Here is a 57,671-nt window from a genome sequence, read left to right on the forward strand (position 1 = left end):
ACAAAATTTTGTTAAGCGGCGAGTTGGAGCAATACTATGAAATTGATCCTAAAAACTCATGGATGCTGGCTGCTGCCGAAAAGAACCTGCCGATCGTTGTACCGGGATGGGAAGATTCGACCATGGGAAACATCTTTGCTTCATACGTAATTAAAGGCGAGCTTAAAGCATCAACCATGAAAAGCGGTATCGAATACATGGCATGGCTGGCCGACTGGTATACTAAAAACTCATCGGGCAAAGGCATAGGCTTTTTCCAGATTGGTGGTGGTATAGCAGGCGACTTCCCGATATGCGTTGTGCCTATGCTTTACCAGGATATGGAGATGCATGATGTACCTTTCTGGAGCTACTTCTGCCAGATCTCTGATTCAACTACGTCATATGGTTCATATTCTGGAGCTGTTCCTAACGAAAAAATAACCTGGGGCAAGCTCGACATCCATACACCGAAGTTTATAGTAGAGAGTGACGCAACCATTGTTGCACCGCTTATTTTTGCCTGGTTACTAAAACAATAGATAAAATTTTATAATTAAAGTTGGATTGTAATTATTCCCAAAAAATGTCAAATGACATTAATATGCATTTAGCAGCGTTTAAACGCAGTTTTTTGTCTATTTAGAACGATTATAAATTATAGGTTGGTGTCATTTATGTGTCACCGATAGTGTATAAAATTATACTTTTGTGCCTGTAATTATCCGATGAAACATACATCTTACAACAGTTTCAATCATTAATATAAAAATTATTTAGCATAAATACACTGTATGAGAAGTTTCTCATTGATTCTTAAACAATTCTCAAGGTCGGTTTTACTGATTGCCGGGTTTGCTTTTTGGAGTTTATCTGCTGCGTACGCGCAAACTGACGCTGCTAAAGGCGAGGCCATTTTCAAATCAAAATGTACTACCTGTCACAAAATCGAAAGCCGCTTAATTGGTCCGGCATTAGGCCCGCAACTTACTCAGGAAACTGATGATAAATATCTTATCCAGTGGATCCAGAATAACCAGGCGCTGATTGCTGCTAAAAACCCTAAGGCACTCAAAATTTATAATGAGTATAACCAGTCGGGCATGACCGTATTCGCTGACCTTAGCGATGCCGATGTAGGTAATATCATAACCTATGTGCGCAATACCTGGAAAGAAGATCAGGCAAAACCAGCTGCCGGTGCTGCTGCTCCGGGTGCCAAAGTTGAAAGCGGCCCAAGCGAAGTGGTTGTTTTCGGTTTGATCGGTATTATCGTTATCGCCTTTATCGTTATCCTGGTATTAAACAGGGTAGTAGGTTCTTTAGAGCGGATCCTGCTTAAAAACAAAGACCTTATTATTGAGGACGAAGTTGTTACTGCTGAAGGTGCTGTAGCTGTTGATCGTAAAAAGGAATTTATCACCAAGATTCTTAAAAACAAAAAGCTGGTATTCTTTATACTGGTTAGCGGTACTATTGCTATGTGCAGCTGGGGTTGGGTTTCTTTGTGGAACACTAACGTGCACCAGGGTTATCAGCCGGTACAGCCAATTAAATATTCGCACGAGTTACACGCCGGTATCATGAAAATTGATTGCCAGTACTGTCACTCAGGTGCATACAAGTCAAAAAATGCTTCTATTCCTTCATTAAACGTGTGTATGAACTGCCACAAGGTTGTTAAAACCGAGTCGGAAGAGATACATAAGATCTATGACGCTTTGGGCTACGATCCGAAAACGCAGAAGTATGACAGTACTGCGGCTAAACCAATTCAATGGGTGCGTATCCACAACCTGCCTGACTTAGCTTACTTTAACCACTCACAACACGTAAAAGTTGGTGGTATTAAATGTCAGCAGTGCCATGGTCCGGTACAGGAAATGAAAGAGGTTTACCAATACTCTCCGCTTACCATGAAATGGTGTATCCAGTGCCACAAACGTACCGAAGTTAACGGTAAAGGCAATGCTTACTATGACAGCATCCTGGCTGCACACGATAAGATCAAGAAAGGTGAGAAAGTTACAGCCGCCGTGTTAGGTGGTATCGAGTGCGGTAAGTGTCACTATTAATAAAAAGAATTTAGCATTACAGTTTATATAGCTTAAATGGACAGCAATAAAAAATACTGGAAAGGTTTAGAAGAACTAAACAGAACACCAGAATTTGTTGAGAAAAATAAAAACGAATTTGCAGAGCCAATTCCTATCGAGGAAGTGCTTAGCGGATCTGGTTTATCAGCTAAAACCCCACGTCGCGACTTTTTAAAGGCGCTTGGCTTTGGTGTTGGTGCAGTTACATTGGCGGCTTGTCAGAAAGTGCCGGTGCATAAATCAATTCCATACCTGATTAAACCTGAAGAGGTTACGCCGGGTGTGGCTAACTACTACTCTTCAACCTATGAAGGCCAGGCTATCCTGGTTAAAACCCGCGAAGGCCGCCCTATCAAAGTTGAAGGTAACCCTAACGACGTGTTTTCAAAAGGCGGTTTAAGTGCTCAGGCCCAGGCTTCGGTACTTGACCTGTATGATGTTAACCGTTTAAAAGACCCTAAATTAAAAGGTAGCGAAGCTGGCTGGGCCGAGGTTGACGCTTATGTAATGAAAGAGCTTGCAGCTGTTGCTGCAGCAGGTAAAGGTATCCGTTTGGTTACTTCAACTGTATACAGCCCTTCAACCTTAGCAGTTATTGCCGAGTTCATCGCTAAATACCCTACTACAAAACATATCAATTATGATGCGGTTTCATACACCGGTATCATCCAGGCAAATCAAAACAGTTTTGGTAAAGCAGTATTGCCTCACTACAACTTTGATAAAGCCGATGTAATCGTAAGTTTCGGTGCTGATTTCTTAGGTACATGGATCTCTGGCGAAGAGTTTACCCGCCAGTACGTTTCAAACCGTAACAGCAAATCGCTGGCAAACAAAAAAATGTCGCGCCACATTCAGTTTGAAACTGGTATGAGCATGACCGGTACCAACGCCGATGCCCGTATCACAACCAAACCTTCGGAAATTGGTGTTGCACTAATAAACCTTTACAACGCAATATCAGGTACTACTTTACCTGGTTCAAAAGCAACCGGCAGCAAAAAAGTTGATACTGCTATTCAGTTAGCCGCTAAAGAATTAGTTGCTGCTAAGGGTAAAGCATTGGTTGTTTCGGGCTCAAACGATGTTGCTACACAAGTATTGGTAAATGCTATCAACTCCCTATTAGATAGCTACGGTACTACTATTGATTTGGATAACCCTTCAAAACAATACGCTGGTAACGACGCTGCATTTGTTGAGTTTGTAAACGAAGTAAAACGCGGTGATGTTGGTGCTGTATTCTTCCTGAATGCTAACCCTGCTTACGATTACTATAAAAATGATGAATTTAAAGCGGCGCTTAAAAACGTTCGTTTAACAGTATCATTTGCTGATCATGACGACGAAACAGCTTTATTGGCTACAGTTAATGCTCCAAACCACCACTATTTAGAGACTTGGGGTGATGCTAACGCTGTTGAAGGCTACTACACTGTGGTTCAGCCGACAATTAACCCGGTTTATAACACCCGCCAGGCCGAGCACAGCTTACTGGTTTGGATGGAAAACCCAATAAAAGATTACTACACTTATGTACGCAAAACCTGGGATTCAGGTTTGTTAGCAAAAGGTGGCTTATCTGGCCAAAAAGGATGGGAAACCTTGTTGCAAACAGGTATGGTGATAGCTGCTCCTGCAACAGCAGGCGCTTACAGCTTTAGCCTTGACCTTGCCGGTGTAACACAAAAAATATTAACCCAGAGCAAAGCTGTTGCCGCAGATGGCGACAAATTTGAATTACAACTTTATGTAAGCCAGGCTATAGGTGATGGTAAACGTGCCAACAACCCATGGTTACAGGAGCTTCCTGATCCGGTTTCAAAAGTTACCTGGGATAACTTTGCTGCCATGTCAATTTCTGATATGAAGAAATTGAAACTGGAAGAAGGTGACGTGATCAAAATTGAAGCTAATGGTTACTCAGTTGAGTTGCCGGTATTGGCTCAGCCAGGTCAAACACAAGGCACCTTATCAGTTGCTGTTGGTTACGGCCGTACAAATGCTGGTCCGGTTGGTAATAATGTTGGTAAAAATGCCTTCCCATTCTTTAGCTTAAGCAATGGTACTTTCCAAACTGCTGCTGTAGCATCATTCAAATCGGCCGGTTACAAATCGCCGCTTGCGCAAACACAAACCCACCACTCATACGAAGGTAGGAGCGTGATTCGCGAGGCCACTTTTGTTGAGTACAAAAAGAATCCTGCAGCAGGCAGCGGTAACGAGCATGGTCGTAAAGATTACAATGCTGAATCACTTTGGGATAATCATGATCGCCCTGTTTATGATTGGGTAATGGCTATTGACCTAAACGCATGTACCGGTTGCGGTGCCTGTGTGGTTGCATGTTCTGCAGAAAATAACATTCCGGTTGTAGGTAAAGATGAAGTTTCACGTCGTCGTGAAATGCACTGGATCCGTATCGACCGTTACTATAGCTACAATGACCACGGCAACAGCGAAGAAGCAGTTACCAAAGAAAAGGAAATTGATAAGCTTGAAAACTTTGACAATGTATCGGTTGTGCATCAGCCAATGCTTTGCCAGCACTGTGACCACGCACCTTGCGAAACTGTGTGCCCGGTATTAGCTACCGTTCACTCGTCTGAAGGTTTAAACCACATGGCTTACAACCGTTGCGTAGGTACCCGTTATTGCGCTAACAACTGTCCGTTCAAAGTACGTCGTTTTAACTGGTTCAACTACTGGAACGATGCACGTTTTGACAACTACCTGCAAGGTGAGCATACACAATTAGTACTTAACCCGGATGTGGTTACACGTTTCCGTGGTGTTATGGAAAAATGTTCAATGTGTATCCAACGTATCCAGGCTGGTAAACTGAAAGCTAAAATTGAAAAGCGCCCGCTTAAAGATGGCGAAATCAAAATGGCTTGTCAGCAAACATGTTCTGCCAACGCTATCGTGTTCGGTAACAGAAATGATCCTAACTCTGAAGTTTCAAAAGCACTTGCAAGTGAAAGAACTTACTACGTGCTTGAAGAACTTAACGTACAGCCAGGTATTGGTTACCAGACAAAAGTTAGAAATATAATAGAAACTGAAGCTCAGGCATAAATTTTTATATACAGAGATTAAGATATATGGCATCTCATAGTGAATCAATAATAAGGGAACCGTTAATTACGGGTAAGGACATCACGTATGCAAAAATTACGAATGATGTATTACGCCCTGTAGAAAATATGCCGGGTAAAGCCTGGTGGATCGGTTTTAGTGTGGCTTCGCTTGGCGCCTCACTTTGGGTTTTCGCGATCAGCTGGACTTTCTGGTTCGGTTTAGGTGAGTGGGGCCTGAACAAAACAGTAGGATGGGCCTGGGACATTACCGGTTTCGTATGGTGGGTAGGTATCGGTCACGCCGGTACGCTAATCTCTGCCGTATTGTTACTCTTCCGTCAAAACTGGCGTAACTCCATTAACCGCTCGGCCGAGGCGATGACCATCTTTGCGGTAATTTGTGCGGCTACTTATATCGCCGCTCACATGGGCCGTCCATGGATGGCTGTTTATTCCTTACCGCTACCAAACCAATACGGTTCGTTATGGGTAAACTGGAACTCACCGCTTATCTGGGACGTATTTGCGATCTCAACATACTTCTCGGTTTCATTGGTATTCTGGTACACAGGTTTATTGCCTGATATCGCTACCATCCGTGACCGTGCTCAAGGTATCCGCCGCCGTATCTATTCGGTACTTTCATTCGGCTGGACAGGTTCAGTAAAAACCTGGCAGCGTTTTGAAACAGTATCATTGATCCTGGCGGGCGTTTCAACCCCACTGGTACTTTCGGTACACACCATCGTATCAATGGACTTTGCAACCTCATTGGAACCGGGATGGCACACTACCATCTTCCCTCCATACTTCGTTGCTGGTGCGATCTTCTCAGGTTTCGCCATGGTACAAACCCTGTTGCTTATTGCACGTAAGGTTTTAGGCCTGGAAAACTATATCACCATGTTCCATATCGAATCGATGAACAAGATCATCATGTTAACAGGTTCGATAGTAGGTGTAGCTTATTTAACGGAATTGTTCATCGCTTTCTACTCGCAAAACGAGTACGAGCAATATGCTTTCGCAAACCGTATTGCCGGTCCGTACTGGTGGGCTTACTGGAGCATGATGACCTGTAACGTAATTACCCCACAGCTGTTCTGGTTCAAAAAGATCCGTACCAACATTCCGCTGTCATGGGTATTATCAATCGTGGTTAACATCGGTATGTGGTTTGAACGTTTTGTAATTATCGTTACCTCACTGCACCGCGACTTTATACCTTCAAGCTGGGCTATGTTCTATCCAACCTGGGTTGACGTGAGCGTGTTCATCGGTTCAATTGGTGTATTCTTTACTATGTTCCTGCTGTTCATCAGGGTGTTACCTTCAGTGGCTATGGCCGAGGTGAAATTACTGCTGAAAAGCTCAAGCGAGCAGGCTAAGAAAAAACTTATGGACGAAGGCCATGTTGTACCTGCCGAAGCAGAGTTTTATATCGCTTCGCTGGAGAAATTTGATAGTGTTGAACAGTCTGAATACTTAAAAGCATAATACTAATGAGTAGCACTAAATATATATTAGGCGTTTTTGATGATCCCGATGATATGATGCACGGGATTGATAAGCTGCAAAAGAACAGCGTACCTATTTATGACGTTTATACACCTATGCCTATCCACGGTATTGAGGCTAAATTAAACATCAAAGATTCGCGTCTTGGTTATGCAGCATTTATGTTCGGTTGTTTAGGTGGCACCATTATGTTCAGCATGGTTTATTATATGCTGGTTCATGACTGGCCTATCAACATCGGTGGTAAAAACTTTTTCGCTATTCCGGATTTTATCCCGGTTACATTTGAGTGGACGGTATTGTGGACCTCGTTTGGTATGACATTTACCTTCTTCTTTGCAAGTCACCTGTTCCCGGGCCGTGCGCCAAGGGTAATGGACCTGCGTGCAACTGACGATAAGTTTGTAATTGCAATTAACGCTAAAGGAAGCATTCCTCACGACGATATAACTAATTTACTAAAAGAAGCGGGCGCTACAGAAGTTAAGCATAACGACAGAAAATATGTTAGCTATGAATAAAATTAAAATATTAGGAACAATTGTTACTATTATCGCTGCTTCGATAGTTTTTACATCGTGCAAGGATAAAAGAAGTACCGGCTGGGAGTATGCACCTAATATGTACGAGCATTTGGCATACGATCCGGATCAAAAAAATAACAATTTTAAAGATGGTAAAACTGCACAGGTACCACCTGCGGGAACTATCCCGGTTGGCTTTACCAAATTTGATTATCCAAATACCAAAGAAGGTTATGAATTAGCCAGCGTTGAGGTTAAATCAGTACTGGCACAAACCCAGGCTAACTACGCCGACGGTAAGATTTTATTTGAGCATTTCTGCTCTCCTTGCCATGGTGTTAACGGTCAGGGTGACGGATTGGTGGTTCAGCACGGTTATCCGGCGCCTCCATCGTATTCAAAAGGCCAGTCATCACGCGGTGGTAACATGAAAGACCTTACAGACGGTAAAATTTATCATACCATTACTTACGGTGTAAATGCTATGGGTTCATACGCTTCTCAGCTTGCTCCCGAAGAACGCTGGAAAGTGATCATGTATGTTCACCATTTACAAACCTTATAAGAAAAAGATATTAATGAAGACTCATAATAATTTTGACGGGCAATACGAATTTGTCGGCAAAGCCAAAACATGGAGCTTGATATGCATCGTGATTGGTTTGGTTGCCATACTTGGTGGCTTTGCGCTTGGTTATACCGAGCGTACGTTTGCCAACCTGTTGCTAATGACCTATTACTTTGCTGCGGTTTGTATGTGCGGTATTTTCTTTTGCGCCGTACAGTATGCAGCGCAGGCTGGCTGGTCTGCATCGATGATCAGAATTCCGCAGGCTTTTGGTAAAGTTTTACCTATTGCTGCAATTTCTCTAATTATTGTTGTTATCGCCGGGTTTTCATTAACACATACAGTAACCAACGAAGAAGGTAAGCAGGTTGTTGCTCCTTACTTATATAAGATTTGGGCTGCTGTTGGCGTTACTGATCCTCATAGCGAAAATTACAACGCTATTATCGCTGGTAAATCAGGTTACATGAACAAAGTTGGATTTGTGATCCGTTTGATCTGCTTCCTTGGTTCATATTGCATATTCGGTCGATTATTGGCTAAATACTCTGAGGCTGAGGATGAGTTGGGTGGCATGTTCTACTATAAAAAGAGCTTTAACATGTCATGTTTGTTCCTGGTGATCTTTGGTTTCACTACGCCTATATACGCTTTCGATACCATCATGTCATTAGAGGCGGAATGGTTCTCAACCATGTTTGGCTGGTACAACTTCGCAGCAATGTGGGTAAGCGGATTATCTGTTATTACACTTACGCTGATCAGGTTAAAACGTATTGGTTACTTTGAATGGGTTTCAGAAGACCACATGCACAGCTTAACCAAATTTATCTTCGGTTTCTCTATCTTCTGGACTTACGTATGGTTTGCTCAATTCTTGCTGATCTACTACGCTAACATGCCTGAAGAAACTGTTTACTTCTTTAAACGCTGGGAGCCTGAATTTAAACCGTGGTTCTGGATCAATATCGTTATCAACTTCCTTACTCCTTTATTGGTGTTGATGTCACGTGATTCTAAACGTATCTATCGTACAGTTGAGATTATGTGTATCATCCTGATTGTTGGTCACTGGTTAGATTACTTTATGATGATTATGCCTGGTACAGTTGGTCCAACTTCATCATGGTTAACTGAGATTGGCCCGATTGAGATAGGCGTGTTCTTAGGCTTCGGAGGTTTATTCACCTTCACCGCGATGACAGCTTTAACCAAGTTCAAATCGCTGGTTCCTAAAAAACACCCGTTCTTACAGGAAAGCCTTCATCATCACATATAATAATTATTACATTTGCACCAAAATACAGAATACCAAACAGCTTACTAAAATGGGATTCAGAAAACTAATAAATTCTAAAAAACTACTATCGTTCTTCGCTGCGTTTATGCTCCTGGGCACAAACCTGCTGATGGCGCAAACTGCGGCTGCCGGTGCAGCCCAGGAGGAAGCCCCCAAAGTTGACTGGACCGGGGTTGCATATTATGTGCTGATATTTTTCCTGATCTGCTTAGGTGTTGCTATTGTTGGCAAAATCCTTAAGGTTTATGATCTTACCTTGAAAATGCAGGGTAAAAAAGGTATCAAGTGGAATACCGTGATGGCAGTAATTTGCATCGTTTTCCTTGTTGCCGGTCTTTATGGCGCTTACTGGTCATTTACCGAACAAGGCAGTATGACTTTACCTGAAGCAGCTTCGGCACATGGTGTTAAAATAGATGAGATGTTTACCGTCACTACTGTTTTAACAATGATAGTATTTTTTGTTACCCAGATCCTGCTGTTCACATTCCTGTTCCAATACCGTCATTCTGATAAACGTCGTGCACACTTTTTGCCGCACAATAATACCATTGAGAAAGTTTGGACAATTGCACCAGCTATCGTTCTGACTATCCTGGTTGTGTTTGGTTTCTTTACCTGGCAGAAGATCATGAACAGCGAAAATCTTACAGGCGATATCAATATCGATGTAACCGGTCACCAGTTTGCCTGGGAATTACGTTACCCTGGTAAGGACGGCGTTTTAGGCCCTAAAGATTTTCGTTTGGTTACAGGTGCAAATAACCTGGGTGTTAACTTCAAAAAGAAAAGCAGCTTTGACGATTTAAAGGTAGATACCATGTACTTACCGGTTAATAAATCAATCAGGTTGAATATCCTTGCACAGGACGTGATCCATAGCGTTTATATGCCTCACTTCAGGGTTCAGTTGAACGCAGTACCAGGTTTACCAACCTTCTTTAAATTTACCCCGACTATTACTACCGCAGAGATGCGTACAAAATTGGACGACCCTAAATTTGAATATACCCTTTACTGCAACAAAATATGCGGTGGAAGCCACTACAACATGCAAAAAGTTGTACGTGTTGTTACCGAAGCTGAATATCAGTCATGGCTGTCAAGGCAAAAGCCTTACCTGAATGATGCTTTAAGAAAAGAGCTTCATTTTGCTTCAGCAGACAATGCACAAAGCGGTGCTTCAACAAATAGGTTAGCGTTAAATAATTAATAAAGATAAGAAAGATAGATATGTCAACATTAGCAGTTCACGACCACGCAGGAACACACCACGACGAACACGGTCACGAACACCACCATGACCAATCATTCCTGTCTAAATATGTATTTAGCATGGACCACAAGATGATTGCCAAGCAATTCCTGATCACAGGTATTACTATGGCGGTTATCGCGATGATTTTGTCAATCCTGTTTAGGATCCAACTTGCTTACCCTGATAAAACATTCCCGCTGTTAACAACTTTGTTAGGTCGTTTTGCACCTAACGGTCGTATCAGTCCCGATTTTTACCTTGCTTTGGTTACCATACATGGTACTATCATGGTATTCTTTGTACTAACTGCCGGCTTGAGCGGTACTTTTGCCAACTTATTAATTCCATTGCAGGTAGGTGCGCGTGATATGGCTTCGCCTTTCATGAACATGCTTTCATACTGGTTCTTCTTTTTAGCCAGCGTTATCATGTTGTCATCTTTCTTTGTACAAAAAGGCCCTGCCAGTGGTGGCTGGACAATTTACCCGCCGTTATCTGCATTACCTAAAGCAATGCCGGGTTCAGGTGAAGGTATGACCCTTTGGCTGATCAGTATGGTACTGTTCGTAGCATCATCATTAATGGGTGGTATCAACTACGTAAGTACTGTGTTAAACATGCGTACAAAAGGTATGGACCTTTGGAAAATGCCTTTAACTATCTGGGCTTTATTCCTTACTGCTATTTTAGGTATCCTTGCTTTCCCGGTTTTAGTAGCCGGTGTGGTATTGTTGATATTTGACCGCAGCGTTGGTACAAGCTTCTATTTATCTGATATCGTATTAAACGGTGTACAGCAACCATTTGAAGGTGGTAGCCCGATCCTGTTCCAGCACTTATTCTGGTTCCTTGGTCACCCGGAAGTATATATCGTTATTATGCCTGCGATGGGTATCTCATCTGAGGTAATGTCGGTAAACTCAAGGAAACCAATCTTTGGTTACCACGCGATGGTTTACTCCCTGATTGGTATCACTGTATTATCGTTCATCGTATGGGGCCACCACATGTTTGTTACAGGTATGAATCCGTTCCTGGGTGGTGTGTTCATGATTACTACTTTGATCATTGCGGTACCATCGGCAGTAAAAACATTTAACTGGTTAGCTACACTTTGGCGCGGTAACATCAGGTTTACACCTGCTATGTTGTTCGCTATCGGGATGGTATCGTTCTTCATTTCAGGTGGTTTAACAGGTATCTTCCTGGGTAATGCTACTTTGGATATCAATTTACATGATACTTACTTTGTGGTTGCCCACTTCCACCTGGTAATGGGTTCTGCAGCTATATTTGGTATGCTTGCAGGTGTTTACCATTGGTTCCCTAAAATGTTCGGTCGTATGATGGACGAGAAATTGGGTTACCTGCACTTCTGGTTAACATTTATCTGTGCTTACCTGGTGTTCTTCCCAATGCACTTTATGGGTCTTGACGGTGTGCCACGTAGGTATTATGCCTTCACCGAATTTGCTTCAATGCAAAAATGGTTAACCATAAATACATTTGTTACCTGGGCTGCTATTATTGCTGCACTTACACAGTTTGGTTTCCTTTATAACTTCTTTGTATCCATATTCAAAGGACAAAAAGCGACTCAAAATCCTTGGGAGTCAAATACCCTTGAGTGGACTACTCCTGTTGAGCACTTACACGGTAACTGGCCAGGCGAAATTCCAACTGTTTACCGTTGGCCATATGATTACAGCAAACCGGGCGCAGAAGAGGATTACATCCCTCAAACTGTTCCTTACTCGCAAACTATGAGCTCAAACCTTCCACACGATTTTGAAGACAATCCTGCAGGTTTGGAAGAACTAAACAAGTTTACAAGTACGCTGAAAGCAAACGAACAAGTAAAATAAATTAATACTTATCTGATCTTTTAGGGTACCGGTTAAGTCTTAAGTCGGAAGTTTTAAGTCCTAAGTTAAGCAGCTTTGAACTTAAAACTTAGAACTTCCGACTTAACGAGGTACCCTAAATTTTTAGAAACATTTAGATGAGCACAGCCGCAAAAAATAGGTTTCAAAAGATCAATATTACAACCATTGTTCTGCTCTTTGTTTTGATTCTTGCCGGTGGTGTTGTGCGTAGCTCAGGTTCTGGTATGGGTTGCCCCGACTGGCCAAAATGCTTCGGAAGGTATATCCCGCCTACTGATCTTACTGATCTTCCTAAAGATTATAAGCAGAAATATGTAGCCAAACGCGTTGAAAAGAACCAGCGTTTTGCAAAAACACTTGATGTGTTTGGTTACAGCGATCTGGCAAAACGTATCCGCGAAGACCGCTCCATCCTTGTACCTGAAGAGTTTAATGCGGGCAAAACATGGACTGAGTATATCAATCGTCTCATTGGTGCTTTGTCTGGGTTTTTCCTTCTGCTTTCTGTTGTTTTTTCTTTTAGTTATTGGAAAACAGATAAGAGGATAGCAATTCTTAGTATTTTCAACCTTGTGCTTGTGGGTTTTCAGGCGTGGTTAGGATCAATTGTGGTATCCACCAATTTAGTTGCATGGATAGTTACGGTACACATGCTTTTGGCTCTTGCTATTTTGGCTATTTGTATTTACACATATCACGTAGCCCGGATATCAGGAAAGAATACTTCGGGTACATCTCCATTGGTTTATATTATCACCCTTGTGGCGCTGTTTGTAAGTATTCTGCAAATTGCTTTCGGTACCGAGGTACGGGAGAAGATAGATGCGGTTGCCAACCACTTTCAAGGTGGTTATCGTAAAGATTGGATTACCAATGCCGGCGAGATATTTCAGCATCACAGGGACATCGCCATTTTGGTGTTGGTATTGAACGTTGCTTTATTTGCGTTGATCCGCAAAGGCTTTAACAGGCATTCTATCCAGCAACAGCTGATGAGTTTTACATTTTTGATGATCACGTTGCAGATAGTTACCGGGATCTTATTATCATATCTCGCATTGCCGCCGGTTGCTCAGGCAGCTCACATCGTATTGGCGAGTTTAATATTTGGGGCACAATTTTATTTGCTTTTGAATTTATTTCAAGGTGTTAATGGTAGGGAGGTAAGCAGATGAAATGGGCTGATTTTTCGAAACTGATTAAAACGAGACTTACCTCTTTGGTGGTGTTTTCGGCATCAATATCATTTTTAATAGGGAGCCGCGCCAATGGCCATATTATTTGGATTGATTGGGTAAAATTGATTATTGGTGGTTTCCTGGTTACGTCTGCAGCTAATGCTTTTAACGAGATCATCGAAAAAGATCTGGATAAGCTGATGAAGCGTACCATGGACAGGCCCATCCCCTCAGGTAAAATGACCACCGGACAGGCGTTGGTATTGGGTTTAGGAATGGGTATGGCAGGTACTTACCTGTTAGGCAGCTTAAATCTATTAACTGGTTTGTTATCGGTGTTCTCTATTTTATTATATGCGTTTGCCTATACACCTTTGAAACGTAAATCGCCGATAGCAGTATTTGTTGGAGCAATTCCGGGGGCTTTGCCGCCGCTTATTGGTTATGTGGCTGCACAGGTACATGGCAGGATAGATGAGATAGCAATAATTTTATTTTCTATCCAGTTTATCTGGCAGTTTGTTCACTTTTGGGCAATTGCATGGGTACTGGACGATGACTATAAGCTTGCCGGTTTTAGGTTATTACCATCAGGCAAAAGAGATTTAACAAGTGCGGTAATTACATTTATATTTGCCGTTATATTGGTGCCTGTGAGTTTATTGCCAACCATTTATGGTTATGGCGGTTACTGGGTTGGCGGTGTATCACTTATCTGCAGCCTGATATTTTTATACCAGTCATTTATGCTGCTGCGTACACGGCAAATACCCGAGGCGCGTAAATTAATGTTCGGCTCGTTTTTTTACCTGCCGTTAGTTCAGATAATGTTTTTAGTAGATTTTATAGTTAAGTGAGATGATGGCAAGGATGGAACAAGATAACGACAGGCTTAACCTTGGTGCCAAAAAGTTTAATATGTGGATCTTCATATTCACATCGTTTATGCTTTTTGCTGCTTTTACCAGTGGTTTCATCGTTTATTCGGGAGGTAGCGGTCACGGGTTAAACGTGATTATGCCCCAGTCGTTTTTATATAGCACTATAGTTATAGTGTTAAGCAGCGGCACGTTGTTTTTAGCATCGAGAGCTGCCAAGGCATTGCAGTTTGATAAACAGAAGCTGTATTTATGGATCACATTGGGCTTAGGACTGGCATTTTTTGCCTTACAGATCTACGCCTGCTATGTGTTGACCTTCAAAATGCAGATTTATTTTGTTGATCCTAACGCTTCACGTTCGTTTGTTTACGTTTTTGTTGGCGCACACCTGGTACACATTTTTGCGGCGCTGTTATTGCTAATAAATACACTTATAGGTACATACCGTAATATCCCTCAGGTAAGGAACATGTTTAAGATGGAATTAACTTCCATTTTCTGGCATTTTCTCGATATTATATGGATTTATCTGTATGTTTTTTTACTTTTGAATCATAATTAATACACCCATAGATTAGTACAGATGAGTACAACAGTTTCACAAATTGACGAAGTAAAAACTTCGCCCTGGTCGGGAGGAAGATCCCCGTTCAACGTGGAGTACGGAAAAATAATGATGTGGTTTTTCCTTCTTTCGGATGCATTTACCTTTTCATCGTTATTGATAGCTTACGGTTCATTGCGTTTCAGCGCAAGCGTATGGCCAGGTGCGGATAAAGTTTTTCAATCTGTACCAGGATTAGTTGATCACGGTGCGCCATTGGTGTTTGTGGGTTTAATGACCTTCATCCTCATTGCAAGCTCTGTTACCATGGTATTAGCTGTAGAAGCGGGCCATCGTAATGCTAAAAAAGAGGTGGTAGGCTGGATGATAGCTACAGTTATAGGTGGTTTCATGTTTCTTGGTTGCCAGGCTCTGGAATGGGGACATTTACACCATGAAGGTTTCTGGTGGGGTAGCGTTCCTCCGGCAGAAGAGTTGAAGAAATTATTTACCGGCGGTACCGAAGCTGTGCAGCACATGACTTCTCAGGAATTTGCTAACTTGTTCTTTACCATCACAGGCTTCCACGGGTTCCACGTATTTACAGGTGTTATTATTAACATTATTATCACGGTTAACGTGTTAATGGGCACATACGAAAAACGCGGCAGTTATTTAATGGTTGAAAAGGTTGGTTTGTACTGGCACTTTGTAGACCTTGTTTGGGTATTCGTATTTACATTCTTTTACTTAGTTTAAAAAACATTTACATATGTCAGCAGAATCGCACGAAGTTCACCACGACGGTGATCACGAAACCATGAGCAGAAAGCGTATATGGCAGGTAGCCGGAATATTAACTTTTATTACTTGTATTGAGTTTATTATCGCGCTTGCTATAGTTCCCAACCATCCGGATTTGTTGAAGTATGCCAACCCTGTATACATCGTTTTAACATTGTTTAAAGCATTTTATATAGTTGCATATTTTATGCACCTGAAATTTGAAAAAATGGGCCTGATATTGTCAATCGCAATTCCCGTGATATTCATAATAGGTTTGATCCTGGTACTTACAAACGAAAGCCACCACTGGGTTGACTTAAGGTTCTAATGAACAAAGCTTCAATAGGAAAAAAGATCATAATCCTGGTACTCATCTTAGCAGTACCGGGATTTTTATATTATTTACTTACCGCAAAGGGTAAAAACAGGTATAAACCCCTCGCTGTTTTCGGGCCGAAGGTGCTTGCCAAAACAGGCCACAAGTTTCACGGCAAGTACATTCCTGATACCATTTACCACACTATCCCTGATTTTAAACTCACCGACCAGGAAGGCAAGCCGGTTACACTGAATACCCTAAAAGGAAAGATTTTTGTAATTAATTTCTTTTACGCTAATTGCCCTACCGTTTGCCAAACCATCAACAAAAACATGAGCTGGCTGGTTGGTACTTATTATAAAAATAAGATGGTTTACTTTTTAACCATCACTGTTGATCCGGAGCATGATACCCCGGAAGTATTAAGTAAATACCTGCAAACGTTTAAGCCCGAATCAAACCGTTGGCTGATGTGCAGCGGAGATACCTCATCGGTTTACAATTTTGCCCGTAATGGCCTCTATGTAAATGCCGCAAAAGCCGGTGGCGACTTTGTTTACAGCGATGACTTTGTATTGGTTGATCAGGAACACCGTATTCGCGGATATTACAAGGCCGCGGTTACGCCAGAGGTAAACCGCCTCAACGATGAGATAAAAGTATTGATAGCCGAAGAACTTCGTAAAGTTGATAAGCCCCTATATTAATTTGCCATGAGCGATAAATTTATAATCCGCTTTGTAGCGGTTGTTACCATAGTTGTAATTGCACTTGTTGTTCTTTTAAACCGGCACCTTATCCCGGGCCCTGCCGTTGCCCCTTCTTTTACCCCGTATCTGCCTATGCTTAACGCGATGCTGAACGGCACCTGTACCATATTGCTGCTTTTGTCGCTATATCAAATTAAACAAGGTAATATCACGTTACATAAACGGCTTAATATTATTACGTTTTGCCTTTCGGCGCTTTTCCTGGCGTCATATGTATTATTTCATTACCTGATGCGTAATGAAATTGTTTATGGTGACATTAATGGCGACGGACAATTGTCGGAGGCAGAACGGACATCTGCCGGATCTTTACGTACCATATACCTGGCTATTTTAACGCCCCATATTATACTTGCGGCTGCAGTTTTGCCGTTAATATTAATGAGTTTTCACCGCGGGCTGCAAATGCAGGTTGAAAAGCATCGCAAGCTGGTACGATGGACATTCCCGATCTGGTTGTATGTTACAGCAAGTGGTGTGGTAGTTTATTTAATGATCCGCCCGTTTTATCATTTTTAATTTATAATTGGTTAAATTTGTACTTATGAAACAAGGTTTTAAGATTATCCTTTTTGTAGTGGCCCTTGGCCTTATGCTGATTGCCCGTAAGCCGGTAAAAGCCCAATGTGCGCAATGTGCCGCCACGGTTGAAACCAACGCTCAAAGCGGCAGCTCAAAAACAAGGGGATTAAATAACGGTATCCTGTTTTTATTAGGCGCACCTTATTTTGCAGTTGCATTAGGTGGTTACATCTGGTACAAAAAATACCGTCGTAAAGATGTAAAGCTTGAAATGCGTCCCGAAAAACTTAATCTGAATTAATAAACAACTGCGGTTATCAGTGGCCGCCTTTGTAACCTTATAAGATACTTATCGTGTCTCAAACACCAAAGTCATGGGCTATGCTTAAATGTAAATGTCCGCGCTGCAGGCGTGGCGATATGTTTAAGGGTAGCCCTTACAGTTTCTCCAATAAAATCAATCTTAATTGCCCACATTGTAATCTTTTTTTTGAGATTGAGCCGGGTTATTTTTATGCCGCCATGTATGTGAGTTATGCACTTAATGTAGGCGAAGCCCTAGGGATTGCATGGCTTACTTATTTGGTTACCCATAACCAGGATTCGCCGTGGTTGTATCTCGGGGCTATAATTTTTGGCTGCTTTGTACTTGCTCCTGTAAATTTCAGATATTCGCGTGTGTTTTTGTTGTATTGGTTGTCACCCAAGATACATTACCAAAGCTATTTAGATACCGATGATATACCAGGAAAGTCTTGAGTTTTTAAAAGATCTAGCCGAAAATAATAACCGAGAATGGTTTGCTGCTAATAAAGAGCGTTACGATAAGGCCCGCGAAAATGTAATTGATTTTACGGCGAAGGTGCTTGAGGGCGTGCGTAAAATTGAGGCGGGCATGGACGAAAATCTTGATGCCAAAAAATGTGTGATGCGCATTTACCGCGACATTCGCTTCAGTAAAAATAAAGCGCCTTACAAAAATAACTTTGGGGTAAGTTTGCCAACATCCGGCTTAAAGGGCGGTGGGGTTGAGTATTACCTGCACATCCAGCCCGGAAATTCATTTATCGGCGGCGGTTACTGGATGCCCGAAGCACCACATCTGAAAGCTATTCGCCAGGAAATTGATTATAATGCTGCCGATCTGAAAAAGATCATAGATGATGAGGAGTTTATTAAACTATTTGGCGACTTCAGGAAACAGGAACAGCTTAAGTCATTGCCGAAAGGTTATGAAGCCGATAACGAAAACCTCGACCTGATAAAACTAAAAAGTTTTGTGGGCTGGCATAAACTTACAGATAAAGAATTAACCCAACCCGGATTGGAAAAAACTGTGATTGATATGTGCAGCAGGATCCATCCGCTTAATGTATTTTTGAAGAACGCCCTTTCTTAACCCTCAATAAACTATGAAAATTAGATATGCATTTTTAGCCGCTGCTGTGTGTTTCACAATGTACTCATGCAAGGTAATGTCGCCAAAAGCATACAAAACCCTTGTGGCAGAACGCGACTCATTAGCTACCCGTACAACAAATCTGGAAGGACAGCTTGCGCAGCTGCAGGCCGATACAGCTCGTCTTCACCGCCAGCTTGCTGATCTGCGAAACAACAACAATGTGCTGAACAGTAACCTGGATGCAACATCATCAAAAGCTAACGAATTGGCCGCTCAGACCGCAAAATTGGCAGCTGACCTGAAAAAACGTGAAGCCCGTTTAAAGGAAGTAGAAGACATTTTGAAGAAACGCGATGAGGCTACCAATGCTCTGAAAGATAAATTGCAGAAAGCATTATTAGGCTTTCAGCAAAGCGGTTTAACGGTTGATATCAGAAATGGCAAGGTTTATGTGTCATTAGCTGATAAGTTATTGTTTCCTTCGGGCAGTATCATTATTGATGAAAAGGGTAAGGCTGCATTGAAGCAATTGGCAGTGGTAGTTAACAAGGAACCAGATATCAATATGGCGGTGGAAGGCCATACTGATGATAAAAAGGTGAAGAACCTTGGCCAGATAAAAGATAACTGGGATTTGAGCGTATTGCGCGCTACCTCGGTAACCCGCTATCTCACCGAAACAGAAGGTGTTGACCCGCACAGGCTTACTGCAACAGGTAAGAGCGAGTTTCAGCCGATAGATGCTACCGGCACCGACGAAGCCCGCGCAAAGAACAGGCGAATAGAGATCGTGCTTACCCCTAAGCTCGATGAGTTATACAACCTGATCACTAAGTAATAAATGAAAGCTCCCGGCAAACCGCCGGGAGTTTTTTTGTTTTAGATGTTTTCCTTTCTCGTTACGGAGAAACTGTTTGAATTTTTTAATGTAGAGACGCATCACATGCGTCTCGCACAGGACAAGCCACTTTGAAGTGGTTTAACTATCTTAATTTGTATGCGGGAGACGCAATTATGTGTCTCTACATTTGAACAACCCCGAAAATAAATTTGCAATTATATAAGCACTTATATAAATTGCATCATGAATTTATATCAAAGCCTGGGGCATCTGGTTTTAGGCAGTCGTTTAAGGCGGTTGAGCGAAGCCTTTCTGGCCGAAATTAACCGTGCTTATCAAACCGCGGGTATCGATTTTGATGCCAGCTGGTTTCCCGTATTTTATTTATTGTCGAAAAATGACGCTTTATCTATCAAAGAATTAAGCGAACAGATAGAGGTTTCGCATCCTGCCGCAAGTCAGCTCATTACCAACCTTAAAAAAAGAGGCCTGGTAAGTACCGATACTTGTACCGATGACGGCAGGAGGCAATTGGTTACGCTTACTGCCGAAGGCCGCGATTTGTTGAAACAGGTAATACCTGTTTGGGATGCTATCAGCCTATCGATGGCTGAGCTTGTAACCGCAGACGCAACCGCCCAGCAATTACTGCCGGCAATAAGTGCGCTTGAAAACGTTTTCAGGCAAACTAAACTGGCCGATGATATCGTTGAAAAACTGAATACCAATTTAAAACCAGCCGGCAATGACTAATATATTTAATTACGGCACCGACCATCTTACCATAGGTATTTGCCTTGATATAGCTGCGGGTAAAACTAAAGGGATCATCAACAAAGAAGCCGCAGATATGATCCAATCCTCATGGCGTGAGGTAGAAAAGATTGTACACAGCCACCACCCGGTTTATGGAATTAATACCGGTTTTGGCCCTTTGTGCGATACCCGGATCTCGGAAGAAGATACAAGTTTACTTCAAAGCAATATTCTTAAAAGCCATAGCGTGGGTGTTGGTAAGCCCATCCCGCAGGAAATAGCGAAGCTTATGATGATCACCAAGGTGCATGCTTTGGCGCAAGGCTATTCGGGTATAGCGCTTACCACGCTTGAGCGGATTATCTGGCATATCGACAATGATATTGTCCCGGTTGTTCCCGAAAAAGGTTCAGTAGGAGCTTCCGGTGATCTGGCGCCTTTATCTCACCTGTTTTTGCCATTAATTGGTTTGGGCGAAGTATTTGAAAATGGTGAAAGGTTCCCGGCTGGAGAACTTTTAAACAAACACGGTTTACAGCCTTTATTACTTGGACCTAAAGAAGGCCTTGCCCTTATCAATGGCACGCAGTTTATCCTGGCTTTTGCAGTTAAAGCTGTGCAGCGCCTGGATAATGCCCTGAACCGTGCCGACCTCATCGGTGCTATGTCATTAGAGGGGTTGATGGGGTCTATCCGTCCCTTTGATGAGCGGCTGCATAACATTCGCCCGTTTAAAGGTACGCGTATGGTAGCTCATCGCCTGTTTACTTTACTTGATGGATCTGAAATTAATTCGTCACACATAAACTGCGACAGGGTACAGGATCCATATTCGTTGCGTTGTATGCCGCAGGTACATGGTGCGTCACGTAATGCATGGCTGCACCTGAAAGAGCTTACTGAAATCGAGCTCAATTCAGTTACGGATAACCCGGTTATTTTTAATGCCGATGATACCATTAGTGGCGGCAATTTTCATGGCCAGCCCCTGGCTTTACCGCTTGATTATGCAACTACTGCTGCCGCCGAGTTAGGCAATATTGCCGACAGGCGTTGCTACCTGATGAGCGAAGGCCGTTATGGCTTGCCTAAATTGCTTACACATGATGCCGGGCTTAATTCGGGTTTGATGATCCCTCAATATACCACCGCCGCCCTCGTTACCGAAAATAAAACCCTGTGTTTCCCCGCCAGTGCCGATAGCGTGCCAACCTCGCTTGGACAAGAAGACCATGTATCCATGGGTTCTATCAGCGGGCGGAAGTTACACCAGGTGATAGATAATATTGAATATATCCAGGCTATTGAGTTGTTATATGCAGCCCAGGCCATGGATTTCCGCAGACCGTTAAAATCAACCCCGGTTATTGAGGTTTGCCACCAATTGGTAAGGCAGCATGTTGATTTTATACAGGATGACCGCGTTTTTGCTCTGGATATTAACAGCCTTCACAAACTAATTATGGATGGCTCCCTGCTGAAAACCGCAGGCGAAGCGGCTATTGCTCACCAAATAGATTTAAGTCATGACGAGTTCGGAATTTATTAACACCTACGCCAACCACCCGGTGTATAAAGCACCGCGTGGCATGCAGCTTCATGCCAAAAGCTGGCAAACCGAAGCCCCGCTCAGGATGCTGCTTAACAATCTGGATGGCCAGGTAGCCGAAAACCCCGATGAACTGGTAGTTTACGGGGGTATCGGTCAGGCTGCCCGGAACCCGGAGGCGCTCCGTAAAATTATCGGGTTGCTGTTGGAACTTGATGAATATCATTCGTTGCTAATTCAGTCGGGCAAACCGGTGGGAATTATCCGCAGTCATCCTGAAGCACCGCGGGTTTTGATAGCCAACAGTAACCTCGTGCCTGCATGGGCCAACTGGGAGCATTTTAATGAGTTACGCGAAAAGGGCTTGATGATGTACGGACAAATGACTGCCGGCAGCTGGATCTACATAGGTACACAGGGCATTTTGCAAGGCACATATGAAACTTTTGTAGAATGCGGCAATCAGCATTTTAATGGTGATTTGACAGGCAAGCTCATTGTGAGCGCAGGTTTAGGTGGGATGGGTGGTGCTCAGCCATTGGCGGCGACTATGGCAGGCGCTGTATTTTTAGGTGCCGATGTGGATGCATCCCGGATTCAAAAACGGGTTGACACGAAATATATCGACCGGATGACGGCTTCGTATGATGAAGCCATCATCTGGATAAAGGAAGCCATCGCCAAAAAAGAAACGCTTTCGGTAGGTTTGGTGAGCGATGCAGGCGATCTGCTTGAAAAGCTGTTGAAGGATAATATCATCCCTGATATGCTTACCGATCAAACATCTGCACATGATCCCTTGAATGGTTATATCCCTAATGATCTGTCATTAAATGAGGCAGCAGCTTTAAGGAAAGATGATGCGGTAGAGTATAAACGGCGGTCGCTGAAAAGTATGGCGAGGCATGTAGGCTTAATGCTGGAACTGCAAAGCAAAGGAGCTATTACTTTTGACTATGGTAACAACTTGCGTGAGTTTGCCCGGCAGGGCGGCGAGGCCGATGCATTTAACTTCCCGGGTTTTACACCGGCTTATATCCGTCCGCTGTTTTGTGAGGGCAAGGGGCCGTTCAGATGGGTAGCCTTGTCGGGTGACCCGGAAGATATTTATACTACTGATCAGGCGCTGATAGAGGCTTTCCCGGAAAATAAACCATTAATCACCTGGCTTAAAAAAGCAAGGGAGAAAATAGCATTCCAGGGATTACCTGCCCGCATTTGCTGGCTGGGTATGGGCGAACGTGAAAAGGCCGGACTGATATTTAATGAACTGGTAGCGTCAGGTAAAGTAAAAGGTCCCATAGTGATCGGTCGCGACCACCTGGATTGCGGCTCGGTAGCATCGCCCAACCGGGAAACAGAGGCTATGCTTGACGGTTCAGACGCAGTATCCGACTGGCCGTTACTCAACCTAATGGCCAATGCATCAGGCGGCGCAACCTGGATCTCGTTCCATCATGGCGGCGGTGTAGGTATGGGGTATTCCCAGCACGCCGGCATGGTAGTACTGGCCGACGGCAGCCATCGCGCAGCTACCTGTTTAAAAAGGGTGCTGTATAATGACCCGGCCATGGGTATCTTTAGACATACTGATGCGGGATATGATAAAGCTGCCGAATGGGCTGATAAGTTTAACCTAAAGGTATGGTAAAGCATAAAATATAAAAAAGTCATTGCAGGTTTTAAACTTCGGCGCGCTCTGAAGGTGAAATGACATCGACCCGATAACTCTTTGTCATCCTGAGCGATAGCGAAGGATCTTCTTCTAAAGGCAAAGCCGCTATACAGGGCGAAGAGGATGCTTCGTTCCTCAGTATGACAAACGTTTTAACTTGTCATGGGTAGGAACGAAGCAATGATGGTTTAAGATAGAACGATGAAAAAACTGATAGGTCCGTTTACGCAAATACTTCCTTTAACAGGTTTGCCCCTTAAAGGAGCCTTAGAGGACGAGCAACTGCACATCATTACCAATGGTGGTGTGCTGATTGAAGACGGCGTGATATTAGCTGTTGATGATTTTGAAAAGCTCCGCAAAAACTATCCATCTGCACAAGTGGAAGAAGTTACCGGCGACCATGTATTGCTGCCCGGCTTTGTGGATTGCCATACGCATATCTGTTTTGCCGGAAGCAGGGCTAAAGATTACGCCATGCGTAATGCAGGGAAAAGCTACCTGGAAATTGCGGCATCTGGCGGCGGTATCTGGGATTCGGTTACGCAAACCCGCGCAGCCACTGAAACGGAATTAATCAATTTGCTGACGAAACGGATAGCCCGTCATTTAGCAGAAGGGGTAACCACTATTGAAGTTAAAAGCGGTTACGGTTTATCTGTAACAGAGGAGTTAAAGCAGCTTAAGGCTATTCGGCAGGCGGCTGATAAAACGCATGCGCATATTATCCCTACCTGCCTTGCCGCGCATATCAAACCAAAGGATTTTGATGGTGCCGAAAGTGGGTATCTGAAATATCTGTTAAATGATCTGTTACCGAAAATAAAACAACAGGGTTTGGCCAACCGGGTTGATATTTTTATTGAACAAAGCGCATTCAATACCAGCGATGCCCTGTTTTACTTAAGTAAAGCCAGGCAAATGGGTTTTGAAGCTACCGTTCATGCTGACCAGTTTACAACCGGTGGCACCGAGGTTGCAATTAAGGCAAGGGCAGCTTCGGCCGATCACCTGGAAGCCAGCGGTGATTATGAGATAAAATTATTGGCCAATTCAGATACCGTTGCTGTAACTTTACCCGGTGCTTCGCTGGGTTTGGGAATGGGCTATGCCGCTGCACGGAAACTGCTTGATGCCGGGGCATGCCTCGCCATAGCCAGCGACTGGAACCCAGGCTCGGCCCCGATGGGCGATTTGCTGATGCAGGCTTCAATAATGGCTGCCTCCGAAAAACTAAGCACAGCCGAAGTTTTTGCAGGTTTAACTTTTAGAGCATCACAAGCGTTAAAACTAAACGACCGCGGCATATTAACCAAAGGAAAACTTGCCGATATGCAGGCTTATCCGTGTAACGATTATCGTGAGATACTATATCAACAAGGAAAACTAAAGCCAGTCCGGGTTTGGACGTCTGAAAATAATGATTAAGCAGGTTTTATGATTTGCTTAGCTACCAATGAACCATTGAACTAATGAACCAATGACCAAATTAATAGAATGCGTACCCAATTTTAGCGAAGGTGTAAACCTCGATACCATCAAACAGATAACAGACGAAGTTGAGTCTGTTGAAGGAGTGAGACTGCTGAATGTTGATCCGGGAAAGGCAACTAACCGTACGGTTGTAACTTTCGTTGGTGAACCGGAAAGGGTAATTGAAGCTGCTTTCCTGGCCATTAAAAAAGCGGGTGAGCTGATTGATATGAGCAAACAAAAAGGCGAGCATCCAAGGATGGGTGCAACAGACGTTTGTCCGCTGATACCGATCAGTAATATCACCATGGAGGAAACCGCAGAATACGCAACCCGACTTGCCAAACGTGTGGGAGAGGAATTGCAGATCCCGGTTTATTTGTATGAGGCTGCGCAACCTAACAAAAGCCGGAGCAACCTATCGGTGATCCGTGCTGGTGAATACGAAGGTTTCTTTAAAAAGATCAAGCAACCGGAATGGGCACCTGATTTCGGTCCGGCAGAGAATGATGTTAAACGCGGGGCTACTGTAATTGGGGCAAGAGATTTTCTGGTAGCTTATAACGTTAACCTGAATACTACATCCGTTCGCAGGGCAAATTCTATTGCTTTTGATGTGCGTGAGGCTGGTCGTACCCTGCGCGAAGGTGATCCGATCAATGGTAAAATAGTGTATGACGAAAACGGCAAAGCCAAAACAATTCCCGGTTCATTGAAGGCGGTAAAAGCTATTGGCTGGTTTATTGAGGAATATGGCGTTGCCCAGATCTCGATGAATCTGACCAATATCAACATTACCCCGGTTCATAAGGCATTTGACGAAGTGTGTGATAAAGCCGCTGCACGCGGCATCAGGGTAACCGGTAGTGAGCTTGTTGGACTGATCCCATTGAAAGCGATGCTTGATGCAGGCAGGTATTTTTTGGAGAAACAGCAGCGCTCGGTGGGGGTAAGCGAAAAGGAGCTGATCAGGATCGCTATTAAATCGATGGGGCTGGATGAGCTCTCTCCATTTAAACCGGAAGAACGGATCATTGAGTATTTACTGAAAGATAAAGCCGACAGTAAGCTCATCAACATGAGCCTAACCGACCTCGCTGATGAAACTGCCAGCGAAAGCCCGGCACCGGGTGGCGGTTCTATTTCAGCAGCTGTTGGTGCTTTAGGAGCTTCGCTGGCTACCATGGTGGCAAACCTGAGTTCGCACAAAAAGGGATGGGACAGCCGCTGGCGGGAATTTAGCGACTGGGCACAAAGAGGTCAGCAATTTAAAAATGAATTGCTGGTATTGGTTGACCTGGATACCACAGCCTTTAACCAGATCATGGAGGCATTTGCCCTGCCCAAATCAAACAATGAGGAAAAGGCTGCCCGTGATAAAGCTATACAGGATGCTACCCGCTATGCTATTGAAATACCTTTTAAAGTAATGGAGGCCGCTTTAGATAGCATGGAGGTAATTAAAGCAATGACGCTGACCGGTAACCCCAATTCTATAACCGATGCCGGTGTGGCCGCCCTTTGTGCCCGTACCGCGGTATTAGGTGCATTCATGAACGTAAAGATCAACGCTTCTGGCTATAAGGATAAAGATTATGTGATCGATATCATTTACCGGGGCAATGAAATTGAGCGGAAAGCGATTGCGCTGGAAGCGGAGATCATTGAGTTGGTGAACGGGAAGATAGGATTGGGGTAGTCTGGTTTAATGAAGAAAACAGACTTACGAAGTTTTCAAAACTTCTCCTAATGGCGCAAGTGTTGTGTGGCTGACTGTGGGAATGCTCACTTGTGCCTGGTAAGCTCTTTCTGTTAGGTCAGATGATTTGTAAGAAGCACAAGTCATCTGACCTCAATCCATCGCACAAGACTTGCGCCAGAAACGGACAGCAAGTTTAAGATTTGGAATTATCTCACACCAAATACTCAAACAAAGTCTGATCCTTATTCAATTCAATAACATTGAAACGATGTGCGTGCATACGCTGTAATAACGCAGGATAATCTTCGGCATTTTTTAATTCGATACCTACCAGCGCCGGACCATTTTCTTTTTCATTCTTTTTGATAAACTCGAAACGGGTAATATCATCACCAGGACCTAATACGCTGTTCACAAACAGTTTCAATGCCCCCGGACGCTGCGGGAAACGAACAATGAAGTAATGTTTCAGGCCTTCGTACAGCAGTGACTTTTCTTTGATCTCCTGCATCCGGGCAATATCATTGTTACCGCCGCTGATGATACAAACTACCTTTTTACCTTTGATCTGCTCTTTACAAGCGTCAAGTGCCGCTACTGACAACGCGCCTGCAGGTTCAACTACAATAGCATCCTCGTTGTAAAGTTTCAATATGGTGGTACAAATTTTACCCTCAGGTACCAGCAGCATATCGTTCAGGATGTCTTTACAGATATCATAAGTTAATGCTCCAACACGCTTAACGGCGGCACCGTCAACAAAACGGTCTATTTCATCTAATGTAATGGGCTTACCATGGTTGATAGCGCCCAGCATTGATGGGGCACCTTCCGGCTCAACGCCTATCAGATGGATATTTGGGACATTGTTTTTAAGATAAGTACCTGTTCCTGAAGCAAAACCGCCACCACCGATGGGCATAATCGCCACTTCAATATCTGGCAGGTCCTGCAGTATCTCAACGCCTACGGTTCCCTGGCCTTCAATAACACGGTAGTCATCAAAAGGAGGGATGAAGGTCATCTGGTTTTTTTCGGTATAGGCGAGTGCCTCGGCCAGGCAATCATCAAAAGTATCGCCGGTAAGTACAATCTCTATATTACCGTTGCCAAACATGGCGGTTTGTTTAACCTTTTGTTTGGGGGTAATTTCGGGCATAAAAATTACGCCTTTAATGTTTTTTTTGTTGCATGAAAAGGCTACGCCCTGGGCATGGTTACCCGCGCTGGCGCAAACCACGCCACGGCTCAACTCATCATCATTTAGCTGACTGATCATGTTGTATGCGCCGCGCAACTTATAGGAGCGAACAACCTGCAGGTCTTCGCGTTTTAAATAAACTTCGCACTCATATTTTGCCGAAAGACCGGCGTTATATTGCAGCGGTGTACGTTTCACAACGTCCTTTATCCGCTGGTATGCCGCTTCAAAATCAAGCTGGCTTTTTGTATCAGTTTCCATTGTTAATTTTTTACCAGTCGGTGCGCCATAAGGCCTTGCAAATCCTGGTCATTTATGTCAAGCTTACTATCGGCAAGCGTTAAAAAGTTATTGTAAACAAAAGCAAGTTCTTCCTTATCCAGCGTATATCCTAAACGCTCCAGATGGAATTTCAGAGCATGCCTGCCGCTGCGCGCGGTTAGCACTATTGTGGCGCTCGGAAAGCCTACATCTTCAGGGCGAATTATTTCGTAGTTTTCACGCATTTTCAGGAAGCCGTCCTGGTGAATACCTGAGCTGTGGGCAAAGGCATTGGCACCTACAATAGCTTTGTTAGGCTGTACCGGCATCCGCATTTGCGTACGGATCATCTGGCTCAATTCATAGAACCGTTTAGAGTCGATATTGGTATGCAGGCCCAGGGTATGGTGCGTTTTCAGGATCATCACCACTTCTTCTATAGAGGTATTACCTGCGCGCTCGCCGATACCATTGATGGTACCTTCAATCTGACGGGCACCATTTTGTAAACCGGCTATTGAATTGGCAGTAGCCAAACCAAGATCATTATGGCAATGTACCGAAATGATAGCTTTATCAATATTTTTAACGTTTTCTTTCAAAAACTTGATCTTAGCACCGTATTGGTCTGGTAAGCAATAACCGTTAGTATCCGGAATGTTCACCACAGTTGCGCCGGCGGCGATAACAGCCTCAACCATTTGCGCCAAATAAACCACATCGGCCCTGCCTGCATCTTCGGCGTAAAACTCGATATCCTCAACCGATTTTTTTGCGTATTTAACGGCTTCAACAGCGCGCTCTAAGATCTCTTCGCGGGTGCTGTTGAATTTATGCTTGATGTGCATGTCAGACGAACCGATACCGGTATGGATCCTTGGACGTTTGGCATATTGCAGAGATGCTACAGCAGCATCAATATCACCTTTGTTGGCACGGGTAAGCGCACAAACGGTAGGCTCTTTAACTGCTTTTGAAATTTCAACAACGCTTTGGAAATCGCCCGGACTTGAAACCGGGAAACCTGCTTCAATAATATCCACGCCCAGTAGTTCCAGTTCCTTAGCTATCTCAATCTTTTCGGGGGTTGTTAACTGGCAACCCGGTACCTGCTCGCCATCGCGGAGCGTGGTATCAAAAACATAAACGCGGTTGGGATCGTGTAACATATCGTTTTATTTAGATTTGAGATGTTAGATATGAGATTTGAGACTCATGTCTAATCATCTATATTGTTATTTTTTGTTTCTTTTATTTTTTGTTAGAGGTATAAGTTGAGATATAAAGAAATCTCATGTCTCAAATCTCACTTCTCATATCTCTTTGAAGAAGTGGATATTCAAGTTAGAGAAAAAATCTCATATCTCAAATCTCACGTCTCATATCTACTTTTTAATGGCAACAAATCTTAACCTTTTGTAATCAGCATACCATTGGCCGTTATCATTATAAAAAGGTTCAAGCTTTTTGGTGATCTCGGCCAGGATCTGTTCTTTCTCATCCTCGGGGATGCCTTCTAAAAATTGTGCACCAAACATAGTAATCCATTTGGCAACACCTTGTTCGCCATCCTGCAGCTCGGTTCTGCGATCATAATGAATCATGTAGGTCACTCTGAAACCATGCTCTTCCAGTTTGGTAGCATACTCGCCAACTGAAGGGAAATACCATATTTTAGCGTCGGCATTTTCATTGTAACCATGATTATGCAGCACCAGTTTGGTAGCCTCAATCAAACGTTCAACATTATCCTTGCCGCCCATTTCGGCAACAAACCGGCCTCCTTTTTTAAGGCTGTTGGCTACGCTGTGAATAGCACCGTTGGCATCAAGCACCCAATGCAGGGCCGCATTTGAAAACACGGCATCATACTTTTCTGTGGTGTGAAAATCAGCCGCATTCTCTACCGCAAAATCAACATCAGGGTAAAGCTGTTTGGCCTGAGCTATCATTTCGGGCGAATAATCGGTGCCTTTTACGATGGCGCCTTTATCCTGTATTAGTTTAGTTAAATGGCCTGTGCCGCAACCCAGGTCAAGGATGCGCTCACCTGGTTTCACATCCAAAAACTCAAGCACATCTTCTCCGTATTTAAATACAAAGGCATGCTTTTGGTCGTATAAATCAGCGTTCCATTTCATGTTTTCTTAGATTACACCGATGATTTTTTGATTACACCGATTCTTTTTTTGTTGGGATTTCACCGATTGATTGATGATTTCACCGATTTTTTGCCTGATCTCTAATCTCTACCTATAAATATTCAAGCACTTTTTGGCCCATAGCCATTGTGCCTAAAATTTTTGCTTTGTCGGTATTAGCATCAGCAATATCGCCGGTGCGGTAACCGTCTTTAAGCGTTTTATCAATTGCATCCGTTATCTTTTTAGCTTCTTCTTTAAGGCCGAAGCTTATTTCAAGCATCAGGGCAACAGATAGGATAGAAGCTAATGGGTTAGCTTTATCCTGGCCGGCAATATCATGCGCCGAACCGTGGATAGGCTCAAAAAATCCTGTTCCATCACCTACCGAAGCCGAAGCAAGCATACCCATCGAGCCTGCAATTTGCGATGCTTCGTCGGTAAGGATATCACCAAAAAGATTAGCTGTTAGTACCACATCAAACTTTTTAGGATTTTTAACCAGCTGCATAGCCGCGTTGTCGATAAACATATGTTCAGTTTCAACGTCAGGGTATTGTTTGGCAATTTCCTGTACCACCTCGCGCCATAAGCGTGAAGCTTCCAGTACGTTAGCTTTATCAACCGAGCATAACCTTTTACCACGTACGCGAGCTGCCTCATAAGCTTTGATAGCGATACGCTCAACTTCGTAACGTGAATAGATCATCAGGTCGGACGCGGTATTACGGTCTTCACTGCGTTTTTTCTCGCCGAAATAAACGTCGCCGGTTAATTCGCGGAAGAAAAGAATATCAGTGCCTTTCAATATTTCGGGCTTAAGACTTGATGCATCCAAAAGCTCATCAAACAACATAATAGGGCGCAGGTTGGCATATAAACCAAGCTCTTTACGGATCTTTAATAATCCCTGCTCCGGACGTACTTTGGCCGATGGATCATTATCATATTTGATGTGACCGATAGCGCCAAACAGGATAGCGTCGCTTGCTTTAGCTTTAGCCAGGGTTTCATCAGGCAGCGGGTTGCCGGTTGCCTCGATGCCCGCGTGGCCCATCAGGGCTTCGTCGAACGTAAATTCGTGGCCAAAATCCTGACCAATTTTTTCTAAAACTGCTTTACCCCAGGTGGTAACCTCGGGGCCTATCCCGTCGCCAGGTATTACTAATATGTGTTTTTTAATTCCCATGCCCCCAAACCCCCTAAAGGGGGATTTTTATTTTATGGTTAATAATTTCAGGACTTATGCCTGTTTAATTCCTCTTACTTCTTTTAGTTTCATCACCATTTGCTGGGCTTCATTTTCTACCCAGTTGGTGTACTCATCAATAGCAAGCAAACGCGATTCATCGTCAATATAGCCTTCCTCAACCATTTGCTTTGACTGAGCTACTTTTGCCCAGATGCCCGCTTTGTTTACAAAGTTATAGTCGCCTTTCTGGTAAACTTCATCAGCATCAATTGTTTCGATATTGGTAAAGCCGGCTTCCTGCAAATGTTCCGGCAGGTCTTCAGCAATGTGGTTGTTCATGCCGGCGTCGCCCCTCCACCTTAAAAAGGTAGCATAAAAGCGCTGCATGCTTGCCGGTGGTTGCGGTTGCCATTGTAAAGCCTCGTGGTTATAATCCAAAATGGATACTGTACCACCTGGTTTTAACAACGAATACATTTTCTTTAAAGCCTCAACCGGATTGCTCAACCACTGTAATACCCTTGCCGAAACAATAAGGTCGTACTTTTCTTCCGGCTCAAAGCTGAACAGATCATGATAGATCAGCTCCATATTTTGAACCGAAGTGTAAGTTTCCTTACCACTCTGGATAAAATATTCGGTGTTATCAATGCCCGTAACATGACCGCTTTCACCAACCAATGCGGCAATATCTTTAGAGATAGCGCCGGTACCACAACCAACATCCAGCACCTTCAGGCCCGGCCTGAGCAGGGGGGCAAGGGTTGCATAGTCATTCGCTAAACTCCGTTCGTCGAATAATTTGGCAGTACCTTTACCTTCTCTTTGAATATGCTTGTTTGTTGTTGTCATTACGTTACTCTGTCATTTAGCTGCGCTGTCATTAGGTCATTTCTTTGCAGGTCATTTTAGTTTTGCTGCCATCAGGTCGTTGAGTCATTTTTTTTGACCTTTAGCCTTTAACCTTAACGAGCTTCCTCAAACTCCTCTATCTTACCTTTTTGGCTCAGAATATAGTCGATATCATCGTAGCCGTTTATCAGGCAGGCTTTTTTGTACGGGTTGATCTCGAAGCTTTCTTTTTCGCCGGTTGAAGAGATGGTGATGGTCTGGTTTTCCAGATCAATCTCTACCTCGGCTTTATGATCGGCATAAACAGCATCAAAGATCTTTTTCAAAAAATCTTCGCTCACCTGTACTGGTAATAAACCATTGTTAAGCGCGTTGCCTTTAAAAATATCGGCGAAAAAGCTGCTCACTACCGCGTCGAAACCATAATCAGATATAGCCCATGCAGCGTGCTCACGGCTACTGCCGCAGCCAAAGTTTTTACCGGCTACAAGCACTTTACCGCTGAAGGTTGGGTTATTAAGTACGAAATCCTGTTTGGGATTATCATCGCCATCAAAACGCCAGTCGCGGAATAAGTTATTACCAAAACCGTCGCGGGTAGTAGCCTTCAAAAACCTTGCAGGAATGATCTGGTCGGTATCGATGTTTTCGATAGGCAAAGGCACTATGCTGGTTTGGACGTGTTTAAATATTTTAGTTGCCATTGTATTTTCTTTTTTCTGAACCGGAATTTGTCGAATTTTTTGAATTACACGAATTTTAGAATTTTTTTGAATCAGGTTTTAAGCCTGATCATTCCTTAATTCGTTCAATCCCGGTTCAAACATTATCCGGATTATACTTCTTATTCAATAGTCGTTTAAACTGGAGGCTCTTACTTCCCAAATTAATGAGCAACCCGGTTTTTATATTGTATGCTTCGAGGTAATTAATGCCTTGGGCGAGGTGAACATCCTCCAAAAATATAATCGCTTTCAGTTCAACCATTATTTCTCCCTCAACAAAGAAATCAACCCGTCGCGTGCCAATCTGCTCGTTTCTGTAAAAGATCGGCATCTCCATTTCTCTTACAAACCCTAAACCTTCATGGGCCATTTCAAGTTCTAACGCTCTCTGATAAATCGCCTCCTGAAAACCATTCCCTAAAACTGAATGAACCCTCATAGCGCAACCTATAATTTTACTTGAGCAGTCTTTAAATTCTGTGGGCGTTTTCTTTACAGTATCCATTTATCATCTTTTCTGAGCTTGAATTTGCCGAATTAAAGAATTACGCGAATTTCAAAAGCAAATTCAAAAAATTCTAAAATTCGTGTAATTCAACAAATTCGTTTAATTCCGGTTCAGACAACCTCCTCAGCGAGAAATTCCCTGATATCCGTAACCACTCCCGTAATTGCACTTGCTGCCGCAGTAAGCGGGCTTGCAAGGAACGTACGTGAGTTAGGTCCTTGTCTTCCTTCAAAGTTGCGGTTTGAAGTTGATACGCAGTATTTACCCGCCGGGATCTTGTCTTCATTCATGCCGAGGCATGCGCTGCAACCTGGTTCGCGGAGCGGAAAGCCGGCTTCGTTAAATATCTTGTCGAGTCCTTCGGCAATGGCTTGCTGCTGTACTTGTTTTGAGCCGGGAACTACCCATACGGTAACATTATCGGCTTTGTGTTTGCCTTTTACGAACTCGGCTACCTGGCGAAGGTCTTCAATGCGCGAGTTGGTACAGCTGCCGATGAATACGTAATCAATTGGTTTGCCCAATAGCATTTCATCATCATGCAGGCCCATGTAATCAAGGGCTTTTTTATATGATCCCTGCTCTTTTGCTTCAAACGAAGCAGTTTCAGGAACGTGTTGTGTAACACCGATGCCCATACCCGGATTTGTTCCGTAGGTGATCATCGGCTCAATATCTTCGGCTTTAAAGGATAATACTTCATCAAAAGCTGCATCAGCATCAGAGTATAAAGTTTTCCAGTAAGCTACGGCCTTATCCCAGTCTTCGCCTTTAGGGGCAAACTCGCGGCCTTTTACGTATTCAATAGTTGTTTCGTCGGGCGCTATCAGTCCGCAACGGGCACCCATTTCGATGCTCATATTACAGATGGTCATGCGGCCCTCCATGCTCAGTGAGCGGATGGTATCGCCGGCATATTCGACAGCATAACCGGTACCACCGGCAGCCGAGATCTGCGATATGATGTAAAGGATAATATCTTTGGCACCAACGCCTTTTTGTAGTTTACCATTCACTTCAATTTTCATGCGTTTTGGGCGCGACTGAAGTAAACATTGTGTAGCCAACACCTGCTCAACCTGCGATGTACCAATACCGAAGGCAATAGCACCAAAAGCGCCATGGGTTGAAGTATGACTGTCGCCGCAAACATAAGTACCACCCGGACGGGTGATGCCCAGTTCGGGGCCTATAACGTGAACGATACCCTGGTACGGGTGGCCTAAGCCATATAGCTCAACACCAAACTCTTTGCAGTTTTTGGTGAGCATATCTACCTGGTAGCGTGAAAGTTCTTCTTTAATGGGTAAGTGCTGATCAATAGTTGGAACGTTGTGATCGGCGGTGGCCACAGTTTGTTTTGGCCTGAAAACGGGTAAGCCTCTCTGACGCAAACCATCAAATGCCTGCGGACTGGTTACCTCGTGAATGAAATGTGTATCGATGTACAAAATATCCGGGAACCCCTCGCTGCTGCTGACGACGTGCGCATCCCAGATCTTATCAAATAATGTTTGTCCCATTTTATTATAGTTTTAAGTGGCAGTAGCAGTTGCAGTTTTTGATTTGCTGCTTGCCCTTAGTTTTAAGTGGCAGTAGCAGCGGCAGTTGCAGTGTTTTACTGCTCCTTTAAACTGCTACTGCCACTAATATATTAAAAGTAGGCAGTTGCAATCACAGCGGCTTAACTGCCACTAAAAACTGCTACTGCCACTAATACTAAGCTTCTACAACCTGGTTTTCAGGACGTAAGCTGCGTACGGTTTTGCCTGCTTGCCATAATTCGCTTTCGCGTAATTCTTTCAGTTCGGCATCCAGTTTTTCGCGGTAATCCGGCTGGCTGTTTGAATCGATAGAACGTTGAGACTCTTTACCAGTTGCAACGCTTTCGTAAAGCTCTTCAAATACCGGTTTAGTAGCGTCACGGAATTTTTTCCACCAGTCAAGCGCACCACGCTGAGCAGTAGTTGAACAGTTGGCATACATCCAGTCCATACCGTTTTCAGCAACAAGCGGCATTAATGATTGGGTAAGCTCTTCAACAGTTTCGTTAAATGCTTCAGACGGAGAGTGACCATGGCTACGTAATACATCGTATTGAGCAGCGAAGATACCTTGAACACAACCCATCAATGTGCCACGCTCGCCGGTTAAATCGCTGTATACTTCTTTTTTGAAATTAGTTTCGAATAAGTAACCGCTACCTACAGCGATACCTAAAGCGATAACACGGTCAAATGCTTTACCTGTAGCATCCTGGAAGATAGCGTAGCTTGAGTTTAAGCCGCGGCCTTGCAGGAACATACGGCGCAATGAAGTGCCTGAACCTTTAGGAGCAACCAGGAACACGTCAACATCAGCAGGAGGCACGATGCCTGTTTGCTCGTTGAAAGTGATACCAAAGCCATGAGAGAAATAAAGGGCTTTGCCTGGAGTTAGGTGTTTTTTAACAGTTGGCCATAACGCGATCTGGGCTGCATCGCTCAATAAGTAGCAAATTACAGTTCCTTTTTCTAAAGCTTCTTCAATTTCAAAAAGGGTTTCGCCCGGTACAAAGCCATCGCTGATAGCTTTATCCCATGTTTTGGTGCCTTTACGCTGACCAACAATTACGTTGATACCGTTATCTTTTTGGTTCAGGGCCTGGCCCGGACCTTGTACACCGTAGCCAATTACCGCTACTACTTCATCTTTTAATACTTCCTGAGCTTTTGATAGAGGGAACTCTTCGCGGGTTACTACGTTTTCTTCAGTGCCGCCGAAATTTAGTTTTGCCATTGTTTTTTGATTTTTGTGATTTCACCGATTAGTGGTGATCTCACCGATTTTATTTGTATTGAGTAATTTATTTTTCTTGATTACACCGATTATTTAATGATTACACCGATTTTGACCCTTGATGCGGTTTGATTGCGTTGATTATGACCTTCTGACTATGAACCATCATCTATTAACCAAGAGCCAACTCAACTAATCTCTATTCTCCAATCACTAATCTCTCCGCCGTCGGCGGGATTACATCGTAAACACCTTCTCGCCCTGGTTAAGGTATTCGTTTTCTATTACCTCTTCGCCTGGTTCAAGCCTTTCAAACTCGCGCAGTTTGCTGTTAAAGCCTTCGCTATCCTTAATGATAGCAACACGGGCGCTGCGTACAAATTCTATCAGGCCATAAGGTTGTAATATGTTGATCAGGTTATCGGTTTCCTCGCGGTGACCGGTGGTTTCAAACACGGTGTAGTCCTTACGGATCACTACCGCACGTGCACCGTTTTCGCGTAATAAGCGCTCAACGCTAACCTTTTCGGCAATTACATCGGTTGATACCTTATATAACGCTAATTCCTGCCAAATCACATCTTCGTTGGTGTGATAATATGCTTTTAACACCTCAACCTGTTTTTCTATCTGGCGGGTAAGTTTACGCACTACTTCTTCATACTCGTTAATTACAATATTAAAGCGGTGAATACTGTCAATCTCCGACGGAGAAGTGTTCAGGCTGTCGATATTGATTTTACGGCGTGTAAATATAATAGCTATCCTGCTTAATAAACCAATTTGGTTTTCGGTATATATGGTGATGTTAAATTCCTGTTTTTTTTCTGCTTCGCTCATGACTCAAATTTTTTAAGTAGGTGAGATTTTTACTTTAACCTGATCTCGCTTACACTGCATCCTTGTGGTACCATCGGGAATACGTTATTCTCTTTGGTAACAATTACTTCAAGCAGGTATGATCCTTTGTTGTTCAGCATTTCGCTTAAAGCAGCAGGCAGATCATCACGGTTGTCAATTGATTTGCCCGGGATACCATAAGCTGAAGCCAGGGTTACAAAGTTAGGGCTTTGGATATCAACAAACGAGTAACGACGTTGGTTGAAAAGCTCCTGCCATTGCCTTACCATGCCCAGGAAACGGTTGTTAAGGATGATGATTTTTACATCGATACCGCTTTGCATTATGGTACCCAATTCTTGTAAAGTCATCTGGAAACCGCCATCGCCAATGATAGCCACAACCTCACGGTCCTGAGCACCAAATTTAGCGCCTATAGCCGCAGGCAATGCAAAGCCCATAGTACCCAAACCGCCGCTGGTAACGTTGCTGCGTGTTTTATTGAATTTGGCATAACGACAGGCCACCATCTGGTGCTGACCTACGTCGGTTACGATAACCGCATCCCCATTGGTAAGCTCGTTAAGTTGTTTAATTACTTCGCCCATGGTCATTTCAGGCGTAGTTGGATTAAGCTCGTTATGGATAACAGCTTCAACTTCCTGGCGGGTGTAGTCGTTAAATTTAGCCAACCATTCGGTGTGCTGTTTTTGTTCGATGGCTTTGGTTAGCAACGGAAGGGTTTCCTTGCAATCACCCCAAACCGGTACTGTTGATTTTACGTTCTTGTCGATCTCAGCCGGGTCAATATCCAAATGAACAACTTTTGCTTGTTTAGCATATTTATCCAGGCGACCGGTTACACGGTCGTCAAAACGCATACCTATCGCGATCAATACATCACACTCGTTAGTTAAAACGTTAGGGCCGTAGTTGCCATGCATACCCAACATACCTACGTTTAACGGATGGTCTGAAGGGATAGCGCCGGCACCAAGTACTGTCCAGGCTGCAGGGATACCGCTTTTTTCAACAAAAGCTTTAAACTCCTGCTCAGCACCGCCCAAAATAACACCCTGACCAAACAGGATGAATGGTTTTTGAGCGCTATTGATCAATTCGGCAGCCTGCTGAATGTATTGCGGGCGAACGATTGGTTTTGGCCTGTAGCTGCGGATATGATCGCATGGTTTATAGCCTGCAAAATCAAATAGCTGAATTTGTGCGTTTTTAGTAATGTCGATCAATACCGGGCCGGGCCTGCCGCTGCGGGCAATGTAAAATGCCTTGGCAATAACTTCCGGGATTTCGGTAGCATCAGTTATTTGATAGTTCCATTTGGTAACCGGGGTGGTAATGTTGATCACATCAGTTTCCTGAAAAGCATCGGTACCTAAAAGGTGCGCGAATACCTGCCCGGTAATACAAACCAACGGAGTACTATCGATCTGGGCATCGGCCAAACCGGTTACCAGGTTAGTGGCACCCGGACCACTGGTGGCAAATACCACGCCCACTTTGCCCGAAGTACGTGCATAGCCCTGGCCGGCGTGAATGCCGCCTTGTTCATGGCGTACCAATATGTGGTTCAGCTTGTCATTGTAATCAAACAAAGCATCATAAATGGGCATGATGGCGCCGCCCGGATATCCAAAAATGGTATCCGTACCTTCGGCTATCAATGCTTCCAATAATGCTACCGATCCTGAAACGTTTACGGTTTCGGTGGCGGCTGGCGCGGTTAAGGTTTCTTGTGCAGTTTCCATACCTGTATTTTTTATATTCATAGCACTTTTTGGTGCTAAACTGATTTATTCTATCTGTCTCTAATTTGCTAAAATGAACGGGCTTAGTTTATGTTCACTTTATTCATGGCTTTTATAATACGCCATTTTGTTCATTGCTTATTCGTCGGTAACGCAGCCTTCGGCAGCGGTAGTTACGTTTTTAGCGTAACGATATAACACACCCTTGGTAACCTTCAGCGCCGGTTTTTGCCATGCGGCACGGCGTGCGGCTATTTCTTCTTGCGGCAGCGAAACGTTTATCTTGTTTGCAATGGCGTCAATCTCAATTATATCATCATCTTTTACCATCGCTATAAACCCACCATCGTAAGCCTCGGGTGTGATGTGACCGACGACGAAGCCATGTGTACCGCCACTAAAGCGTCCATCGGTAATTAACGCTACTGAGCTACCTAAACCGGCACCAAATATGGCCGAGGTTGGTTTCAGCATTTCCGGCATGCCCGGCGCGCCTTTAGGACCTACGTTGCGGATCACCACAACATCACCTTTTTTAACACGGCCGCTCTGGATACCGGCAATCAGTTCAAACTCGCCATCGAATACACGGGCGGGGCCGGTGAAACGCTCACCTTCTTTACCGGTGATCTTGGCAACACTACCGCCTTCAGCAAGGTTTCCGTACAGGATTTGCAGGTGACCGGTAGCTTTGATCGGGTTTTCGACAGGTTTGATGATCTTTTGAGTTTCAAACTCCAACGAAGGGATTTCAGCCAGGTTTTCGGCAATAGTTTTACCAGTAACTGTAAGGCAATCGCCATGCAGCCAGCCTTGCTCCAAACAATATTTCATTACAGCCGGAACGCCGCCAATGTTGTGCAGGTCTTCCATCATGTATTTACCGCTTGGTTTCATATCGGCCAGTACGGGGATACGGTTACTTACCGCCTGGAAATCATCCTGGGTTAGTTTTACGTCAACGCTTTTAGCCATTGCAATCAGGTGCAATACCGCGTTGGTTGAGCCACCCAGTACCATGATCACAACAATAGCATTTTCAAATGCCTCGCGGGTCATGATGTCTGACGGTTTGATATCTTTTTCTAACAGTACCTTGATCGCTTTTCCTGCTGCAAGGCATTCTGCTTTTTTCTCGGCGCTTAATGCCGGGTTTGATGATGAATATGGCAAGCTCATACCCAAGGCTTCAATAGCGGCAGCCATAGTATTAGCGGTATAAATACCACCGCAGGCACCCGCGCTTGGGCAGGCATTTTTAATAACACCCATGAAATCAACATCATCAATCTGGCCGGCAATCTTTTTGCCTAAAGCTTCAAATGCCGATACGATGTTCAGGTCTTCGCCTTTCCAGTGGCCTGGTTTGATAGTACCACCGTATACCATGATCGACGGACGGTTTAAGCGACCCATGGCCATTACCGAACCAGGCATGTTTTTATCGCAACCAGGCAGGGTAATTAAACCATCATAATATTGAGCGCCGGTAACAGCCTCAATGGAATCGGCAATAATATCGCGGCTTACCAATGAGTAACGCATACCTTCGGTACCGTTACTCATGCCATCACTTACACCAATGGTGTGGAATATCAGGCCTACCATATCTTCATCCCAGATACCTTGTTTAACCAGTTTAGCCAGGTCGTTCAGGTGCATGTTACAAGTGTTACCATCATAACCCATGCTGGCCACGCCGACCTGTGCTTTGCGCATATCGTCGTCGGTTAAGCCAATTCCGTAAAGCATGGCCTGTGCGGCAGGCTGCGTTGGGTCCTGGGTAAAGGTTTTGCTATACTTGTTCAATTCTATAGCCTTGGTGGTATCTGATGATGAACTCATTTTATTAGATATGTAGACAGTGTTAGTATTTAATTTTGTTGATGATACTGGTTTACTTGGTATCGAAAATCAATATATGTAAGGTAGCCATCGCGTCAGGTAATAGCAATAGTCGCCACTGATTTTTTGAAATAAGTATTTTATTTTAATTATTTTATTTATTTGAAATTTAATTTTGTAAAATTTATTTATAAAGATATAAAATTTTTAATGAAATATACCAAAGTTCAAAACGGTATTCGGTATGTTTTTTATGCATGCATAGTAAGTTGTCGATTTTCTGCCTGAAATGAAGGAAATGGCGGTTGGAGTTAGTAGTTGTGAAGGTAAGAAGCCTTATTTTTATTAAGGTTTTAACGCATGGTTTTGACGATTTGATTAGCCTCCCGGCGAGTATAAGATTTTGTTTGACCACTTAAATGGATCTTGCGTTCGTTGTCCAATATTTCCAATTGTTCTCTACTGAGATTAACGATAGTTTTATCATGGATATCTTTTTCTAAAAGTGTATAAACAGCCTCAATCTTGCTATCATCGGCATCTGCCAGGTAGATCATTAATTTTTGCCGGATGGTTAATATTTTCATGGTTTTACACACTGAAAGTACAAATCTAACTATTATAACAGTACTTAATACAGGGTTTAATTGTTTATAGTAGATTCAATATGACTTTAGTTTGTGGTGTAATTAGTTCAAATGTTTCCAAATAAGAAAAATAATAAAGATGCGATTGTATCTTTACACTATCCAATGAAGGATTTGCCTTTTGAAATATTACCAATTGACCTGCTGGACGAATATCGGGAACAGGTACCTCATGCACTTCTTCAAGACTTCGAGCAATTAGAAGATAGCGCTCTGTCGACAAATACTTTTAGTTTTTATACTTCAGTTTCAGCGGTTTTCTCTTCAAAAATTGAAGGTGAAAATATAGAGCTTGATTCGTTTGTGAAACATAAAATGCTTGGAGTACATTTTTTGCCTGATTATACGCAGAAGATAGATGATCTTTACGAGGCTTATCAGTTTGCTCAAATAAACAAATTAAACTACCAGTCAGTTCAGGAAGCCCATAGCTTGCTTACCAAACATATCTTGCAAAAAGACCGCAGAGGGAAACTGCGTACCGGCAATATGTTTGTAATAACACCGGATGGCAAAATTGAATATGTTGCCTGCGCCCCCGATTTGGTTGAACAAAAGTTGGAACTGTTTTTTAATGATGTTGATTTGTTATTAAAAGCTAAGCTAACTACCCCCGAAGTTTTCTTTTTCGCTTCAATGATCCATCTGATCTTCGTGAAGATCCATCCTTTTGAAGATGGTAATGGTCGTACCGCCCGTTTACTCGAAAAATGGTTCATAGCCGAAAAGCTTGGTACGAAAGCCTGGTTTCTGCAATCGGAAAAATATTACTATGATCATCACCAAACGTATTATCATAACATCAGGTTGCTTGGGCTTGAATATGATCTGTTAGATTATTCAGCTGCTTTGCCTTTTTTATTAATGTTGCCACAATCGTTTTAAAGAGATATCCCTACAAAAAAAGCGCCCGGATAATGATACCCGGGCGCTTTATGTAAGTTTATAAAGTAGCGCCTATTTGTGCTGAATACCTTCGGCCAAAACAGTTACTTTATTGTTTAATGCTTCAACAACACCGCCTTTAATAAAAAACACTTCTTCTTTAGCAGCACCACCGCGTACGGTAAGTTTGCCATCCTGAAGGGTGGAAATAATAGGGGCGTGGTTGTTCAGTATTTCAAATAATCCCAAAGCACCAGGCAGGGTTACCGAGGTGGCCTCGCCTTCGTAAACTTTTTTATCGGGAGTAAGAATTTCTAATGTCATGTCTTTTTTAGATATGAGATTTGAGATTTGAGACGTGAGACAACGCTGTCCTGATCTGCGATCTTAAATCGGGTTTTATATGTGAGATATAAGCTTGAATGATATTAACCAAATTTAGGTCTTCTATCTCAAATCTCATATCTCACATCTCAAATCTAAGCGTTAGCTTCAGCTAACAGCTTTTTGCCTTTTTCAATAGCATCTTCAATGCTGCCAACTAAGTTGAAAGCTGCTTCAGGATACTCATCAACTTCGCCGTCCATGATCATGTTGAAACCTTTGATGGTATCTTTAATGTCAACCAGTACACCTTTTAAGCCGGTGAACTGCTCGGCAACGTGGAACGGCTGTGACAAGAAACGCTGAACACGACGTGCGCGTGATACAACTAACTTATCTTCTTCAGAAAGCTCGTCCATACCCAAGATGGCGATGATATCCTGAAGCTCTTTGTAGCGTTGTAAAGTTTCTTTAACGCGTTGCGCGGTATTGTAGTGCTCGTCACCTAAAACTGCTGGGCTAAGGATACGTGAGGTTGAATCCAACGGATCCACCGCAGGGTAAATACCAAGCTCGGCAATTTTACGTGAAAGTACGGTAGTAGCATCCAAGTGGGCGAAGGTTGTAGCCGGCGCCGGGTCGGTCAAGTCATCCGCAGGTACGTAAACTGCCTGTACTGACGTGATTGAACCGCGTTTGGTTGAAGTGATACGCTCCTGCATGGTACCCATCTCGGTAGCAAGCGTTGGCTGGTAACCTACTGCAGATGGCATACGGCCTAATAGCGCTGATACTTCTGAACCTGCCTGGGTAAAGCGGAAGATGTTGTCGATAAAGAAAAGGATATCACGGCCTTTACCATCTTCATCACCATCACGGAAATACTCGGCAATAGTTAAGCCTGAAAGGGCCACACGTGCACGTGCACCCGGCGGCTCGTTCATCTGACCGAACACGAATGTTGCTTTTGAATCTTTCATGGCTTCGGTATCAACTTTAGTTAAGTCCCAACCGCCTTCTTCCATTGAATGCATGAAAGCGTCGCCATATTTTATAATGCCTGACTCAAGCATCTCACGTAAAAGGTCATTACCTTCACGTGTACGCTCACCAACACCTGCAAATACAGATAAACCTGCATAAGCTTTCGCGATGTTGTTGATCAGTTCCTGGATCAATACTGTTTTACCTACACCGGCACCACCAAACAAACCGATTTTACCACCTTTTGCATAAGGCTCTAAAAGGTCGATAACTTTAATACCTGTAAAAAGTACTTCAGTTTCGGTTGATAGATCATCAAACTTTGGAGGAGTAGCGTGGATAGGGCGACCGTTTGATTTGTCAAGGTTAGCAATACCGTCGATAGCATCACCTACCACGTTAAATACACGACCTTTGATGTTATCGCCGATAGGCATTTTGATAGCCGCTTCGGTATCCAATACCTTCATACCGCGTAACAAACCGTCGGTCGAGTCCATCGCGATGGCACGTACACGGTCTTCGCCTAAGTGCTGCTGAACCTCTAAAATGATTTTTTGGCCATTGTCTTTCGTGATCTCTAACGCGTCATAAATTTTAGGAAGATGAGCGTCATCAGCGAAACTTACGTCGACTACCGGACCAATGATCCTTGAAATTTTTCCAATGTTTGGCATATATAACCTGGTGTTTTTTAAAAAATGCTTTTACTGAACAGCAACATACATCATTTGTAACAGGAATGTATAAGATGCTATTTCAGAGGCGCAAAGTTAAGATTTCTATCCAATTATTTAAATAGTGTACCAAGTTTTTTAAAGGATAATTTCAACATTGTTAATTGTTTGCCTTTATTGCGCGAAAGTCAATACAATTTTGCCTGTATGAGTACTACTTTCCATCAGTTTATGAGCTTCTGCAGCTTCGCCGGCATCGAAAATTTTATACACTATGGGCTTGATTTTACCTGATGATAGCAAAGGCCATATTTTTTGTTCGAGATTTTGGGCGATAGCGGCTTTAAATGCAACCTCACGGCTCCTTAACATGGAGCCCGTAATGATGAGCCTTTTGGCCATGACTTTAGCCAGGTCAAGCTGCACTTCGCGGCCATTCATGGCGTTGATCATCACCAGCCTGCCTTCAACAGCCAACGAATCGATATTGCCGGGTATATAGTCGCCGCCAATCATATCCAGGATCACATTAACGCCAATGCTATGGGTAAGCGATTTGATCGCGTCTTTAAAATCAGTTGTTTTATAGTTGATGGCCTTGTCGGCGCCAAGCTGCTCGCAGAAGCCGCATTTTTCATCAGAACCGGCTGTTACATAAACGGTACTGCCCAAAGCTTTGGCCATTTGAATAGCCGTTACACCAATACCGCTTGATCCGCCATGTATCAGCAGCGATTGACCGGGTTGCAGATTGCCACGATCAAACACATTGCTCCACACTGTAAAAAATGTTTCGGGCAGTGAAGCCGCCTCGGTGAAGCTAAGGTTGGCAGGTACGGGGAGACATTGGCCTTCGGGTGCTTTGCAATATTCGGCATAACCGCCGCCAGTAACCAGCGCGCAAACCTTATCGCCAGGTTTCCATTGGATAACAGCGTCACCTACTTCGACAATTATGCCGGCTACTTCCAGTCCGGGGATATCTGCAGGGGCGCTGGCAGGTGGCGGATAATTCCCCTTGCGCTGAAACACATCGGGGCGGTTAACACCGGCCGCCATTACTTTAATCAGTACTTCATCGGCTCCGTATTGAGGCTTTGGCCTTTCGGCCAATTGCAAAACTTCCGGGCCACCGGGTTGGGTTATTACTATTGCTTTCATAGGTATGACGTTGAAAGCTAAGTTAAGATGAAAATGTCATGTAAGGAAAAGCCTCTGCGTATTGGCTTCAGATTAAAACTAATTGTATAAATTTATATCATCCTAAATATCAATTTAATTATTGTGGAGCCCCGTAAACTTATAACCTCGCTTGGCGTAATACTGACAACTATTACCGGTATAATTTTATTTTTTACGGAGTTTGATAAAATCAAGGCATTCTTTTTTCCTGCCGGGATAACTATCAGCGTTCCGTTATATGTGTTTTCGTTATTAGGCATTGGTTTGCTGGTGTTTTATAGTGTTTATATTTTTTATTTCAAAGAAGTTACCAGTCACAAGAAAACTAAAACAGAACTGGAAAATGTGAAAGCATTATTATTAGATTCTGAAAGGATGCGTTTGATAGACTTTGTGACCGGTATTGCCAATCAGGAGAAGTTTAAAATAGATATTCAAAACAGACCCAAAGAGTTATTTCATCTAATACTGATTGATTTAGACGGTTTTGGTGAGATAAATAAAAAACAAGGGTTTCAAAAAGGCGATGAAGTGATCAGGACGATTGCCCAGGAGTTGTTTGGCAGGATGAGAAGGGACGAGGAGATCTACAAGCGGGATTATAAACTTGAAAATAATTTCATGAAACGCATCTACCGAAAATACACAGGTGGAGATGAGTTTATTTTTCTGATAAAAGGCCCCCAGTATGAGGCAGTCGGTTTTTTAGCGAGGATCCAAAAGCAGCTGGAAGAACTGAACGCTGAATCTCCTGTTTTTTCAAATTACAAAATTACTTTTCACGGTGCTATCGTACCGTTATATCCATCAGATACCTTTGAACAGGCTTATGATAAGTTGCAAAGAGGATTTGTGCAGGCAGCTGAAGAAAGTAATGGGCTACGGGTTTATTGGGATAAAACAGAAGAAGATACATTTTTGAAATATAAATCCTTATATGATAACGCAAGAAGGATTTTTAAGATCCAATGATCTGAAGATAAAGGCTACTTATACCGTTGCTAAAGGCACAAGTAGCGATTGCCCTCCATTCCCGCCCTTCATACTTGCGTCGGTCGAGGGTTTGTTTTAGAATGCGGACGGTAAGTAATACGCTTTTAAAATCAACAGTAAATACGAGGCACCTACGGAGCCTAAAGGTTTTCGATTTATTTTCTATAAACACGGTACCTCTCTGGGGTATTCGGCGTTAAATTAAAACTCCGTTAGGAGTACCGTGTTTATAGCAACTTATAAAGTAACTTTTTGGCTCCGTAGGTACCTCATGTTTAAAAGTGCTATATGTTAACAGAAATTACAAGCCAATCACCGGCATAGTAGCTCCCAACCTCTAATCGCTAACCCGCAAACTCTCAACCGGATTAGCCGCTGCAGCCCTGAAAGATTGTAGACTGATAGTAACAAACGCGATAACCACAGCCCCCGCGCCTGCTAATATCACCACCCACCATTGTATATCTTGCCGGTAAGCAAAACCCTGCAGCCATTTGTTCATAGTTAACCAGGCCAATGGCGCTGCAATTAAAAATGACATAGTCACTAACCTCACAAAGTCTTTCGATAACATGGTTACAATAGCCGCTATGCTTGCACCCAATACCTTGCGAATGCCTATCTCCCGGTTACGTTGCTCGGCGGCATAAGCGGCAAGGCCAAATAAACCAAGGCAGGCAATAGCTATAGCTAAGCCCGTAAAAATGATAAATAGTTGCCCCATGCGTTGCTCGGTGCGGTACAGGGCATCAAAATCGGCGTCCATGAACGAATATTCAAAATGCTCATTTGGGGCGATGGTTTTCCAGGTTTTCTCTATTCCGGTCATCAGGATGGGCAGGTTATAGGTATTTATGCGGATGCTTAAACGCGCCAGCCAATCGTTGTCGAGCACCATTACCAGCGGGGTGACATTATCGCGCAACGAACTAAAGTTGAAATCCTTTACTACGCCTATCACATGATATTTTTTTAGGTCCTTAGCAATGCCCGTGTTGATGGTTTTGCCAATGGCATCATTGCCATAACCAAATACTTTTGCCGCTGTTTCATTGATAACCATCGCTGTTGAATCGGTCCTGAACTCCCCGGAAAAACCGCGGCCATTCTTCATTTGCATACCCATGGTGCCGATGTAATCTTCATCAATTTTCCAGAATTGGGTAGACTGGCCCTCTTTTCCACTGGGCGACACATAGTTTAACACTTTGTTATTGGCTGTTGGTAAAAAGCTGGTAAGCGTAGCGTTAATAACACCGGGTAGCTTTTTAATCTCCTGTTTCAACAGTTCGGGGTGTTCAAGCGTATTAACGTTGTTGAGGATAAGTACCTGGTTTCGGTTAAAGCCGAGGTTCTTATTTTGAATATAGTTGAGTTGGTTATAGATCACCAAAGTGCCTATCACCAAAAAAATAGAAATGGAAAACTGGAAAACCACCAGCGTGCTCCGGAATGTACCACCTTTAAAGCCTGTTGAGATCTTCCCTTTTAAAACATTAATGGGTTGAAATGCCGAAAGGAAAAATGCGGGATAGGAGCCTGCCAAAACACCCACTATAACAACAATGCTTAATAATGCAGGCAATAGCCAGGTTGCAGTTTGCGCATTTATGACTAATTGTTTGTTTGAAAGATGATTGAATAAAGGTAGCAGGGCCCACGCGGCAAACACCGCAATAACGGCAGCTACGAAAGTTACGATCAATGACTCGGCAAGGAACTGGAAAATAAGATGCTTGCGCGATGAGCCTAATACCTTGCGTACCCCAACTTCGCGTGCTCGACTGGCCGAGCGGGCTGTGGACAAGTTCATGAAATTAATACAGGCCAGTAATAAAATAAATATAGCCACCGCCGAAAAAATATAAACATACTGGCTGTTGCCATTAGCCCCCAACTCCATTACCCGGTTTGATTTAAGGTGGATATCTGTTACCGGCATCAGGCTAAGTTTGAAGTAGTTGCCGCCGGACCTGAACTTGCTGTAATTCATAGTGCTTGAACCTTTAAGTCCCTCTTGCATTTCTGCATTGAGTTTTGATTCGAGGCTGGCAATGTTTGTGTTGGGTTTAACCAGCACATAAGTGGCAAAGGCGGTTAGCCTGTTCCATGGAGCATCGTTGTTAACCGGACTGGCTGCCAGTAAAAAGTTGGCCCTGAAATGCGATTGTACCGGCATATCTTTCATGACGCCGGTTATTTTGAGTGATGTACCGCTTGTTACTAAAAACAAAGTTTGCCCAATCACATTGCTGCGGTTAAAATATTTTTTAGCCATCGACTCAGCGATCACTATCGTGTTAGGTTCCTTTAAAGCCGTTTTGGCATCGCCGGAGAGTAGGGGGAGGGTAAATACATCAAAAATATTGGGTTCGCTGTAAAATGTCGTGCCATCTTCGCGTACAATTTCGTCGCCTTTTTTAAAGCGGATGTTTAATGCCGGTGTTACACGTACGGCTGTTTCAACTTCGGGGCATTCTGTTTTTAAAACATTGGCAACCGGAATAGCTGTTATGGCATATTCAGTAAGCGTTCCGCTAAATTTTAGGTCGGTATTAACTCGGTAGATCCTTTTGTGTTTGACATTATATTGATCGTAACTCAATTCATCTGTCACATAAAATGTAATGAGCAGGCAAATGGCCAACCCTAATGCTAAACCTATAATATTAATAAAAGTAAAGCCTTTGTTTTTTAATAAGCTTCGCAGCGCGGTTTTAAAGTAGTTCCTGAACATAGCATAAAAGGTTTATGTTATAAAGATATAACTAAGTTTTTAGTTAATCGATAATAATAACTAATTTTTTAGTTTTTGTGTTATTTGATCGGCCTTTTATATAAAGCAGGCATTCATTTAAACATCTTAATGTTAAAAAAGGAGGTGTGCTTATTTAACTCATTTTATTTTCATTCATTTGCTTAAAACAAACAACACCATATGTCATTACAGATCGGCCAGCCGGCTCCTCAGTTTATTTTGATTTCATCTGCCTTAAAAAGCGTTTCACTGGCCGATTTTAAAGGCCGCAAAGTAGTTATCCACTTTTTTCCTCTGGCTTTTACGGGCGTTTGTACCACGCAGCTTTGCACCATGCGCGACAGCTTTGGGTATTATGACGGCCTAAACGCTACCATATTGGGCATTTCTGTCGATTCGCCTTTTACTTTAGCTAAATTTAAAGAGGAGAACAATTATCAGTTTGATTTGCTTTCTGATTTTAACAAGGAAGTATCTACAGCTTATGGCGCTATTTATGACCAATTTGTTATGGGACTTAAAGGTGTAGCCAAGCGCGCGGCCTTCGTAATTGACGAAGAGCAGAATGTCATTTACGCCGAGGTGCTTGAAGATGCAGGTCAGTTACCTGACTTTAAAGCTATTGCAGAAATTGTAAAATAATTTTGAATAAAAATTTGCAGCGGGTTATTTAAATCCTATCTTTGCATTCCATTTCGGAACAGGCACTCGTAGCTCAATTGGATAGAGCATCTGACTACGGATCAGAAGGTTAGGGGTTCGACTCCCTTCGAGTGCACAAACGCACTGCAATTACAGGGTTTTTCTGCCCAAGGTGCACAAAACTAACTGATAAGCCTTTCTGTTGTATTACCGAAAGGCTTTTAATTTATCAAGAGCATGCTAAATCTGGTTTTGTTTGGCCCTCCCGGTGCCGGGAAAGGTACTCAGTCGAAAAAACTTATTGAGAAATACGATTTGATCCATCTTTCAACTGGGGATTTATTACGCGGCGAAATTGCTCAAGGTACAGAATTGGGTTTGGAAGCCAAAAAACTGATGGACGACGGAAAACTTGTTCCGGATGCCGTAGTTATTGGCATGATCAGCAATAAGCTTGACGCTAACAAGGATGCCAAAGGTTTTATTTTTGATGGTTTCCCGCGCACTGTTGCACAGGCAGAGGCTTTGGATAAGTTATTGGAATCAAAGCAATCGGCAATTTCAGGCATGACAGCGCTTGAGGTTAACGATGACGAGCTTGAGCGCCGTCTGTTGGATAGGGGGAAAGAATCTGGCAGGGCAGATGATGCTAATCCCGAGGTTATCCGCAAACGCATTAAAGAATACAATGATAAAACTGCTCCTGTAGCCGGTTTTTATCAAAATCAAAATAAATTTAAAAACATTAACGGCGTAGGTTCGGTAGATGACATCTTCGGTGCTTTAGTTGATGTTATAGAAGAGTATAATAAATAGTCGTTCGGAAGTCTTTAGTCCGAAAGTCGGTAAAGTCCGCAGGTTGGGAACATTAATATTCTTAACTTTCGGACTTTACTAACTTTCGGACTTTCCGTCTAAATAAAAAAATTATGTCGCAGGGTTCCAATTTTGTTGATTATGTAAAAATCTGTTGCCGTTCGGGCCACGGAGGTGCCGGTTCTGCCCATTTGCACCGTGATATATTAACTTCAAAAGGTGGTCCTGATGGTGGTGATGGCGGCAGGGGAGGCCATGTTATTGTAAAAGGTAACGCCCAGCTATGGACAATGCTTCACCTAAAATATCGAAAACACGTTATTGCAGGCGATGGTGATTCGGGCGGCAGCTCATTACGTACTGGCAAAACCGGTCGCGATGAAATTTTGGAAGTACCCCTTGGTACAACCGTAAAAAATGCCGAAACCGGAGAAGTACTTTTCGAAATCACTCAGGACGGCGAAACAAAGATCCTTACTCCGGGTGGCCGTGGCGGACTGGGAAACTGGCATTTTAAAACATCAACCCAACAAACACCGCGTTTTGCGCAGCCCGGAGAAGACGGCCGTGAAGACTGGAATATTCTCGAACTTAAAGTATTGGCTGATGTTGGTTTGGTAGGGTTCCCTAACGCGGGTAAATCAACCCTGCTTTCGGTAGTGTCGGCTGCAAAACCCGAAATTGCTGATTACGCATTCACTACACTGGTGCCTAACTTAGGCATCGTATCATATCGCGGCGGGCGTTCATTTGTAATGGCCGATATCCCGGGTATTATCGAAGGTGCATCGCAGGGTAAGGGCTTAGGGCTTCGGTTTTTAAGGCATATCGAGCGTAACTCAGTGTTACTGTTTATGGTACCTGCTGATACGTCGCGCAGCATAAAAGAAGAATACGAAATATTATTACGTGAGCTGGAAGAATACAATCCCGAACTGATGCACAAGCCGCGTGTGCTGGCAATTACTAAAACTGACATGCTTGACGACGAGCTGCAGGCCGAAATGAAAAAGGAGATCCCGGATGGAATCCCCTCTATATTTATATCGTCTGTAGCCCAGAAAAATATCGATCAGCTAAAAGACCTGCTCTGGAAAGAGATCAATGCGAGCGTGGTTTAAAGCACTTTAACGAATAAGAATTGTCATTTCGATGGGGTTACCAAGGTGAAAGCATCGGGGCGAAAGAGAAATCTTGTACGCCATGCAATCACGATGCATGTTTAGAGCAGGGTGTATAAGATTGCTCCCTCACGCTACCCTCATTCCCTGCACTTGTTTGTCGAAATGACAGTTTTTTTTCAAGATATGGCATGCTTTGCTCGTTGTTGGTGTTGTCACCATAGGTGTTCGGAAGATTAAAAAAAGCAGAGAATTGTGCGACACCCTCCCTTGGGAGGGTGTAGGGAGGGGTTTATGCGCTATTTTAAGCGAATAAACCCCTCCCTGCCACTACACAACTCTGCCGCACCCCTCCCTAAGGAGGGAATTAAAAAATCTTCCGAGCACCAACAATGGCGAGGAACTGTGCTTTTACCTTCACCTACTTCGCCTCCCACAAAATAAACTGGTTGCTCAGCATCGTCATTTTAAAACCCTTATAACCCGGAAAACATTTACGCATGATGGTTGATTTTGGGCCGATATAATCGGAAGGTAAAACTATATACAGCGGACCGGCGTGGCCTTTATATACATAATCGTCAAAATCAATTGCTACGTCGGGGCCGATGGCTTCAACTGTTATCGTACGGTTATGTTCAATCTCCAGGCTCAGATCTGGACTTGTAACTACAAAAATCGCGTTGGTATTTTGCCTGTCCAGGTTGCGGATATAGTTTAACGATGGCTGATCAATAAATAACTGTGCTATCCCCGAATAGCCGTGTGCGCTCGTGTTTTTATTTTGAAAATAGCTTGGTACAAAATATTTATAGCTTGAGTAGGCAATAACGAAGCACACAAAATAAAACAGGTATTTGTAACCGGTTTGCAGGCCGCTTATCAAATAAATGATGCCCGGGGCAATGATGAGCCCAATGAGCCTTAAATGCCTTGCCTCGTATGAGATATTAGCCTGCCTCAAAAACGATTGCCCGAAAAACAACACCATTACCACATAAAAAACCAGCAGCAGCAGTACGTAATTTTTGTAGGGAACTTTTTTTACGATAAACCAGATGAGTAAAATACTTAATATGGCACAAATAAGTACAATTACTACGCCCCAAAAATAGGTAAACATAGGAGGGTCATCATGAAACAACAGGCCGTTGGTTAAGTCATCTATCGAAAAAGCTGTCAATATCGGCGATGCCAGCGGAAAACCGAAAGTTTCCCAGGCCAGTTTTATGCTGCCATGCACGGTTGATGGATTACCTCCTTTAGAAAGATAAAAATGACTGATGGTAAGTAGTGAAAGTATTGCCGGAATACCTATCCATAAGCCATTTTTTATCCAGCCGGAGATAGCCTTTGTACCTAATGAAAGCCGGAACCACAAAAAACAGCAGCCGGCGGCAAGCATCCACAAAAAGGATGATTTACAGATAAAACCAATGATACCGGCAACAGAAATGAATACCGCCAGTTTCCAATTAACTTTTTCGAACGCCATACAGCCGCATAAAAACCAGCCGGTATAGCCAAAAAGCAATACTTCGCCGCCATTGTAAAATACATAAGGCGTAAAAAACGAGAGCTGAATGATGATGAACAGTACACTTAAAACCGAGATCATTGGCGTAAACCCGGCCTTTTTAAAGAAATAGTAAAATCCGAAAATGCCTGATAACGAAAATAGCAGCGTTACTATAGAAGAGGCCTGCCCTGTATTAACGCCAAAAATCAGTTTGAAAAAGTAAGGCACCAGGTATTGTCCCGGCGACCACCATGCCAAGAATTCAGAGGTATTTTTGCTGATATCATTCTGGTCGGGTTTTACGACGATGTTGAACGCCGAGCCCAACTCCATAGAGCGCATTACCTGGAATCCTTTGCTCGGGTCGGGATAAATGGCCGCAGGGGCTATGATCAGCATAATACCCATAATGAAAACAATCCCGCTCATAACCAATAAGATGATTTGATGGGTTTGTAGTTTTTGTTTTAGCATAGTGTTACTTTAAGCAGATGATGTAAATTTTTAACTGATCTCCCGTTCCCGGATCTTTACTGCAGGATTACCCTGGTAAATGCCATAGGCTTCCATATTTTTTGTAGCAATGGAACCGCTGGTTAATACCGCATGTGAAGCGGCTGTTATGCCGGGGGTAACCATTGCCCCTGCGCAAATCCATACCCCATCTTCCAAAATTATGCCTTTGGTGATCAAATCAAACGATGTTTTTTTGTAATTGTGACTGCCCGTTAACAACACCGCCCCCTGCGACAGGCACACGTGTGCGCCTATTTGGATCAGCACCAGGCTATCTATCCATACGTTTTCGCCTATCCAGCTTTCGTTGCCTATATGCAGGTTCCATGGATATTTGATGTTTACACAAGGCTTAATTGTTACATTTTTACCGATCCTTGCGCCAAACAGCCTCAAAAAAAATACTTTAAACGCGCTTGATGGTAAAATGCTTGTTTTTAAAAACAGCGCATTAAAGTAGTACCATAAAATGCACTTCAATGCGTTGCCGCCCGGATTATAAGGATGATTGTTGTAAGTAGAAAGATCAGTTTTGGGCATCGGTACCGGCAAGCTTATCGTTACGTTTAATCCAAATATAAAGGCTAAACGCAATAATGATGTAAAGTATAATATTGAAAATGGTGTGATGGTCAATGATCCGGTTGGCCTTTTTTGACCAAAAGATAGCCAGTAAAACAAAACGCATCACGTTTAAAAGTTGGATGACTAAAATCCCCGAAACGAGGAATACCAATTTTGATCGGAGCGGAGATGGATAGGCCAGCACAAAAGCCGAAAAGAAGCTGATCAATCCTAATCCCAGGCAGCTATAAACTACGGCCAGTGTCCCCTTGCCTGCAACCAATAATTCGGAGTTGTTATCAATTGCGGCATAGCCAAGCCATTTCAGGATCATTACACTACAATCTAATAAAATCTGTCGCAAAGCTGCTATGTAGTTTAGATGCTCGGCTAAAAATGGACTGTAATTTCCGCCGGGACTGGTAATGCCAAAAAAGAAAATATTAAAATTGTAGAAAATGGTAAATAACAATATGAACAACAGCATAAACCGTGTTGCCGGATTATTAAAAAAAGCAGGGCGCTTCATTATTTTTTACTCTCCTTTCGTAACTCATAAATTTTAGCATCGATCAAAAACCTGAACCAAAAACCCTGTAAAAAATGGAATACCAGCCCGGTTTTTCCATCTAAAAAACCAAGCTTTATAAAATATCTTATCGTGAAATAAATTACAGGCCTTACAAATAAGGGAAACGCTTCGTACCTTTTTTTCATGTATCGGCGGCGTTCCATCGGGTTACCAAATAAGCGCGGATGTACCAATTTGCCCTTATCGTCAACTAAAGGAGCGTTTTGCTGCTCAACAAGATACTGTGCTTCCAGCGTTGCCCAATGGTTGTGACGTGCAATGAAACTGGTAAGCGAATCGGTTATCACATCAATAATATCTGTTTTTAGTATCTGTGTGTTGCCGGTAACCTTAAAATGCTGGTCGTACAGTTTTTCCTCGCAGCGCCCGAAACCCTGCCTGAACAGGTTGGCATGATAAGTAGGGTAGTGACCGCCATGTTTTATCCATTTCCCCATAAACATCGTACGCCTGCTGATGAGGAAACCGTTGATTTCCGAATCTACAGGCTTGCTGAAAATATCATTCAACTGTGCTGCAAGTTCAGGTGTTACCCGGTGATCGGCATCAAGATTAAGGACCCAGGCACCTGCTAAAGGGAGATTATCCAGTGCCCAGTTACGCTGTGCCGCATAATTTTCAAACGGATGGGTGAAAATATTTTGAGTATACAGCCTGCAAATATCCAAAGTGTTATCGGTTGAGCCGGAATCAACAATGTAAATATTACCCTTAAGCGCAGTTGCACTTTGCAGGCAGTCGCCGATGTTTTTTGCTTCGTCAAAAGTTAAAATAATAATGTCCAGGTTTTCGCTCACTTGAGTTTGGCTTTAATGATCATCGTCATCCAAAAATAAGGAAACCTGCCGCAGCCCCTGAATGCAGTTACTTCAAACCCATGTTCGTTAAGAATTTGCGTAAGCGTTTTAACCGACCAGAATTTAATATGCCCGCCCTGCCACAAAGGGCTGATATGGTTATCCCATTTATTTAAGATGCTTAAAAACAAATTTTTTAAATAGCCATGATAGGGCGTGGATACGATAAGCTCTCCTTTTGATTCGCTTAAAACATCCCGGCAAAGGCGTATAAAGGCATAAGGGTCATACAGATGCTCAATAACCTCGGTTGATATAATGGTATTAAAAGTATGATCTTTCAATGGCGCCGGCAAACCTTCAACGGAAAGGTCATGAACAAAAAACCTGCCGGGGTTTATTTTTTCGGCAATGGCTATGCCGGGTTTAGATGCATCAATACCGTAAGCGTTAAATCCCCGGGCCAACAAATAATTTACCAGGTGCCCATTACCGCAGCCAAGATCAAGAATACTACTGTTAACATCTTTATTTAATAAGGACATCAGCGGCTTCTCGAGCTCTTTAAATACATGGCAGGGACTTGCGTCGGGATAATCGTAGTCTTTATAAGCGCTCATGCAGTTGTTATTTGCAGGTACATATTTTTTATTATCGCAGCTGTTTTATGATCATTAGTGATGGGCTAAGGATTACTTTAAACCTCTTTTAAAATCTTAGAATTTACTAATATTCTGTGAATAAGCAGCATGCTTATATAGCTCCAGAAAACGGTGTTGAACAAAAACTCGAAGCTGATGCCCCGCCACATGATCTGAAAGAGTCCCGAAAATATAAGCGCTGTTCCTAATATATATCCTCCAAATAGTTTTTCGGCTTTAACGGCTATGAGTTGCGCAATGGCGCCATATCCAAAAAGGAAGATAAAGATCCCTAAATCACCACCCGAAAGATAAGCATCAACTATATAAGCTGGTTTGGCCGATACGGAAGAATTACGGTTAACTACGCCGGCATCGTAAACCCGCTGCATGATCAGGTCTTCGGTAATAGGCTTAGAGGGCCATAGTATTCGCGGTACTAATGCAATGGCCGATTGTTTAACGAGATCCAGTCCATAAAAATCAACATTTTTAGGCGTCGACTGTACAAAGCGGGTAAACATATCAATTTCGCTTAAGCGATAAACTAAAAAATCCCAGTTAGTTTCTTTAACATCTTCGTCATCTACATTTAATGCAGCATCAAGGGCCAGTTGTGAGGCCTGGTCACTATTGGTATCACCATTCCAGGCATTGGCGCGGTAAATATGGTTATAGGTTGGCAATACCGTAAATAATAAAAAAATGGCGGGTACGAAAGTGATGGTTACCAGTTTTTTATAGGTGGGGTATAAAAAGATTCCTAAAACAAGTATGCTGATGATAATAGGTTCTTTAAACCCGGAAGTGAGGGCCTGGTAAAAGTTAAAGGCATATAGTAAAAAACAGATGAGCGTATTGCCTGCTTTTTTTAATGGTATGGCGAAGGCCAACGCCAACGTGCCGGCAATAAAGCTTAATGAGCTAAACTGGTAATAAAATTGTGAAAACCCGGGAACTTTAAGAAACAGCAATGAGAGCGGAAAGCTGATAATGGCCGACATCATGAGCAGGTTTGCCAATTTTTCTGTTTCGATGTGGTATTTTTTGACTACCGGATAGTTCATGAAAATAAGTACACCCATTACAAAAGAAGCATGTCCAAGGCAGTAATAGCGCTGACATTGGGCAATTAATCCCAATGTATCTTTATCATTTAAGGTATGAATAAACACGTGCTTAAAATTTTCATAGCCGAGGGTATTCATAAAATAGAAGATGGATGTACTGCACATGTACCCCGCAAAAATTATCTGGATGATAAATAAAGGCCTCATCAATTGTTCGGCAATGGGGC

General features: G+C 43.2%; 52 protein-coding genes and 1 tRNA gene (2 of these 53 cut by a window edge). 30 read left to right on the plus strand and 23 right to left on the minus strand.

Annotation, left to right across the window (positions count from 1 at the left end; translation table 11 throughout):
- From AC59JO_RS10380 to ftcD, 24 genes are all read left to right on the plus strand, one after another.
- Window positions 1-521: the 3' portion of a deoxyhypusine synthase family protein gene (locus AC59JO_RS10380; protein WP_090530168.1), read on the plus strand. Its footprint begins 460 nt before the window's first position; 521 of the gene's 981 nt are visible here — the last part of the coding sequence; its start codon lies off the left edge, out of view; the stop codon is at window positions 519-521.
- Window positions 522-773: 252 nt separating this feature from the next.
- On the plus strand, window positions 774-2,054 hold the full coding sequence (locus tag AC59JO_RS10385; protein ID WP_497305175.1) for a c-type cytochrome: 1,281 nt from the start codon (window positions 774-776) through the stop codon (window positions 2,052-2,054).
- Between the two features lie 36 nt (window positions 2,055-2,090).
- Entirely contained in the window at window positions 2,091-5,153 is a 3,063-nt protein-coding gene (locus AC59JO_RS10390) for a TAT-variant-translocated molybdopterin oxidoreductase (RefSeq protein WP_497305177.1), read from the plus strand.
- 26 nt (window positions 5,154-5,179) lie between these two features.
- Window positions 5,180-6,652 (plus strand): NrfD/PsrC family molybdoenzyme membrane anchor subunit, encoded by a 1,473-nt coding sequence (nrfD, locus tag AC59JO_RS10395; protein WP_091165019.1) that lies wholly within the window; start codon window positions 5,180-5,182, stop codon window positions 6,650-6,652.
- Between the two features lie 5 nt (window positions 6,653-6,657).
- Window positions 6,658-7,194 carry a DUF3341 domain-containing protein gene (locus AC59JO_RS10400; RefSeq protein WP_091213026.1) on the plus strand — a complete coding sequence of 179 codons (537 nt, stop codon included), beginning with the start codon at window positions 6,658-6,660 and terminating at the stop codon, window positions 7,192-7,194.
- Window positions 7,178-7,762, plus strand: a complete 585-nt coding sequence (locus AC59JO_RS10405; protein ID WP_413666150.1) for a c-type cytochrome — start codon at window positions 7,178-7,180, stop codon at window positions 7,760-7,762. The genes AC59JO_RS10400 and AC59JO_RS10405 overlap by 17 nt, the downstream gene beginning before the upstream one ends.
- 13 nt (window positions 7,763-7,775) lie before the next feature.
- Complete coding sequence (locus AC59JO_RS10410; RefSeq protein WP_497305180.1) at window positions 7,776-9,044, plus strand: quinol:cytochrome C oxidoreductase; 1,269 nt, start codon at window positions 7,776-7,778, stop codon at window positions 9,042-9,044.
- A gap of 49 nt (window positions 9,045-9,093) precedes the next feature.
- Window positions 9,094-10,278: a cytochrome c oxidase subunit II gene (locus tag AC59JO_RS10415; protein ID WP_497305182.1), complete on the plus strand. Its 1,185-nt coding sequence runs from the start codon at window positions 9,094-9,096 to the stop codon at window positions 10,276-10,278.
- Between the two features lie 20 nt (window positions 10,279-10,298).
- Window positions 10,299-12,188: a cytochrome c oxidase subunit I gene (locus tag AC59JO_RS10420; protein ID WP_413666153.1), complete on the plus strand. Its 1,890-nt coding sequence runs from the start codon at window positions 10,299-10,301 to the stop codon at window positions 12,186-12,188.
- A gap of 137 nt (window positions 12,189-12,325) precedes the next feature.
- Entirely contained in the window at window positions 12,326-13,384 is a 1,059-nt protein-coding gene (locus AC59JO_RS10425; protein WP_413666154.1) for a COX15/CtaA family protein, read from the plus strand.
- Window positions 13,381-14,244, plus strand: a complete 864-nt coding sequence (gene cyoE / locus AC59JO_RS10430; RefSeq protein ID WP_413666155.1) for a heme o synthase — start codon at window positions 13,381-13,383, stop codon at window positions 14,242-14,244. Before AC59JO_RS10425 ends, cyoE begins: the two co-directional genes overlap by 4 nt.
- A gap of 13 nt (window positions 14,245-14,257) precedes the next feature.
- Window positions 14,258-14,830, plus strand: coding sequence for a cytochrome c oxidase subunit 3 (locus tag AC59JO_RS10435; RefSeq protein WP_497305185.1), 573 nt, complete (start codon window positions 14,258-14,260; stop codon window positions 14,828-14,830).
- Between the two features lie 21 nt (window positions 14,831-14,851).
- Window positions 14,852-15,571, plus strand: coding sequence for a cytochrome c oxidase subunit 3 (locus AC59JO_RS10440; protein ID WP_090530134.1), 720 nt, complete (start codon window positions 14,852-14,854; stop codon window positions 15,569-15,571).
- Between the two features lie 13 nt (window positions 15,572-15,584).
- A complete protein-coding gene (locus AC59JO_RS10445) occupies window positions 15,585-15,926 on the plus strand; it encodes a cytochrome C oxidase subunit IV family protein (protein ID WP_413666157.1) in 342 nt (113 codons plus the stop codon).
- Window positions 15,926-16,624 (plus strand): SCO family protein, encoded by a 699-nt coding sequence (locus AC59JO_RS10450; RefSeq protein WP_497305188.1) that lies wholly within the window; start codon window positions 15,926-15,928, stop codon window positions 16,622-16,624. Before AC59JO_RS10445 ends, AC59JO_RS10450 begins: the two co-directional genes overlap by 1 nt.
- 6 nt (window positions 16,625-16,630) lie before the next feature.
- A complete protein-coding gene (locus tag AC59JO_RS10455) occupies window positions 16,631-17,206 on the plus strand; it encodes a DUF420 domain-containing protein (RefSeq protein ID WP_413666159.1) in 576 nt (191 codons plus the stop codon).
- Between the two features lie 25 nt (window positions 17,207-17,231).
- The gene (locus tag AC59JO_RS10460) at window positions 17,232-17,510 is read left to right on the plus strand and encodes a hypothetical protein (protein ID WP_413666160.1); all 279 of its coding nucleotides are present in this window, start codon (window positions 17,232-17,234) and stop codon (window positions 17,508-17,510) included.
- Between the two features lie 435 nt (window positions 17,511-17,945).
- The gene (locus AC59JO_RS10465) at window positions 17,946-18,608 is read left to right on the plus strand and encodes a DUF2461 domain-containing protein (protein WP_497305191.1); all 663 of its coding nucleotides are present in this window, start codon (window positions 17,946-17,948) and stop codon (window positions 18,606-18,608) included.
- A gap of 13 nt (window positions 18,609-18,621) precedes the next feature.
- Window positions 18,622-19,449, plus strand: a complete 828-nt coding sequence (locus AC59JO_RS10470; protein WP_413666163.1) for an OmpA/MotB family protein — start codon at window positions 18,622-18,624, stop codon at window positions 19,447-19,449.
- A 246-nt stretch (window positions 19,450-19,695) separates the two neighbouring features.
- Window positions 19,696-20,205 (plus strand): MarR family winged helix-turn-helix transcriptional regulator, encoded by a 510-nt coding sequence (locus AC59JO_RS10475; RefSeq protein ID WP_413666164.1) that lies wholly within the window; start codon window positions 19,696-19,698, stop codon window positions 20,203-20,205.
- Window positions 20,198-21,757: a histidine ammonia-lyase gene (gene hutH, locus AC59JO_RS10480; RefSeq protein ID WP_497305194.1), complete on the plus strand. Its 1,560-nt coding sequence runs from the start codon at window positions 20,198-20,200 to the stop codon at window positions 21,755-21,757. The genes AC59JO_RS10475 and hutH overlap by 8 nt, the downstream gene beginning before the upstream one ends.
- Window positions 21,735-23,408 (plus strand): urocanate hydratase, encoded by a 1,674-nt coding sequence (hutU, locus tag AC59JO_RS10485; protein WP_497305196.1) that lies wholly within the window; start codon window positions 21,735-21,737, stop codon window positions 23,406-23,408. The genes hutH and hutU overlap by 23 nt, the downstream gene beginning before the upstream one ends.
- Window positions 23,409-23,633: 225 nt before the next feature.
- Window positions 23,634-24,860: an imidazolonepropionase gene (gene hutI / locus AC59JO_RS10490; RefSeq protein WP_497305198.1), complete on the plus strand. Its 1,227-nt coding sequence runs from the start codon at window positions 23,634-23,636 to the stop codon at window positions 24,858-24,860.
- A 52-nt stretch (window positions 24,861-24,912) separates the two neighbouring features.
- A complete protein-coding gene (gene ftcD, locus AC59JO_RS10495; RefSeq protein WP_497305200.1) occupies window positions 24,913-26,604 on the plus strand; it encodes a glutamate formimidoyltransferase in 1,692 nt (563 codons plus the stop codon).
- Between the two features lie 214 nt (window positions 26,605-26,818).
- On the opposite strand, the gene ilvA is transcribed toward ftcD, so the two are convergent.
- From ilvA to AC59JO_RS10560, 13 genes are all read right to left on the minus strand, one after another.
- A complete protein-coding gene (gene ilvA, locus AC59JO_RS10500; protein ID WP_413666169.1) occupies window positions 26,819-28,069 on the minus strand; it encodes a threonine ammonia-lyase IlvA in 1,251 nt (416 codons plus the stop codon).
- Between the two features lie 2 nt (window positions 28,070-28,071).
- Window positions 28,072-29,238 (minus strand): 2-isopropylmalate synthase, encoded by a 1,167-nt coding sequence (locus AC59JO_RS10505; protein WP_090530095.1) that lies wholly within the window; start codon window positions 29,236-29,238, stop codon window positions 28,072-28,074.
- A gap of 216 nt (window positions 29,239-29,454) precedes the next feature.
- Window positions 29,455-30,210 (minus strand): class I SAM-dependent methyltransferase, encoded by a 756-nt coding sequence (locus AC59JO_RS10510; protein WP_413666170.1) that lies wholly within the window; start codon window positions 30,208-30,210, stop codon window positions 29,455-29,457.
- Window positions 30,211-30,322: 112 nt separating this feature from the next.
- Window positions 30,323-31,393, minus strand: coding sequence for a 3-isopropylmalate dehydrogenase (gene leuB / locus AC59JO_RS10515; RefSeq protein WP_413671143.1), 1,071 nt, complete (start codon window positions 31,391-31,393; stop codon window positions 30,323-30,325).
- Window positions 31,394-31,453: 60 nt separating this feature from the next.
- Window positions 31,454-32,254, minus strand: coding sequence for a methyltransferase domain-containing protein (locus AC59JO_RS10520; RefSeq protein ID WP_497305203.1), 801 nt, complete (start codon window positions 32,252-32,254; stop codon window positions 31,454-31,456).
- A gap of 113 nt (window positions 32,255-32,367) precedes the next feature.
- Entirely contained in the window at window positions 32,368-32,958 is a 591-nt protein-coding gene (gene leuD / locus AC59JO_RS10525; RefSeq protein ID WP_413666172.1) for a 3-isopropylmalate dehydratase small subunit, read from the minus strand.
- 115 nt (window positions 32,959-33,073) lie between these two features.
- Window positions 33,074-33,484, minus strand: a complete 411-nt coding sequence (locus tag AC59JO_RS10530; protein ID WP_497305205.1) for a GxxExxY protein — start codon at window positions 33,482-33,484, stop codon at window positions 33,074-33,076.
- Between the two features lie 113 nt (window positions 33,485-33,597).
- On the minus strand, window positions 33,598-35,010 hold the full coding sequence (leuC, locus tag AC59JO_RS10535; protein ID WP_497305207.1) for a 3-isopropylmalate dehydratase large subunit: 1,413 nt from the start codon (window positions 35,008-35,010) through the stop codon (window positions 33,598-33,600).
- Between the two features lie 196 nt (window positions 35,011-35,206).
- On the minus strand, window positions 35,207-36,265 hold the full coding sequence (gene ilvC / locus AC59JO_RS10540; protein ID WP_091213120.1) for a ketol-acid reductoisomerase: 1,059 nt from the start codon (window positions 36,263-36,265) through the stop codon (window positions 35,207-35,209).
- Window positions 36,266-36,502: 237 nt separating this feature from the next.
- Window positions 36,503-37,105: an acetolactate synthase small subunit gene (ilvN, locus tag AC59JO_RS10545; protein WP_091213124.1), complete on the minus strand. Its 603-nt coding sequence runs from the start codon at window positions 37,103-37,105 to the stop codon at window positions 36,503-36,505.
- 29 nt (window positions 37,106-37,134) lie between these two features.
- Window positions 37,135-38,871 carry a biosynthetic-type acetolactate synthase large subunit gene (gene ilvB / locus AC59JO_RS10550; protein ID WP_497305210.1) on the minus strand — a complete coding sequence of 579 codons (1,737 nt, stop codon included), beginning with the start codon at window positions 38,869-38,871 and terminating at the stop codon, window positions 37,135-37,137.
- A 138-nt stretch (window positions 38,872-39,009) separates the two neighbouring features.
- The gene (gene ilvD / locus AC59JO_RS10555) at window positions 39,010-40,716 is read right to left on the minus strand and encodes a dihydroxy-acid dehydratase (protein ID WP_497305212.1); all 1,707 of its coding nucleotides are present in this window, start codon (window positions 40,714-40,716) and stop codon (window positions 39,010-39,012) included.
- A 353-nt stretch (window positions 40,717-41,069) separates the two neighbouring features.
- The gene (locus tag AC59JO_RS10560) at window positions 41,070-41,303 is read right to left on the minus strand and encodes a hypothetical protein (RefSeq protein ID WP_413666177.1); all 234 of its coding nucleotides are present in this window, start codon (window positions 41,301-41,303) and stop codon (window positions 41,070-41,072) included.
- A 165-nt stretch (window positions 41,304-41,468) separates the two neighbouring features.
- Between AC59JO_RS10560 and AC59JO_RS10565 the strand changes: the two genes are divergently transcribed.
- Window positions 41,469-42,248 carry a Fic family protein gene (locus tag AC59JO_RS10565; RefSeq protein ID WP_413666178.1) on the plus strand — a complete coding sequence of 260 codons (780 nt, stop codon included), beginning with the start codon at window positions 41,469-41,471 and terminating at the stop codon, window positions 42,246-42,248.
- A gap of 72 nt (window positions 42,249-42,320) precedes the next feature.
- Here AC59JO_RS10565 and atpC read toward each other — a convergent pair whose 3' ends face one another.
- The 3 genes from atpC to AC59JO_RS10580 all read right to left on the minus strand — a co-directional run bounded on the left by atpC (window position 42,321) and on the right by AC59JO_RS10580 (window position 45,394).
- Entirely contained in the window at window positions 42,321-42,572 is a 252-nt protein-coding gene (gene atpC, locus AC59JO_RS10570) for an ATP synthase F1 subunit epsilon (RefSeq protein WP_091174059.1), read from the minus strand.
- Between the two features lie 155 nt (window positions 42,573-42,727).
- Window positions 42,728-44,233: a F0F1 ATP synthase subunit beta gene (gene atpD, locus AC59JO_RS10575; protein ID WP_413666179.1), complete on the minus strand. Its 1,506-nt coding sequence runs from the start codon at window positions 44,231-44,233 to the stop codon at window positions 42,728-42,730.
- A gap of 174 nt (window positions 44,234-44,407) precedes the next feature.
- Window positions 44,408-45,394 (minus strand): NAD(P)H-quinone oxidoreductase, encoded by a 987-nt coding sequence (locus AC59JO_RS10580; RefSeq protein ID WP_413666180.1) that lies wholly within the window; start codon window positions 45,392-45,394, stop codon window positions 44,408-44,410.
- 123 nt (window positions 45,395-45,517) lie between these two features.
- On the opposite strand from AC59JO_RS10580, the gene AC59JO_RS10585 reads away from it, so the two are divergent.
- On the plus strand, window positions 45,518-46,387 hold the full coding sequence (locus AC59JO_RS10585) for a GGDEF domain-containing protein (RefSeq protein ID WP_497305215.1): 870 nt from the start codon (window positions 45,518-45,520) through the stop codon (window positions 46,385-46,387).
- A 358-nt stretch (window positions 46,388-46,745) separates the two neighbouring features.
- On the opposite strand, the gene AC59JO_RS10590 is transcribed toward AC59JO_RS10585, so the two are convergent.
- Window positions 46,746-49,145: an ABC transporter permease gene (locus AC59JO_RS10590; RefSeq protein ID WP_497305217.1), complete on the minus strand. Its 2,400-nt coding sequence runs from the start codon at window positions 49,143-49,145 to the stop codon at window positions 46,746-46,748.
- Window positions 49,146-49,346: 201 nt separating this feature from the next.
- Here AC59JO_RS10590 and AC59JO_RS10595 point away from each other — a divergent pair, with 201 nt between their 5' ends.
- The 4 genes from AC59JO_RS10595 to obgE all read left to right on the plus strand — a co-directional run bounded on the left by AC59JO_RS10595 (window position 49,347) and on the right by obgE (window position 51,745).
- On the plus strand, window positions 49,347-49,808 hold the full coding sequence (locus tag AC59JO_RS10595; protein ID WP_497305219.1) for a redoxin domain-containing protein: 462 nt from the start codon (window positions 49,347-49,349) through the stop codon (window positions 49,806-49,808).
- 62 nt (window positions 49,809-49,870) lie between these two features.
- Window positions 49,871-49,944: transfer RNA gene (locus AC59JO_RS10600), tRNA-Arg, on the plus strand.
- Window positions 49,945-50,045: 101 nt separating this feature from the next.
- A complete protein-coding gene (locus tag AC59JO_RS10605) occupies window positions 50,046-50,624 on the plus strand; it encodes an adenylate kinase (protein ID WP_413666184.1) in 579 nt (192 codons plus the stop codon).
- 113 nt (window positions 50,625-50,737) lie between these two features.
- Window positions 50,738-51,745 carry a GTPase ObgE gene (obgE, locus tag AC59JO_RS10610; protein ID WP_413666185.1) on the plus strand — a complete coding sequence of 336 codons (1,008 nt, stop codon included), beginning with the start codon at window positions 50,738-50,740 and terminating at the stop codon, window positions 51,743-51,745.
- 421 nt (window positions 51,746-52,166) lie between these two features.
- Here the strand turns inward: obgE and AC59JO_RS10615 are convergent, their stop codons facing one another.
- The 6 genes from AC59JO_RS10615 to AC59JO_RS10640 all read right to left on the minus strand — a co-directional run.
- Window positions 52,167-53,738 (minus strand): hypothetical protein, encoded by a 1,572-nt coding sequence (locus AC59JO_RS10615; RefSeq protein ID WP_497305222.1) that lies wholly within the window; start codon window positions 53,736-53,738, stop codon window positions 52,167-52,169.
- A 30-nt stretch (window positions 53,739-53,768) separates the two neighbouring features.
- Window positions 53,769-54,320: a WcaF family extracellular polysaccharide biosynthesis acetyltransferase gene (locus AC59JO_RS10620; RefSeq protein ID WP_497305224.1), complete on the minus strand. Its 552-nt coding sequence runs from the start codon at window positions 54,318-54,320 to the stop codon at window positions 53,769-53,771.
- A complete protein-coding gene (gene xrtY, locus AC59JO_RS10625) occupies window positions 54,307-54,873 on the minus strand; it encodes an exosortase Y (RefSeq protein ID WP_497305226.1) in 567 nt (188 codons plus the stop codon). Before xrtY ends, AC59JO_RS10620 begins: the two co-directional genes overlap by 14 nt.
- Window positions 54,873-55,733: a glycosyltransferase family 2 protein gene (locus AC59JO_RS10630; protein ID WP_497305228.1), complete on the minus strand. Its 861-nt coding sequence runs from the start codon at window positions 55,731-55,733 to the stop codon at window positions 54,873-54,875. The genes xrtY and AC59JO_RS10630 overlap by 1 nt, the downstream gene beginning before the upstream one ends.
- Window positions 55,730-56,353 carry a class I SAM-dependent methyltransferase gene (locus AC59JO_RS10635; protein WP_413666190.1) on the minus strand — a complete coding sequence of 208 codons (624 nt, stop codon included), beginning with the start codon at window positions 56,351-56,353 and terminating at the stop codon, window positions 55,730-55,732. The genes AC59JO_RS10630 and AC59JO_RS10635 overlap by 4 nt, the downstream gene beginning before the upstream one ends.
- 77 nt (window positions 56,354-56,430) lie before the next feature.
- A protein-coding gene (locus AC59JO_RS10640; protein ID WP_497305230.1) for an exosortase Y-associated Wzy-like protein crosses the window boundary here: on the minus strand, window positions 56,431-57,671 show its 3' portion. The gene runs 169 nt beyond the window's last position; the window shows 1,241 of its 1,410 coding nt (coding positions 170-1,410); its start codon lies off the right edge, out of view; it ends in the stop codon at window positions 56,431-56,433.

This window comes from Mucilaginibacter sp. A5337 (assembly GCF_059690695.1).

Coding starts and splice junctions, on each gene's coding strand:
- AC59JO_RS10385 (WP_497305175.1), top strand. CDS start 774: ATGAGAAGTTTCTCATTGATTCTTAAACAATTCTCAAGGTCGGTTTTA.
- AC59JO_RS10390 (WP_497305177.1), top strand. CDS start 2,091: ATGGACAGCAATAAAAAATACTGGAAAGGTTTAGAAGAACTAAACAGA.
- nrfD (WP_091165019.1), top strand. CDS start 5,180: ATGGCATCTCATAGTGAATCAATAATAAGGGAACCGTTAATTACGGGT.
- AC59JO_RS10400 (WP_091213026.1), top strand. CDS start 6,658: ATGAGTAGCACTAAATATATATTAGGCGTTTTTGATGATCCCGATGAT.
- AC59JO_RS10405 (WP_413666150.1), top strand. CDS start 7,178: ATGTTAGCTATGAATAAAATTAAAATATTAGGAACAATTGTTACTATT.
- AC59JO_RS10410 (WP_497305180.1), top strand. CDS start 7,776: ATGAAGACTCATAATAATTTTGACGGGCAATACGAATTTGTCGGCAAA.
- AC59JO_RS10415 (WP_497305182.1), top strand. CDS start 9,094: ATGGGATTCAGAAAACTAATAAATTCTAAAAAACTACTATCGTTCTTC.
- AC59JO_RS10420 (WP_413666153.1), top strand. CDS start 10,299: ATGTCAACATTAGCAGTTCACGACCACGCAGGAACACACCACGACGAA.
- AC59JO_RS10425 (WP_413666154.1), top strand. CDS start 12,326: ATGAGCACAGCCGCAAAAAATAGGTTTCAAAAGATCAATATTACAACC.
- cyoE (WP_413666155.1), top strand. CDS start 13,381: ATGAAATGGGCTGATTTTTCGAAACTGATTAAAACGAGACTTACCTCT.
- AC59JO_RS10435 (WP_497305185.1), top strand. CDS start 14,258: ATGGAACAAGATAACGACAGGCTTAACCTTGGTGCCAAAAAGTTTAAT.
- AC59JO_RS10440 (WP_090530134.1), top strand. CDS start 14,852: ATGAGTACAACAGTTTCACAAATTGACGAAGTAAAAACTTCGCCCTGG.
- AC59JO_RS10445 (WP_413666157.1), top strand. CDS start 15,585: ATGTCAGCAGAATCGCACGAAGTTCACCACGACGGTGATCACGAAACC.
- AC59JO_RS10450 (WP_497305188.1), top strand. CDS start 15,926: ATGAACAAAGCTTCAATAGGAAAAAAGATCATAATCCTGGTACTCATC.
- AC59JO_RS10455 (WP_413666159.1), top strand. CDS start 16,631: ATGAGCGATAAATTTATAATCCGCTTTGTAGCGGTTGTTACCATAGTT.
- AC59JO_RS10460 (WP_413666160.1), top strand. CDS start 17,232: ATGAAACAAGGTTTTAAGATTATCCTTTTTGTAGTGGCCCTTGGCCTT.
- AC59JO_RS10465 (WP_497305191.1), top strand. CDS start 17,946: ATGATATACCAGGAAAGTCTTGAGTTTTTAAAAGATCTAGCCGAAAAT.
- AC59JO_RS10470 (WP_413666163.1), top strand. CDS start 18,622: ATGAAAATTAGATATGCATTTTTAGCCGCTGCTGTGTGTTTCACAATG.
- AC59JO_RS10475 (WP_413666164.1), top strand. CDS start 19,696: ATGAATTTATATCAAAGCCTGGGGCATCTGGTTTTAGGCAGTCGTTTA.
- hutH (WP_497305194.1), top strand. CDS start 20,198: ATGACTAATATATTTAATTACGGCACCGACCATCTTACCATAGGTATT.
- hutU (WP_497305196.1), top strand. CDS start 21,735: ATGACGAGTTCGGAATTTATTAACACCTACGCCAACCACCCGGTGTAT.
- hutI (WP_497305198.1), top strand. CDS start 23,634: ATGAAAAAACTGATAGGTCCGTTTACGCAAATACTTCCTTTAACAGGT.
- ftcD (WP_497305200.1), top strand. CDS start 24,913: ATGACCAAATTAATAGAATGCGTACCCAATTTTAGCGAAGGTGTAAAC.
- ilvA (WP_413666169.1), bottom strand. CDS start 28,069: ATGGAAACTGATACAAAAAGCCAGCTTGATTTTGAAGCGGCATACCAG.
- AC59JO_RS10505 (WP_090530095.1), bottom strand. CDS start 29,238: ATGTTACACGATCCCAACCGCGTTTATGTTTTTGATACCACGCTCCGC.
- AC59JO_RS10510 (WP_413666170.1), bottom strand. CDS start 30,210: ATGAAATGGAACGCTGATTTATACGACCAAAAGCATGCCTTTGTATTT.
- AC59JO_RS10520 (WP_497305203.1), bottom strand. CDS start 32,254: ATGACAACAACAAACAAGCATATTCAAAGAGAAGGTAAAGGTACTGCC.
- leuD (WP_413666172.1), bottom strand. CDS start 32,958: ATGGCAACTAAAATATTTAAACACGTCCAAACCAGCATAGTGCCTTTG.
- AC59JO_RS10530 (WP_497305205.1), bottom strand. CDS start 33,484: ATGGATACTGTAAAGAAAACGCCCACAGAATTTAAAGACTGCTCAAGT.
- leuC (WP_497305207.1), bottom strand. CDS start 35,010: ATGGGACAAACATTATTTGATAAGATCTGGGATGCGCACGTCGTCAGC.
- ilvC (WP_091213120.1), bottom strand. CDS start 36,265: ATGGCAAAACTAAATTTCGGCGGCACTGAAGAAAACGTAGTAACCCGC.
- ilvN (WP_091213124.1), bottom strand. CDS start 37,105: ATGAGCGAAGCAGAAAAAAAACAGGAATTTAACATCACCATATATACC.
- ilvB (WP_497305210.1), bottom strand. CDS start 38,871: ATGGAAACTGCACAAGAAACCTTAACCGCGCCAGCCGCCACCGAAACC.
- ilvD (WP_497305212.1), bottom strand. CDS start 40,716: ATGAGTTCATCATCAGATACCACCAAGGCTATAGAATTGAACAAGTAT.
- AC59JO_RS10560 (WP_413666177.1), bottom strand. CDS start 41,303: ATGAAAATATTAACCATCCGGCAAAAATTAATGATCTACCTGGCAGAT.
- AC59JO_RS10565 (WP_413666178.1), top strand. CDS start 41,469: ATGAAGGATTTGCCTTTTGAAATATTACCAATTGACCTGCTGGACGAA.
- atpC (WP_091174059.1), bottom strand. CDS start 42,572: ATGACATTAGAAATTCTTACTCCCGATAAAAAAGTTTACGAAGGCGAG.
- atpD (WP_413666179.1), bottom strand. CDS start 44,233: ATGCCAAACATTGGAAAAATTTCAAGGATCATTGGTCCGGTAGTCGAC.
- AC59JO_RS10580 (WP_413666180.1), bottom strand. CDS start 45,394: ATGAAAGCAATAGTAATAACCCAACCCGGTGGCCCGGAAGTTTTGCAA.
- AC59JO_RS10590 (WP_497305217.1), bottom strand. CDS start 49,145: ATGTTCAGGAACTACTTTAAAACCGCGCTGCGAAGCTTATTAAAAAAC.
- AC59JO_RS10595 (WP_497305219.1), top strand. CDS start 49,347: ATGTCATTACAGATCGGCCAGCCGGCTCCTCAGTTTATTTTGATTTCA.
- AC59JO_RS10605 (WP_413666184.1), top strand. CDS start 50,046: ATGCTAAATCTGGTTTTGTTTGGCCCTCCCGGTGCCGGGAAAGGTACT.
- obgE (WP_413666185.1), top strand. CDS start 50,738: ATGTCGCAGGGTTCCAATTTTGTTGATTATGTAAAAATCTGTTGCCGT.
- AC59JO_RS10615 (WP_497305222.1), bottom strand. CDS start 53,738: ATGCTAAAACAAAAACTACAAACCCATCAAATCATCTTATTGGTTATG.
- AC59JO_RS10620 (WP_497305224.1), bottom strand. CDS start 54,320: ATGCCCAAAACTGATCTTTCTACTTACAACAATCATCCTTATAATCCG.
- xrtY (WP_497305226.1), bottom strand. CDS start 54,873: ATGAAGCGCCCTGCTTTTTTTAATAATCCGGCAACACGGTTTATGCTG.
- AC59JO_RS10635 (WP_413666190.1), bottom strand. CDS start 56,353: ATGAGCGCTTATAAAGACTACGATTATCCCGACGCAAGTCCCTGCCAT.